Source organism: Cohnella suwonensis (assembly GCF_042655365.1).
Lineage (GTDB): Bacteria > Bacillota > Bacilli > Paenibacillales > Paenibacillaceae > Cohnella > Cohnella suwonensis.
The window spans coordinates 173,015-220,224 of record NZ_JBHSMH010000007.1 but is presented as its reverse complement, the minus strand read 5'-3'; the positions used below and the strand labels follow the sequence as shown (position 1 = coordinate 220,224).

Genomic DNA, 47,210 nt, shown 5'->3' with positions numbered 1-47,210 from the left:
TACTCTACCAGAATGTATAAGTTTCACGCTTATCCATTTCTGAATCGTCTCCGCAAAGCTTCTTCAGCGCCCAGAGGACGCCGAAGGCGTTTTTGCTTGGCGAATATGATACGATAGGGGCATTCGGTCAGACGGGAGTGGAAAGACAGCATGGCAGGAAACGGACGTATTCGCGCCGACGTCAAGCCGGGGCTTGAAGTCGATATCGTATTGAAGCAGGATCAACGGACGGGCAAGACGACGCGGGGCATCGTGAAGGACCTGCTCACGAATTCGCCGCAGCATCCGCACGGCATTAAAGTGAGACTGCAGGACGGTCAGGTCGGCCGGGTGAAAAATATCATCGGCGGAACGTGAGTTTAAGAAAGAAAGCCGCTCCCCGGGCCGATGGCCGGGGAGCGGTTTTTTTTCGTCGAAAGCGGCTTGCAGAAAGGTTGGATAAAGGATTAATCTTCCGACGGATTGCGAATAATGAGTGGAATAAGTGTACGGAAGTCCATATACATTCAATGAATCCATTAATCGAGGAGGAATTCGCCAATGGAATGGTACGTCAAAGTCCTTCAGAATTACGCCGTATTTCAAGGAAGAGCACGTCGCAAAGAGTACTGGATGTTCGTTCTGGTCAACGTTATTATTTCGATCGTGCTCGGCATCGTCGAAGCGATCGTCGGCGTCGACTCGTTGCTATCGGGTCTATACTCGCTCGCGATTATCGTGCCGTCTCTGGCCGTCGGAGCTCGCAGGCTGCACGATATCGGCAAGAGCGGATGGTGGCAATTGATCGGTTTGATACCGATTATCGGCCTCATCATTTTGCTTATTTTCTACTGCACGGACAGCGTCGGAGACAATCAGTACGGGCCGAACCCCAAGGCGGCATAGTCCGGACGAACGTACAAACTCGATCGGCGTCGCTTACATATATTGGTTGTGTGCATAACGCATACCTCATTAACGACCTTCCCTCGCGGAGGTCGTATTTTATATATCGGCGATGAAGAAGCTATTGACAGAAATATAACCAATGGTTATATTATATCCAACGGTTTGTAACCGGTGGTTATAATATGTGAATGGGGCGTGGAGAACATGTTCGCAGGACATTTCGGCTTGGCGGCAGGCGTAAGAGCGAAGGCGCCGGAAGTGCCGCTAGGGGCGTTAATGGTAGGTACGCAGCTCTTGGACGTCGTGTTCGTTCCGTTGTATTTGACGGGCGTCGAACCGATAGACACGCAGCTTGGCGAGGGATACGGAAGGGGAATCATACACGCGGAGTATTCCCACTCTTTATTAGGCGCTCTGATCATCGCGGTATTGGCGGGGCTAGCGGCGAGAAGGTTGTGGGGCAAACGGGCGGGCTTGATTCTAGCGGGAGTCGTCTTTAGTCACTGGGTACTCGATCTCGTCGTTCACCGCGCCGATCTGCCGCTGCTGCCGGGGAACTGGGGAGACCTGCCTTTGCTCGGCTGGGGCGCTTGGAGATCGGAAGGACTGTCCATCGGATTGGAGCTGATTATTCTCGTCGTCGGCTTCTTCATGTATATGAGATCATCGCTTAGGAAAGCGGACGGCACAAGGAAAAGGACGGCGCTCTTATCGTCGATCGTACTGGGGCTCATGCTCGGATTCGCATTGCTTACGGACGTAACCAGTCTATTCTAAAGGAGACGGATGCCATGAGTTTTATCGTATTCATGCTCTTGTTCACGATCTTGTGCGGGTGGTTGGATGCCCGAATAAGCAAGTAAACCTGCCAAGTTGACTGTTTGGGTAACCAATGGTTACAATGGCTCTAGTTCAGAAGACGGGGTGGGCTGACGGTGGTATCCAAGCAGGAATTAAGGTCGGAGGAAACGAAGAGGAGCATACTTGCCGCGGCGGGCGAGTTGTTCGGCAGCCGAGGCTACGATGCCGTGACGATGCGCGATATCGCCAAACAAGCGGGTTGCTCGCATACGACCATTTACATTTATTTTAAGGATAAAGAGGCGCTTCTACATCAGCTCTCCATGCCGCCCGTTCAATATCTCATAGAGAAGATGGATGGGCTGCTGGGTCAAGAGCTGTCTCCGGACGACAAGCTGAAGGCGATGAGTCTGGCGACGATCGAATTCTGCCTGACCAACCGCAGTATGTATGGGCTAGTCTTCAATACGAAGGCAGGGAGAGTGGATGAGCAATCGCCGAAGCTGGAGATTAACCAGGCTCGGAACAAGCTGTTCGGGAAGCTGGAGTCGGCCGTTAAGGGATGCTTGGGAAATGAACTTCCGGATGAACGGCTCCTGCTCTATACAAGAATCTACTTCTTCGCGTTGTACGGGGTCATCGCCACGTATACGTCTTCCGAAGAATCGGTCGAGCAGCTTATGGGAAGGCTGATCCCGACATTCCAAGAGACGTTCGAGGTGCTGTTGATCGGAATCAGGAGTAAAGCGGAGGGGCCATGGGCTCGTACGGAGGATTAATCCATGCACATACAGATCGTTAGCGTCGGGAAGTTGAAGGAGAAATATCTGGTCGAAGGAATCGCGGAGTACGTCAAGCGGATGGGCCCCTATGCGAAGATCACGCTGACGGAAGTGCCCGACGAGAAAGCGCCAGAGGTGCTCAGCGCGGCGGAAGAGCGCCAAGTCGTCGGCAAAGAGGGGGAGCGCATCCTCGCTTCCATTAAGGACGACGCCCATGTCGTCGCCCTCGCGATCGGCGGCGAGCTCTGGTCGTCCGAAGAGCTCGCCGGGCACTTGGACAAGCTCGGCACCTACGGCAAGAGCCACGTCGCCTTCGTCATCGGCGGCTCGTTAGGCTTGTCCGACGCCGTGCTTAAGCGCGCCGATAAGAAGCTGAGCTTCGGCCGGCTGACGTATCCGCATCAATTGATGAGGCTCATTCTGGTCGAGCAGGTATACCGGGCTTTCCGGATTAACCGGGGTGAACCGTATCACAAGTAACGGCGAAAAATGGATTATTGTATATGATCACCGAAAGCAATTGTGATACAAAGCACCCCCAAATCAAATGATTTTTTTTTTATTTTTGGGGTTGACATCAAAAGGTTGATTGGATATATTTGTTACATACCAACCGAATGTATGAAAGGAGGAGACGAATGGCAAGAAATAAATATCCTGAAGAAACAATCAACCAAATCCTAACCGTGGCTCTTAACCTGTTCATTCAAAAAGGATACGAGCAGACCTCCATTCAGGATATCATCAACGAGCTGGGCGGGCTGACAAAAGGGGCAATTTACCATCACTTCAAGTCGAAAGAGGAGATCTTGCAGGCCGTCACCGACCAGTTGTTCAAAGGTGTTGACGAGATGCTGTCCGGTATCCGGGACGACAATGGGCTGAACGGACTGGAAAAGCTTCGCAAGATTTCCCGCGTCTCTCTCGACAATCCTGCCCAAAACGAACTGGCATCGGCGGCGCCGAACCTCTTACGCAATCCGAAGATGCTGGCGGCACAGATCGAGAACATCATCGAAAAAGGCGTACCCGTCTATATCCAGCCCATCATCGAACAGGGTATGCGAGACGGCTCGATCCGAACCGACTATCCAAGGGAGCTTAGCGAAGCGTTGATGATTCTCACCAACCTGTGGTTAAACCCGGCGGTCATCCAAGCTTCGCCCGAGATGATGTTACGCAAGGTAAGATTATTCGATGAAATATTGAAAGGCCTGGGGCTTGAGCTGTTCGATGAGCAAATGTTTCTACGATACGAGGAACTGTTTCGTTTGTCAGCTAGAGAAGTCAGCATAAATAACTAAACTGCCGAAAGGCAGCTTATTTTTACAGCTATTCATACCATCGGTTGGTATGAATAGGTGGTCCGGATTTAAGTGCGTGTTAGAAAACTTATTATAAGGAGATGTGAATGTTATGAATCAGAAATTGACAATGACCTCCCGTTCGGTGGAACGGCAAGTGGTGACAAACTTTAGCGCAAGCAACCTGGCGAAAAGCGATTTTGCAGGCGTTACGGCCCATAAAGGGCGGTTTAACGGCAGCGCGCTGCACGGTTCCGACTTTTCCGGCGCGGATATGACCGGCAGTACGTTCAAAGGCAGCGATGTACGCGAAGCCAATTTCGACGGCGCGAATCTGACGGACTGCAGCCTATCCGCGCTTAACTTGACCCAAGCAAGCTTCAATAAGACGATCCTTGTACGCACCAACTTCAGCGCGGCAATCCTCGACGGAGCCAAATTCAGAGGAGTAAGATTGGCCGACGTCACGTTAACGACGACCGATCTTAGAAAAACAATTTTCGAAGATTGCATCTTCGACGGGGTTGACTTCAAGAACTCCGATCTGAGCGGGAAGTGTTTGGACGGACAGACGTTTATCGGCGTCAAGTTCGAGAAAGCGGCACTAACCGGCGTTTCGTTCAAGGGCGCTATATTAAAAAATGTTTCTTTCCAGCCGGGCTTTACTTTGACTAAGAAGTACTATCGCATGATCAAATCCATCTGCTTTGACGGCGCAACGATGGATAAACTGACCTTTGCTCATCTCAGAGGCATGGAAGCCGATTTGTCAAAAGTTACAGTCATTTAATTTAAGGGAGGTAATCAAATGCAAGCCGTGCAAACCAAGTCCATTCAAGTAAAAGGATTGAAAAAATCCTACAAGCAGCTCCAAGTGCTGAAGGGCGTAGATTTCGAGGTGGAAAAGGGGAGTATTTTCGCTCTCCTCGGCTCCAACGGGGCGGGCAAGACAACGGTTGTCAAAATCCTCACCACGCTGCTCAAACCGGACGGCGGAACCGCCGCCGTGGGCGGATTCGATGTCGCGTCAAAACCCGATCACGTGCGGCAGGCGATCAGTCTGACCGGGCAATTTGCCGCCGTGGACGAAATTTTGACCGGGCGGGAAAACCTGATTATGATTGCCAAGCTGCGGCACATCAAAAATCCGCGTCAGGTGGCGGATAACATGCTTAAACGCTTCGGTCTGACAGACGCCGCCGACCGCAAGGCATCCACTTATTCGGGCGGCATGCGCCGCAGGCTCGACATCGCCTTGAGCCTTGTGGGAAATCCGCAGATCATATTCCTCGACGAGCCGACTACCGGGCTTGACCCCGAGGCGCGCATCGAGGTTTGGAAGATTGTCAAAGAGCTTGCCGACGGCGGCACGACGGTGTTCTTGACCACGCAGTATTTGGAGGAAGCCGAACAGCTTGCCGATCGGATTGCCATTTTGCATGAAGGCAAGATTATCGCTAGCGGCACGCTCTCGGAGCTAAAAAAGCTGTTCCCGTCCGCAAAGGTGGAGTATGTTGAAAAACAACCGACACTAGAGGAGATCTTCCTCGCGATCGTCGGCAAAAAGGAGGAAAAGTAGATGGAAGCGATGAAGAATCATTTTTTCAGCGATATGGGCGTTATGCTAGGACGTTCCATGCGTCATATTTTCCGCAGCATGGACACCATCCTCACGGTCTGCATCACTCCGATTGCGATGATGCTGCTGTTCGTCTATGTATTCGGCGGCGCAATCCAAACCGGTACGGATAACTATGTGAACTACCTGTTGCCCGGTATCCTGCTGATTGCGATTGCAAGCGGGATAGCCTATACGGCATACCGCCTTTTTTTGGATAAGCAACGGGGCATAATCGAGCGGTTCCACACCATGCCGATTGCGCGTTCGGCCGTGCTGTGGGGGCATGTGCTGACCTCGGTGGTATCCAATGTCATTTCTCTTATCGTTATCATTCTCGTAGCGCTCATGATGGGCTTTCGCTCGTCGGCGGGAGTACTGTCTTGGCTTGCCGTAGCCGGTATACTCGTGCTGTTTACGCTGGCTTTGACTTGGGTCGCGGCGATTGCCGGACTGTCCGCAAAATCGGTGGAAGGTGCAAGCGCCTTTTCTTACCCGCTTATCTTCCTGCCATTTATCAGCTCGGCCTTTGTGCCAACCGAGTCGATGCCGACCGTCGTTCGCGTCTTTGCCGAAAACCAGCCGGTGACCTCAATCGTAGAATCCATCCGCGCATTGCTGTCAGGTCAGCAGGTGGGTAATGATATATGGGTTGCGCTTGCTTGGTGCGTCGGAATTATGCTCATGGCTTATATCTTTGCGATGAGGGCGTATAAAAAGCGGGTGTGAAAAAGGGATAGGTTGTAATAACGAAACCTACATGTCAAACGGTTTTTCTCAATTTCATGGCGAGGAGAGATGTAGTTGAGTTCATTGGTTCTCGATTTTCAAGAATTGGAGAAAACTCAGCTGTTGCTCGTTGGCGGAAAAGGGTTACATTTAGGGGAATTATCAAAAATTCAAGGCATACAAGTACCAGAAGGATTTTGTGTTACAACAGCGGGATTTCAACAAGCCATCGCACATAACGAATCGTATCGTGCATTGTTATATCGACTCCATACGTTAAAAGTAGAAGATCGAGAACAAATTGGCGACATCAGCAGAAAGATTCGACAAACGATTATGGAAGCAGAAATTCCTTCCGATGTTACGAAAGCAGTTGCTCGCTATCTGTCCCGGTTTGGCGAGGAACATGCTTATGCAGTACGTTCTAGTGCAACTGCTGAAGATTTGCCGTATGCCTCTTTTGCTGGTCAACAAGACACCTATTTAAGTATCATCGGCAAGGAAATGATCTTGCAGCATATCAGCAAATGCTGGGCTTCCCTATTTACGGACCGAGCGGTAATTTATCGTATGCAAAACGGATTTGATCACAGCCAAGTTTATATATCCGTTGTCGTTCAAAGGATGGTTTTCCCGCAGGCTTCAGGTATTTTATTTACCGCTGACCCAATTACTTCCAACCGAAAACTGCTATCCATCGACGCCGGTTTTGGCCTTGGAGAAGCACTGGTCTCTGGCTTGGTATCTGCCGATTGTTATAAAGTACGGGAGGGGGAAATCGTCGACAAGAGGATAGCAACCAAAAAATTGGCGATCTATGGACGACAAGAAGGCGGAACCGAGACAAAGCAGATCGATCCTGATCAACAAAAGTCTCAAACACTTACTGATCAACAAATTGTACAACTGGCACGCATCGGAAGACAGATCGAAGCTTATTTCGGTCATCCGCAAGATATCGAATGGTGTTTGGCTGATGATACATTTTACATTGTCCAGAGTCGGTCGATCACAACTTTATATCCCATCCCTGAAGAGAATGATCAGGAAAATCACGTTTATGTCTCTGTCGGTCATCAACAAATGATGACCGCCCCCATGAAGCCATTGGGATTGTCCTTTTTCCTGTTAACGACTCCTGCGCCTATGCGTAAGGCTGGTGGCAGGTTGTTTGTTGATGTCACACCTCGTCTGACTTCACCTGACAGCAGAGAAATGACTTTAGAGACCCTTGGGAAGTCCGATCCGCTCATCAAAGACGCTCTTATGACCATAATCGAGCGTGGAGATTTCCTAAAATCGTTACCGAGTGATGAGAAAGAAAAGAGTCCCGGTAAAGGAAATAAAGTTATGCCGCCTGCGGGTTTTAGAACACAAATCGAAAACGATCCGGCAATCGTTTCTAGTTTGATTAAGCGTAGTCAAACATCGATTGAAGAGTTAAAGATGAACATCCAAACGAAATCGGGAGCGGAATTATTTGATTTTATCCTAGAAGATATCCAGATATTAAAGCAGATTTTATTTGACCCCCAAAGTTCGGCTGTGATTATGGCTGCTATGGATGCTTCATCTTGGATCAATGAAAAAATGAACGAGTGGTTAGGCGAAAGAAACGTAGCAGACACGCTTTCTCAATCCGTGCCAAACAATATTACTTCGGAAATGGGTCTGGCGCTAATGGATGTCGCAGATGTGATTCGTCCTTATCCGGGAGTCATTGAATATTTGCAGCAAGTAAATGATGATAACTTTTTGGATGAAATGGCTAAATTTGAGGGAGGGCGGGAAACTCAAGACGCTATCCATGCTTATATGGGTAAATATGGAATACGATGTGCCGGTGAAATCGATATTACTAGAACACGATGGAGCGAACAACCGAGCACGCTGGTCCCTATGATTCTCAGTAATATCAAAAACTTCGAGCCTAAGGCTAGCAATCGGAAATTTGAACAAGGGCGACAGGAAGCTTTGAATAAAGAACAAGAGTTATTAGAACGATTGAAGCAATTGCCGGATGGTGAACAAAAAGCCAAAGAAACAAAACAAATGATCGACCTCATTCGGAATTTCAGCGGGTTTAGAGAATATCCCAAATACGGCATGGTGAATCGATACTTTGTTTATAAACAGGCTTTGCTGAAAGAAGCCGAACAGCTCGTGCAAGCGGGTGTTATTCATAAAAAAGAAGATATATATGATCTCACTTTTGAAGAACTTCACGAAGCCGTACGTACAAAGGAACTTGATGACCAGATCATTAGCAAACGAAAAGACGAGTACAAATATTATGAAAAACTAACTCCCCCGCGTGTAATCACGTCTGATGGCGAAATCATTGCAGGCAAGTACAAACGAGACAATCTGCCCGCCGAAGCGATTGTAGGTCTACCTGTCTCTTCCGGAGTTATAGAGGGGCAGGCACGTGTCGTCTTAAACATGGAAGATGCTGATCTGGAAGATGGAGATATCTTAGTCACCACCTTTACCGACCCTAGCTGGACACCGTTATTTGTATCCATAAAAGGCCTGGTTACCGAAGTTGGCGGACTGATGACCCATGGAGCCGTTATCGCACGTGAATATGGCTTGCCAGCCGTTGTCGGCGTGGAGAATGCTACCACACTGATCAAAGATGGGCAACGAATTCGCGTGCATGGTGCAGAAGGGTATATCGAACTATTATAATAAGTCTGCACAACCAAATGGGAGCTGGCTGCGTCAGCTCCTTTCGCTATTTTCGCCGAAAGTCCCGTTAAGCTGAACCGTATCATAATGTAGGGCGAATTTTTACAATTTCAAGTTTGCCTAACATCACAGCGGCGATTAAATTACCAGCTTAAATAAAGGGAGAATGTAGGCGCCGGTAGAATGTATTATTAGCCGTAACGTACATGGGGAGGAATTCTCAATGATTGTAAAGACCAAACTATATGTCCCCCATGTGACCAAATCTTTGGTATCCCGGCCGAGACTGATCCGCAAGCTTAATGAGGGGCTGGAAGCCAAGCTGACGCTTGTTTCCGCACAGGCGGGTTATGGAAAGACAACAGCGTTAAGCGAATGGGTGAAACAGTGCGGCGTTCTTGCTGCATGGGCCTCGTTGGACCGACAGGATAATGATTGGATTCCATTTTGGAGTTGCGTAACGGCATCCATTCAGGAGAAAATCCCAAGCTTTGGTCAAACCATAGGGCCTCTTCTTAATATAGGAACTAGGGTGTCCGCAGAGCATGTGATTAAAGAACTCTTGAATGAGCTGAATGATATAACCGACGAACTGGTCATCATTCTCGACGACTATCATATTATTGAGCTTCCCGATATTCATCATTCCTTAAGCTATCTGCTGGAGCATTTGCCTCGTCATATTCATCTTTTTATCGCCAGTCGTACGGATCTGCCTATACCTACCACCAGACTTCTGGCAAAGAGGGAATTGCATCGCATCCTTGAGCAGGATTTGCGTTTTCAACTGGATGAGGGATTCGTGTTTTTTCGGGATACAACCGATTTATTACTCACCCCTGCGCAAGTGACGGAGCTGTTCAGGCAGACCGAGGGTTGGATCAGCGGGCTGCAGTTGGCGGCGATCTCATTGAAACGCAGCGATCATATAGCGGAGTCTATCCATCAATTTAGCGGCAAGCAGAATCACATATTCGACTATTTATTAGAAGAAGTGCTCCATCATCAATCAGAGTCCATGCGTGCATTTTTATTGGAATCGTCCATTTTAAGCCGAATGAATCGTTCGCTGTGCCAGGCTGTGACGGGTCAACAGAACTGTCAAGAGCAATTAGAAAGACTAGAGCAGCTGAATTTGTTCATCATTCCTCTGGACGAGGAGCGCAATTGGTATCGATATCATCATTTGCTTTCCGACTTCCTGCGGCATCTGTGGTCCAGAACGGATCCGGATAAATGGATGCAATCGCATATCCGCGCGGCGAATTGGCTGGAAAATATAGGGTTTAGTGAAGAAGCGGTGGAGCATTATATAGAAGGAAAACAGTTCGCTGATGCCATTCGATTGATCGAGAAAAACCCCCCTGCCTTGATGCAATCGAAGAGCGATGCGTTGATGAGGTGGGTATCCGTATTACCGGAAGCCTCCTTTACGGAGACGCCAATGCTCGAGATGTTTTATATATCCGTCATGCTGCTAGGAGGGAAATGGGGAACTGCTTTTCAGCGAGTGTGGCAAACCAAAGTCCGGTTTGAAGCGCTGCAAGGGAAATTACCCGATGAAGATTGGAACAAAGTTATGGGCAATATCTATTTCTATTGCGGTATCGCCTCTTATGTACAAAATGACTTGGTGAGAGCATCGGATTACTTGGAGCTTGCAGAACGATATATGCCAGAAGGAAGCTTCTTTCAGGTGATGGGGCAAAACCGATATCAAGGTTATAGTTCGAATTATGACCAATTAACATTAATCCACGATCTGCATGCGGTGGAAGAATTCCTATTGAAATGGATTAAAGCATGGGAGCATAAGAAACAATATCCTTTTATCGGTTACATGTACTTGACTTATATCAATTTGATGTACGAGTGGAATCGGTTGGAGGAGGCAGAGTTGTACATCGGTCAGTCATGGGGACGCCAAGATCTGCAACCCTTTGCACGGATTATGGTCCAATTAGGCATCGCTGCATCGCGGACTCAGCAAGCCGAAGGTAATTCAAAACGAGCGTCAGAATTGCTGTTGCAGTTAAAGTCGAAAATTGATTCTCCCGATTATGATTTGTTTATGTCTAAAGTCGCGGCGGAACAAGCTTATCTGTCTTTGCGGCAAGGCTCGCTCCAAGATGCGCTTGATTGGTTGCAAGGGTGCGGTCTGGTACATACGGATGAAGTGTTACTGAGCGATTTGGCAGAGTATCTGGTTCTCTCTAGAGTGCTTGCGTCATGCGAACGAATGGAAGAAGCGCTGCACCTGTTGGAAAGGTTGTATCTTTTTGTGTCCAGGGAAGACCGTCCCCGTGAGCGGATCAAGGTACTAATTGTCCAAAGTGTTACACTATGGCGTTCGGGTCAAACGGGGACTGCACTCGTTCAGTTGGAAATTGCTTTACAGTTGGCCGAACCACAGGGATATATCCGCAGCTTCGTTGACGAAGGCTCTGTGATGGCGGAGATGCTTGCCGCTTATTCAAATGTGGGGCATGATAGCCATATTCCTTCGACTTCCTTGGTTTATATAAAGCAGCTTCTGCGAGCCTTGAATGTTATACCGGAAGACGAACTGACGCACAAAGAAACCCTGACAGAACAGGAAACAAGGGTATTACGATTGATCGCCGATGGACTGTCAAACAAGGAAATCGCTCATCGCCTGAATATCAAAGGCGAAACCGTGAAGTTTCATATTAAAAACATGTACAGTAAGCTTGGAGTAAATAATCGCGTGCAAGCGCTGCGGTTTGCTAGACAGTTAAAGACGCTTGATTGAGCAGATGCCCCCCCTTTTTTATTCGTTGCGCCCTCCCCATTCGGGGGGGGCGCTTTTGACTTGTGTAGATATAAAATAGGTGTTACTTGATTCATATCAGAAGGGAGATTCCTAATGTTATTTTCTTTTCATCGTACCAAATTGCTAGCTGTTGCACTCGTCTTGTTGCTATTGTTGACCAGCTACTCTCCGCTGAGTATGGCGGCCGAATCGCCGCAGTCGCAGGTAAGCCAAGCGGGTTCTGCTGCGTCTGATGATCCAATACTGAATAACCAGCTTCGCTATTCGGATGTTCCGGATCAAGCGTGGTACGCAGAGGTGGTAAACGCCTGGATTACGCTAGGCATGCTGAAACCGAAGCAAGGAGAGAAATTCGATCCCATGCACATCATGACGCGGGGTGAATTTGCCTACTTGTTAGCGTACTCGCTCAAGTTGTCCCCGTCCAAGAAACCTTCATCGTTTAAGGATTTGCCCGATGCCAATCTGGCTTCGTTTATTGAGGCCCTAAAAGAAGAGGGGCTGGCAAATGGCTATCCTGACGGTACGTTCCGCCCGGACTTGCCGGTTACGAGGGCAGAAGCGGCTAGCTTGCTCACTAAAGCCAAAAAACTGCAGCCGCAAATCGGCAGCCAGTTCAAAGATGTTCCGCAGAAAAGTTGGTATGCGGGTGCTGTAGGCGCTCTCGTGAAAGCGGGAATTGTAGCCGGCAAATCAAAGGAGCAGTTCGCTCCAAACGCGGTTATCACGAAAGCCGAATCATACGCAATTATGGATCGCTCCTTTTTTAGCCTACCGTTTATTCAGGACATTCTTGACGACGGCACAATAAAGATTGACGGGAAAAACTATCGCGCGGCGGAGTCGCTTAAAGGTATTTTCCAACCGGCGAACAAGGCGGCTTTGCATAAGGCTGCGATTCAGTTCACCGCTAATAAGAATACGATCGAGTCGGTAGAAGGCCTGATCATCGGTTATAAGAGCAATTTGTCAGGACAGGCCGCACCTATCCTATTCAATGCGGGAGGAAGCACCGTTAACGGATTTGTGACAGTGAGTGCGGATCATGTTATGCTGGCCAATCTGGAAGTTAAAGGCGATGTATGGCTTACTCCGACTTTCCGAACGATGTTTATGGCTTCCGGCTTGCATGTTACAGGCAAAACGGTCTACCTCGAAGATGCCGACCGCCCGAAGACTTCAATCGCAAACATTTCGTTTCAGAATAGCGATTTTGGACAATTATTTTTGGAAAACAGTGTATATGTGAAACAGACCGATCTGAGTGCATACAAAATCAGTCACAAATCAAATGATGTGATTCACACATTATCTAATGACAATAGTACAGTTGTGCAACAACTCTACGTTTCATACTTCGGTAGAACGAATAACTTTGGGCCAGCTAGCTTTTTTGAAGCGCAACTTGCATCCCTTAGTATACCAACGGATACCATACCTTCGTCAGGCGATAATTCGAAGCTTAAGGCTAGTGAGCCGATTGAAGCTACTTTCGAGAACATGAACGTAAACGTAAACGTTGTAGCACAGACGGATGTGAATATCGATACAGTGTCTGGGCAACTAAACACGGTTACCACTGACTCTGGAGCCAACGTGCAATACAACGGTGATACGCCAATCGGTAAACTAATCATCAATAATTCAGGTACAAATCAGTCTGGCAGCACATCCTTCACCAGTTCGGTAGACATTGGGCAAGTGACCGTAAACGATAATGCAGGAGATGTTAATCTGAATGTTACGGGGAAGATCGGAAGTCTTGAGATAACTGGAGACAATACACAACTCGATCTGGGAGACTCCACCGTCGTCACTAACCTGATCGTTCCATCGGGCGTAAATTCTGCAACGATTTTCGTAAATGATGATAACCTTGCTAGCGTGAAGGCTGTTAACGGGCAATCGACGGCACCTGTGTCAACGCCGCAGCCAACGCCCACCTGTGACGCCAGTGGCTGTCATTAATGACAACACCATCTTACTAAACTGCAAGAACCCATATAACAAACAAGCATCCCCTATATGATTTTTTTGGGGGGGATGCTTGTTTGTTCATGATATATTCTGAAACGGGTGCCTTTAATTCGCCCTAGCGATGGTATGCTGAACCCTACCACAAGTAACGGCGAAATTTTCTGCCGTGCGTCCTTGCTGGGCGCAGCAAGTTGCCCCCCCAACGTAACGGAAGCCGACATTTCCGACGTTTTATAGTCGTTATGCATCCTCGATCTCCCGTCGGTCCCAACAACCTGTAACAAGTAAAAGCGCAGAAAGAATAACCGTAAAAACCGTGAATTTATTTTTCATAGCGATGCTCCTTGACCAAGACGAAGGTCCCGGGAAATATATATGGTTTTTTTCCTTCTATAAGGTGCTTTAAGAGTGTGGCAAGGGTTTTAATATGAACTGTTGATCCTTGTGCTTTCCATCAACAGATCAATCATCCGAACAATTGCAACATTCTCCTGACTATTTGGTCTTGGCTGAATATACCGGATCCCGCGGCCTTGGCGTTCCCGGTACTCGACTGCGTGTAGCGTACTTGAAATTGGCGGAGAGTGTCAGTCAATTGAATGGGCCGGATCGGCATGGACATATTTTTTAGTTGAATAATCGACAAATTACGATGTACACTTACGTTAACAAATGTCACATAAACTCGATAATACATTCGTTTCATTCGTTCAGTTCGGGGAGTTTTGAGTCGGATATTTACAGTTTTTTGTGTCTGCGTGATATTTCCTGACGCGGAATCGCGAAGAGAGGATGATCCCTATACCCGTGCAGCTTGGCTCCCTACAGGTCCAGACGACAAAGCAGGTCCTCAATCAAGAAATGCGGCAAGGTTTGTTCATCCTGCAAATGTCCGCCTCAGAATTGAATCAATATATACAAGAACAGATTATGGACAATCCTATACTGGAAGAAATCCCTGCGGTACACGAAGAGAATTACGCGGTAACCTATGAATCGAGAATCGAGGATTTCGCCCGGAACGGGGATGCAATATCCAATTGGGCGGATGATGGCGGAGAGAACCTGGAGCAGCATTTGCTTAGTCAATTGAATTGTATCGTCGGGCTTTCGTCCAAGCTGCGCCGGATGGCGCGTTATATTATCGGAAACTTGAATGAGAACGGGTATTTGAAGGTGTCGCTCGAGGAGTTGACCTCCCTGCTGAACCAGCCGATGGGCGAAGTCCGCAAAGCGTGGGCGTTGGTGCGGACGTTCGAGCCGGCAGGCGTGGCGGCGGCCGATCTCCGGGATTGCTTGCTGCTTCAGCTCGCATCTTTGAATCCCCGCCGACCGTTGGCCGAGAAAGTGGTGGAGCATGCGCTGGAGCCGCTGGCGCTCGCCCAGTACGAGCGGATCGCAGAGCTCTTTGGGGCGACAGTCGCAGAGGTGAAGGAAGCGGGGGCAACGATCAGAGAGTTGAATCCACGTCCCGGCACTGAATACAGTAAGGGAATTATGCCTTATTTGACACCGGATGTATGGGTGCGGCGCGTCGATAGCCGTTACGAGGTGACCCTCGACGAGACATCGATTCCCAGATTGGCTTTCAGCGAAAGATATCTTGGCCTATTAAACCAAAGCCGAACGACCGATGCCGAACGCCGGTATATAAAATCCCGTGTCCACTCGGCTCAATGGCTGCAGCGCTGCTTGCAGGAACGGGGAGGCACTTTGCTCAGGGTCATGCGCCTCTTGGTCGAGTGGCAAACCGATTTTCTGGGAGGGGGTCCTGGATATTTGAAGCCGCTGACGCTTAAGGATATTGCGGAAAGGGTAGGTCTTCACGAATCGACCGTCAGCCGGACGCTAAGCGGGAAGTATGCCTCTACGCCTAGGGGAATCGTTGAGCTGAAATCTTTTCTTTGCTCATCCTCTTTCGCGACCGCGGGCGCGGCGGCTTCCTCCGAAAGCGTCAAATACCGAATCAAGAGCTTGATCGAGTCGGAGAATAGCCGCGAACCTTACTCAGACCAGCAGTTGTCAAAACTTCTATTGGAAGCCGGAATAGGGATCGCGCGGCGTACGGTTGCCAAATACCGCGAACAGCTAGGGATCGCTTCGGCACAGCGAAGAGCAGACAAACAGATGGGGTGATTCCATTGCAGCGTTTGAAGATTGCGGTTATTGCCGGCAGCGTCGGAACCAGCTCGATGCTTTGTCGGCAACTGGAGCCTTTGCTTGGCGGCTACATGCAATTCCTTCCTTATTCCGTGCATGATTGGACGGGAACCGAAGAAGTAGATCTGGTCATGATCAGTTCCCACATTCTCTTCATCAAGCATTCTCCCTTCCATGTGAAGAACAAGACAGACATTCTGATCATCAAACGCACCTTGTCCAAAGAAGGATGGGGCATGATCCGCCAACTGTCCCCGGGAGAAAAGTATCTTGTCGTGAACGACGAGCGTGATTCCGTCGTCGAGTCCATATCCCTTCTCTACGAGTTAGGGCTCAGGCATGTCGATCTCGTGCCGTATTATCTCGGAGCTCCGGATAACCGGAACGTCACAATGGCGATTACCCCGGGCGAACCCCAGCTTGTCCCGGAATACGTAACCCATACGATCGATATTGGTGCCAGGGTGGTCGATCTGAGCACGATCGTCGAGCTGTTGACCCGTTTCCATCTTCTGAACTCGGAAATGAGGGGTGTACTGAACGCCTATGCGAAGACAATCGCGACTTCCAATCTCGGACTTCAAGTGACTCTTCAAGAGCTGGTCAACGGTAAGAACCTTTTCGAAGAGACGCTGAATATGGTTCAAGACGGGGTCGTGACCTTCGATGAACGGGGGGTAATCGCGTTCATCAACGATACCGCCGAAGACCTGCTCCAATCCAGACGTGATGCGTCGAATCTGAGTATCCAGCAACTGTTGCGGTACCAAGGAATCGACCCGCAATTTCTCCAAGGCGACGTGAAGGATCAATTGATTACGATTAGAGACCAGACGGTGATTGCGAATGCGACGTGGATCCGCGGCCATTCTTCGGTGCGGGTGCTTATTCTCAAAATCGCCAAGAAAGTGGAAGAACTCGAGCTCAAGCTGCGGACGCAGCTGAGGCAGAACGGGCACGCGGCTAAATTTACCTTCAAGGATATCGTGACGGAATCGCCTGTCATGAAACGGATCATTGGAAGGGCCCGGAAAATGGCAAATAACGATTTCAGCATCCTGCTGCTTGGCGAGAACGGAACGGGCAAAGAATTGTTCGCGCATTCGATCCACCAGTATTCTCACAGGAGTAAGTTCCCGTTCATCGCGTTCAACTGCGGCGCGTTGCCCGAGAACCTGCTGGAGAGCGAATTGTTCGGCTATGAGGAAGGCGCGTTCACGGGGGCGAGAAGAGGCGGAAAACCGGGATTGTTCGAACAGGCGCACAAAGGCACGATATTTCTAGACGAGATCGGGGATATCTCTCCCGCGCTTCAAACCCGCCTGCTGCGCGTTCTCCAGCACAAGGAGATTCTGAAGGTCGGCGGTACGAGAATGCTGCCCGTAGATGTCAGGGTCATTGCGGCGACGCACCGCGACCTCCCCCGGATGGTGAAAGAAGTGACGTTCCGGGAGGATTTGTATTACCGGCTGAAAGTGCTTCAGATCGATATTTTGCCGCTTCGCGAGAGGAAAGAAGACATTCCGGCCCTGATCCGATTCTTCTTGGAGAGAAGAGGGCTTCCCTTCGACTTGTCCGGGCCGATCATGGAAGCGATGCTGAATTACGAATGGCCGGGCAACATTCGGGAGTTGGAGAATACCATCGAATATCTTTCCATCATGGGAGACGAGACGTTCGAGGTGGAGGACCTCCCGTTTCTGACCCAACGTTCTGCAAATCCTCTATCCAAGCCGGAGGAGGAAGGAGTGTTTCGGCCGGACGCCGTCCAGGCCGCCTCACCGACGTTCGGGAACGATGGAGAGAGCTTGGGAGAGAACCGGCTCATCACCGTGTCTGCCGCAGGAATCGACGCGGAGCGTCTCCTGCTCGAACTGGTCTTAGGGGCCAACCGTACAGGAAGGCATACCGGGCGCAGAAACTTGGCGGGTATGGCCCGTGAGCGGGGCTTGATCATGACAGAAAACGAGATCCGCAAGCGAATGGAAAGTTTAAGAGCGCAAGGCTTGGTTGACATTCGACTTGGCCGCTCGGGCTGCATGCTGACGGCGGAAGGTTTCAAGCGTCTGCAGCAACTCTAAATCGACCGGCGGGCATTAATAGGATTTTTACACCTTCTGTTCATTTGAACAGAAGGTGTGTCTTTTTTAAGACGCTGAGATCGTCTTTCTTACCCGCTTGATCATCGGCGAATGGGATAAATGGGTTAATTGGGTTTATCGGGTTAATTGGGATGAGCTGGAGGTGTTCATACGGATACAAGCATTGAAAATCGCGTAAAAAGAGCTGGCATGATTCTTGCTTGATTATAATGTGTAGATATTTTTTGTTACAGGGAGGGTCTGGAGCTGAGTACATTACCGCTTGAGAACGTGGAAGCGAAACGAATCGTTGATCTTGCCCAGACGCTCATCCGGTTTCAGAATACGAACCCGGAGCGCGTTAACCGCTGCGCGGATTATTGCGCCGATTGGTTGCGGGAGGCGGGGCTCGACACTAGGGTTTACGAACACCGGGGTTTGAAGAGCGTCGTGGCGTCCGTCGGAAGCGGCAGCCCGACCATCGTTCTGAACGGTCATCTGGATGTCGTTCCCGCCCAGCCGGAACTTTTCGAACCCCGGCTGGAGAACGGCAAGCTGTACGGAAGAGGCAGCTACGATATGTTGGGCGCAGTAGCCTGCATGATGCTGCTGATGCAGGATCTTGCTCAAACGCCGCCGGATTGCACGGTCGTTCTGTGTTTGGTCCCGGACGAAGAAAGCGGCGGAGAGCTCGGAACGGGATTTCTCGTTGAACAAGGATGGTTGGGCGATATCGCGATTTGCGGAGAGCCGACCAACTTGGACATCGCCATCCAATCCAAAGGGATTTTGCAGATCGTCGTTGAAGTCGCAGGCATCGCGGCGCACGGAAGTCGTCCTTGGCTGGGCAGGAATGCGATCTTGGAGGCACAGGAGCACTATCTGACGATCGCTTCGCTGCATTTCTTCCATGAAGAATCGCCATTTCTTGGCAAGGCCTCGCTTAATTTGGCCAAGATCGAGGCAGGCAAAGCTTTTAACCAAGTGCCTGACCAATGCAAGATGGGAATCGACATCCGTTATTTGCCGGATCAAGATCCGGAGCTTCTTCTAGAGGCTATCCGGAAGGCGGTACCTTCGGCCGAGGTTAAGGTTCATTTCCAAGGGACGCCGGTGAACACCGATCCGGATAACGTATGGGTCAGCAAACTGAGGAAGCATTCGGGAACGCTTTTCTTCGGCCAGGAGGGTTCCGCGGACACGAGATTCTATGCGGAACGGGGAATGCCGGCCGTCGAATTCGGTCCTTCCGGAGCTAACCATCATGGGCCTGGAGAATACGCGGATGTTCAGTCTTTATGCGAATACAAGAGCATTTTGAAGCAATTCATTACTCACGTAAAGGATGAGGGACATGAAGTTTAAAGACAAAGCGGTAATTGTGACGGGTGCAGGCTCCGGGAACGGACGTTCCATAGCCCTTCGATTCATGGAGGAGGGCGCCAAAGTCGTCGTGGCGGATTTGAATCTGAACGGAGCCAATGAGACCATATCGCTCGCCGGAGAAGGAAGCACCGCAATCGCCGTTAAGGCGGACGTCACGAATAAAGCGGAAGTGGAGGCGATGGTCGCGGCAGCTGTTGAAGCTTTCGGTACGCTTGATATTCTCGTCAACAATGCGGGTATCGTTGCTTTCACCGAATTTCTTGAACTGTCCGAGGAGGAGTGGGACAAGGTGCACAACGTGAACCTGAAAGCTCCGTTCCTATGCTCCCAGGCCGCCGCCAAAGCCATGATCAGCAATGAAACCAAGGGTCGAATCGTTAACATCACTTCGGTTGAAGCGCACCGCATCGTCTCCAGCAGCGGGCATTGCCAGCCGCATTACAATTCATCCAAGGGTGGTCTCAACCTGCTGACCAAAGCGGTCGCGCTTGAGCTGGCTCCTTACGGCATCACGGTGAACGCCGTAGCTCCCGGCGTTGTGGAAACTCCGTTCACGGCGGGCGGACTGAAGAATCCGGAGGTCCGGGAATGGGTGCTGGACCGGATTCCGGTCGGACGTATCGCGAGCCCGTTCGACATTGCCAACGCGGTTCTTTTTCTGGCCTCGCAGGAGTCGGAGTATATTACGGGTTCGACGGTATTCGTAGACGGCGGTTGGACGATTCATTAACGAACGAGGGAGGAACGGATCGTGACGAGATTAAGCATCGAGGAATTGTCCCGTTTGACGGCGTCAGGAGAGATCAATTCGGTCATTATCGCCGGAGTAGACATGCAGGGCAAGCTGTTCGGAAAAAGGGTGCCCGCGCGCTACTTCCTGGAGGAAGCCCAAGAAGGTATCCATACTTGCGCATTGAACCTGGCTTGGGATGTCAGTTTGAACTTCGGAGCGTTCGATTATTGCAACTGGGATACGGGAGTTCACGACATGAAGACGATTCCCGACCTATCGACGCTCCGTCCTTATCCATGGTCTCCCGGAACGGCACTGGTTCTCGCGGACTTGGAGGAGAAGAGCGGAGAGGCCGTCAGCATCGCTCCTCGGAACATTCTGAAACGGCAGATCGCCAAGGCCGAAGGGATGGGCTTCAAGGCGTATGCGGCTTCTGAAATCGAGTTTTATGTATTCAAGGAGACTTCCGATTCGGCGAGAGAGAAGAATTTTGCCAATCTTAAACCGCTGTTTCCGTATCCGATCGATTACTCGATCTACCGTCTGACGGTCGACCACTGGTTTCTCGGCCAGCTCACCTCCAACCTGGAAGCCGTCGGCGTTCCGATCGAAGCGCTGAAGGGCGAGTGGGGAAACGGGCAGGTCGAGCTTAACGTCAGGTATGCCGAAGCGCTGGAGATGGCGGACCGAACGGCGATATACAAGAACGGTATCAAGGAAATGGCCGCGCTGAACCAGTTAATGGTGACATTCATGGCGAAGCAGGATACGAACGATTCCGGCAGCAGCGGACATACGCACATCAGCCTGTGGGATAGCGCGGGAACGGTCAACGTGCTGCACGATCCGGACAAGGAGTACGGCTTGTCCGAGACGGGCCGGCATTTCCTTGGCGGAATGCTCGCTCTCGCGCCGGAGCTTATGGTGTTCTATGCGCCCTATGTCAATTCGTACAAGAGGCTCATGGATTTCGGCTCGGGCGCGCCCAATACAATAAGCTGGGGCATCGACAACCGCAGCACATCGTTCCGGTTCGACGGCAAGGGCAAATCAAGCCGGTTCGAGAATCGGGTGCCGGGAGCCGACGTGAATCATTACTTGGTTATTGCGGCGATGATGGCTTCCGGACTATACGGGATCGAGCACCGCATCGATATTCCGCAGCCGATCAAAGGCAATGCGGGCGTTATGGATTTGCGGAAGCTGCCGACGAATTTATACGAGGCAAGGAAAATTCTGGAGGGAAGCGAGATTGCCCGTGAGCTTCTTGGCGACGAGGTCGTCCGGCATTATTTGCAAGCCGTTGATCTGGAGTTGAAAGAATATTTCACGGTCGTAACCGATTGGGAGCGCCGAAAATATTTCGAATTTATCTAAGAAGTCCGAACAATTGCATGCATAGGAGGAACGCGCGAATATGAGCACGGCTGTTAAGGAAACTTGGAACCACAACTGGATCGACGGCCGACAAGCCGCGTCATCCGCGACCTTGGAAGTTTTCGACCCATCGAACGGACAGGAGATCGGACGAATTCCCGATCTGGAGAGCGAGCGCGTGACGGAGGCGGTCGATGCCGCTTCCGCGGCTTTCCCCGAGTGGTCCGTTCTTCCCGCGCAAGCGAGGGCTGCATTTCTGGAGGAATGGGCTTCCCTGCTGGTACGAGAGAAGAAAACATTAGGCGAGCTGTTGTCGAGGGAGCAGGGGAAGCCGCTTACGGAGGCGACGGGAGAGATCGAAGGAACGGCGGCGATCATCCGCTGGTACGCCGAAGAGAGTAAACGGGCCTATGGCGAGATTATTCCGGCTTCCAATCCGGGACAGCAATTGCTGGTATACAGGGAGCCTGTGGGGCCGGTGGCGCTCATTACTCCGATGAATTTCCCCGCGGCAACCGTCGCCCGCAAAGTAGCGCCGGCTCTTGCGGCCGGCTGCACGGTCGTCCTGAAGCCGGCCGAGACGACGGCGATGACGGCCATCGCCATGTTCGGCTACCTGCAGCAGACCGGAATTCCCCGGGGAGTCGCGAATTTGGTTACGGGCGTGCCTTCGCGTATCGGCGCTCAGCTCATGGCCGACTTCCGCATTCGCAAGCTTTCGTTCACCGGCTCCACTCAAGTGGGCAAGACGCTAATGGCTCAAGCGGCCGTTACGGTTAAGCGGGTGTCGCTGGAGTTGGGCGGCAACTCTCCGGTCATCGTGTTTCCCGACGCGGACTTGGACAAAGCGGCTGCCCAAATCGTAGGCAATAAATTCGAGAACTGCGGACAGGTGTGCAACGGAATCAACTTGGCCTACGTTCATCGGGACGTTCATGAAGCGCTGCTGGGCAAGCTGCTGCCGCTCGTGAGGAATTTGAAAGCCGGGGCGGGAAGCGAACCTGGCACGGACATCGGACCGCTCATTAACGATCGGGCTCTGGCGAAGGTGGAACGTCTGGTGAACGACGCCGTGGCCAAAGGCGCGAAGGTTCTGACAGGCGGGGAGCGTCCGTCTGGAGAAGCATATGCAGGAGGAAGCTTCTACTTGCCGACCTTGCTGGATGGCGTGACCTCGGAGATGGATCTGACCAGGGAGGAGATATTCGGACCTGTTCTGCCCATCCTTGTTTTCGATACCGAGAGCGAAGTGGTCAAGCGGGCGAACGCTACCCGATACGGGCTTGCCGCCTACGTGTTTACATCCGACTTCGCGAGGATTCACCGGCTGATTCAGAAGCTGGAGAGCGGCAACATCGCGGTCAACGGCACGTCGCTAGCCTACGCGCAGGCTCCGTTCGGCGGCATCAAGGAGAGCGGCGTCGGGCGCGAAGGAGGACGGCACGGGTTAGAGGAATTCTCGGTGCTGAAATATGTCGCTTTGACTACAGGATAATGCCGGAAGGAAGAGGAGGGCGGACGTATGCCGGGATCTACGGAATCTACGCGTGCGCTTGCGGTTTGGCTGATCAAGAGTCCGGACGTTCTGCTTCGGGCGACGGGATTGTTCGCCAGAAGAGGGCTTGAGATCGAAGGACTGACGGTTGGCGATTCCGGGAATGACGGGCTCTGGCTCATGACGTTGAAGGCGGAAGCGGAACCGTCCGAATGGGTGCAACTGACCGAACGCTTGCGCAAAATTATCGGAGTGATCCATGTGAACGGAGTGATCCGAGAGGACGAAGAGACGAAGGACCCCCGCTTAATCGATGGTTGAGCATGGTGATGGAAACATTGGGGAGGTGAGGCCATGACGGCATGCATTTTATCGGTAACGGTTCGTAACCGGCCAGGCGTATTGGCCCGGGTATCGGATTTATTCGCCCATTCCGGGACGAACATCGACCGGATGACGGTCGGGGAAATTCGGAATCCATCTCTGTCCAGGATGAAGATCGAAGCCCGTCTGGACGAGGTGAGACTAAAAAATATCATTGGATGCCTGCAACGGATGCAGGACGTGCTGGATATCCGGACCTTCCAATCCCGTTCGAGAAAGTTCGCCTACTGGTCGGTTGTATACGGGCTGTTCGTCACGATTCTCGGTCTTAATCTGGCGACTCCGTTATATGCCGTCTACAAGGCGCAATGGGGATTAACCCCCGGCATCATTACGTTGGTGTTCGCCGCGTATGCTCTGGCCGTCATTCCCTCGATCGTTCTCTTCGGCCAATTATCGGACCGGATCGGATACCGTAAGCTTCTTGCGGCAGGCGCCGTGGCGGCGCTGTCGGGATCCGCTTGCATGGCTCTGGCGGACGGCTTGCCGATGCTGCTCTTGGCCAGAACGCTTCAAGGCCTGTCCGTCGGCCTGTTCAACGGAATCGCGGTATCGGCGATGACCGCGCTCCACCGGAACAAAGACAGGCAGCGCTCGGCGTTTCTCGCAGCCGCCGCCGTTACGGCAGGCAACGCATTGGGGCCGGTGATGTCGGGCGCGCTGGCCCAGTTCGGGCCTTGGCCGACGCAACTTCCCTACCTTGCGCACATCGTGCTCGTCCTCCCCGGCTTGGCTTGCTTGCTGGTTTCCAGGGCTGCGCCGCGCAAATCCGGAGGACCCCGGCTTCATTGGCCCGCCATTCCAAGAGGGCTTCTCATGCCCTTCCTCCTCTCGTCGGTCACTTCTTTTATCGCATGGGCGGTGATCAGCCTGTTCATGTCCGTTATTCCTTCCTACATGGAGGAATGGATCGGGACGAGCAGTCTGCTGATGTCCGGAGTCACGTCGGCATCCGTTCTTGCCGTATCCGCAGCTTCCCAATTGATATTCGGCCGGCTGTCCCCGGAGAAGATGGCGCTTGCCGGCTTCGTCTTACTCGGGGGCGGGTTGATTTCGCTAGTGCTGGCCATTCATGCGGGTTCGGGGTTATTGTTGGCCGTTTCCGTGTTGTTTACGGGCTTGGGGCACGGTCCGTTATACGCGGGAAGCCTGGCTCTGACCAACAACATGGCACCCGAGCATTCAAGGGGAGACATGATTTCTTCGTATTACGCGGTGACTTATCTGGGAGTGGCCCTTCCGGTCATGGGGCTCGGGCTGTTGGCGCAGCCGCTAGGTTTAGAGTCTGCGATCGGCGGGTTCGTTCTCGTGCTTGGCTTCATGTCGGCTGTCGGAATGTGGGGATGGAGTATGATAAATAAATGGAGGAAACCGGTATGAGTTTGTTTGAAACGATGGAGAAAGACGACTACGAGGAAGTATTGTTCTGTCAGGATAAGAGTTCAGGATTGAAGGCGATCGTGGCCATCCATGATACGACTCTTGGTCCCGCTTTGGGCGGGTCGAGAATGTGGACCTACGCTTCCGAAGAAGCGGCCTTGGAGGACGCGCTTAGACTAGCTAAGGGAATGACTTACAAGAATGCCGTGTCCGGACTCAATCTTGGTGGCGGCAAGGCCGTCATCATCGGAAATCCGAAGACGGACAAGAGCGAAGCGCTGTTCCGGGCGTTCGGACGTTACATCCAGGGCCTTGGAGGACGTTACATTACCGCCGAGGATGTGGGGACAACGACGGAGGACATGGACTTGATCTATCAAGAGACCGACTACGTGACGGGAGTCTCCCCAAGCTTCGGCTCTTCCGGCAATCCCTCGCCGGCAACGGCATACGGCGTTTATCAGGGGATTAAGGCAGCTGCCGGGGAAGCGTTCGGTTCGGACTCTCTGGAAGGCAGGGTCGTTGCCGTCCAAGGAGTAGGCAGCGTTGCGAATCGGTTATGCCAATATTTGAGCGAAGAAGGGGCGAAGCTGGTCGTCACGGACATCGACAAGGAAGCGGTCAGAAGAGCCGTGGAGAGCTTCGGCGCCGTGGCGGTCGACCCTGCCGACATCTATTCGGCGGACTGCGACATTTATGCTCCATGCGCTCTTGGAGCGACGTTGAACGACGATACGATTCCTCTTCTCAAGGCAAGGGTGATCGCCGGATCCGCCAACAATCAGCTTAAGGAGTCGCGCCACGGGGACCGCCTTCACGAGCTCGGTATCGTCTACGCGCCGGACTATGTCATCAACGCGGGCGGAGTCATCAATATCGCTGACGAGCTTAGCGGATACAACCAAGAGCGCGCCTACAAGAAGATCGCCGAGATTCGCTCCAGCATCGCCAGCATATTCGAGATTTCGAGAAGGGAACGAATTCCCTCCTATGTTGCGGCCGATCGTCTGGCAGAAGATAGAATCATGCGGATGAAGAACGTGAGGAGCACATTCGTTCAGAACGGGCTGCACTCTCTCAGCCGCAGAAAGACGAGCGCCCATTAACCCCCCGGATTCGGAATCGCCGTTCCTGATGCGGTTAGTCCGGACATTCGCCTCCGGGTGAAGCGAGACGCATGTCCGCAACATAAACGAAGGTGAGGTAATCATGATGTCAAAGGTGATTGATCCGCAAGCAGTGTCCAATCCGGATGAGGCCAAGACAGGTTATGCGCAGGAATTGAAGAGAACCCTGACCTTTAAAGATCTGGTTATTTTCGGTCTCATCACGATGCTCCCGATTGCTCCGACGCAGGTATACGCCGTGGCGGCGAGCGAGAGCTTCGGCATGGCTCCTCTCGTCTATCTGGTCGGCGTCATCGCCATGGTATTCACGGCGTACAGCTACAGCTCGATGAGCCGGGAATTTCCCATTGCCGGCTCCGCTTACTCCTTCGTGCAGCGCGGTCTGAATCCGCACGTAGGTTTCCTGACTGGCTGGATCATTATTATGGACTACCTGATTATTCCCGGCATGCTGATCGCCTTCTCCAACCTCTGGCTTTCCGCCGTCTTTCCGGGAGTTCCGGCACTGCTTATCATTTTGCTCTTCGCCTTCATCATTACATTCGTTAATGCGCGTGGAATTTCTTTGACTAGGTGGGCCAGCTACCTGTTTCTGTTCTGTCAGCTGGGCTTGATCGCCATCTTCATCATATGCGGACTGAAGTACGTGCTCATGGATGGGCACGGGATAGGCGGCTTCTCGCTCACGCCGTTCTATCAGCCGGGAAAGATCGACCTGCAATTCATCGCTTCCGCCGCTTCTATCGCGGTGCTCGGATTTATCGGCTTCGACGCAATCAGCACCCTCTCCGAAGAGACCAAGAATCCGACCCGGACGGTCGGTCCGTCCGTCGTCGCCAGTCTCTGCCTGATCGGTTTGCTCTTCCTGGGCCAATCGTACATGGCTTCCTTGGCGCATCCCAATTATGAGGACCTCGATCCGGGAATGGGCTACTTCGACATTATCCGGGAAGTGGGAGGCGACGGACTTTATTACGCCTTCATCCTGATCGGAGTCCTCGCGGTAGGGATCGCCAACGCGCTTACGGTTCAATCGGCCATCTCCCGCGTTATCTTCTCGATGAGCCGGGACAAGCTGCTTCCGTTCTCCGGAATCTTGTCGAAAGTCCACTCCAAGTACAAAACGCCTGCAAACGCCACGATTTTCGTAGGACTGGCATCGGTATTAGTCGCCTTATTCCTGTCGCTCGATTTTCTGGCGAAGCTCGTAAACTTCGGGGCCATGACGACATACATGCTGTTGAATCTGTCGGTCGTCTCGCACTTCTTTCTTAAGAAGAAGGAGCGCAGTCTGAAAGGTTTCTTCCGGTATCTGATCTCGCCGTTGATCGGCTTCGCGGTCATCGCGTTCATCTGGAGCGGTTTCGATCGGACGACGTACGTAATCGGCTTCACCTGGCTCGCAATCGGCATCGTATTCGGTGCGATCAAATCGAAGGGATATAAGGAAGTACCACCGGTACTGGGAGAGGTTTAGTAGACAAATCGAGGAGGAGCCACCATGAGATTATCGGGGAAAACAGCCATCGTCACCGGTGCGGCGCGAGGAATCGGTTACCATATTTCCAAGCGTTTCGCAGAAGAAGGATGCTCGGTCGTCATGGCCGACCTCTCGGTAGAGGGGGAAGAGGCTTCGAGGCAGTTAAGCGAAGCCGGTGCAAACGTGTTCTACTATCGCGCGGACGTATCCAAGAACGATTCCGTGGAAGGGTTGGTTAGCTTTACGCTCGAGAAGTTTGGGAAGGTGGACATTCTGGTCAACAACGCGGCCATTAATATTCCGGGCTCCATCCTCGAGCTGTCGGAGGAATTGTGGGATCGTACTTACGAGGTGAATGTCAAGTCCATGTTCCTGATGTCCCGGGCGGTTGTGCCCGCGATGTTGGCGGGCGGCGGGGGGGCGATCGTCAACCTCGGGTCGGCAAACAGCTATGTGGCGGAACCGAGGCTTGCGGCGTACGTCTCCTCCAAAGGCGCGATCCTGATGTTATCCAAAGCGATGGCGCTTGACTTTGCCCAAGACAACATCCGCGTCAATTGCATTTGTCCGGGATGGGTGGACACGACCTTCAACGACCGTCATGCCGAGCTGTTCGGCGGTAGTGCGGAAGTGCTGAAGAACATTCGGGACATTCATCCGATCGGACGGACGATACAACCTGTCGAAATCGCGAATGCGGCATTGTTTCTTGCCTCCGAGGAAGCAAGCGCCATCACCGGGGCAGGCCTTCTTGTAGACGGGGGATACACGATCAAATAACGACCGTTGCCGGGAAATACGGTGAATCATGATGAGTTTCGACAATCATGGTTCATCGTAATTTTGCGTTTGACGGTATGGATGAGGGGGACTATCCGATGATTCGTTCGATACGCTTGACTTTCTTTATGAAAAATTTAACATCCGCTTTTTTGGGCATTTTAATCACCGGGTTAACGCTTACTGTGGCCGGCGTAACGATTCAGAAGAAATTGACGACGGACTCTTTGTATCAACAATCCACAGGCGTATCGTCGATGGTGTTGAGCCTCCTGAAGCCAGAAGATGTTGAATCGGCGATTTCCAAGCCCGAGCCGAACAGCCCTCCTCTTCAGCGGTTGACGGAGGAATTGACGGCAGTATCCGATCACAACAAGAATGTGGCCCAGGCTTATCTGTTCTCTTCAACTTTCTACGACGGGAAACAACGGATTGTCGCCATGCCGAAGCATCTTCTCGAAGCGGGCTTAAAGCCGGGGGAGTATTATGAGAATCCGGCGGAAGTGCAGCAAGCCATCAACGCCGTCAACGAAACGAAGCAAGTGGCCAGGACCCCCGTTTATCAAGATGATTACGGGACTTGGATCAGTATTATTCAACCGGTCATGAACGGTCAGGGCCAAATCATTGCGGTACTGGGAATGGATATCCATGCAAGCATTATTAACGAGAATGCGACCAAGATTTGGACGATGTCTTTGCCGGTGCTCCTGATTTCATTGCTTGTCATCATGCTGTTCCAATATTTATTCACCAAAAGGACGCTGGCGCCCGTGCGGGACTTGTTTGCGGCTATTAAACGGGTCAGCCAGGGGTATTTGGATATCGAACTGAAAACGGAGCGGCGAGACGATTTTGGTGAGCTCAATCGGCAATTTTCGGATATGGTCGGAGAACTGCGGAGCATGATTGCCGGCGTGCAGCAGAAGGCGGAGCTAGCCGGCCTGTCTTCGCGTGAGTTGGCGGAAAACGTGAACCGAAATATTCAAGGGCTCGAGCAGAGTGCCGGAATCATCCATGAGGTGGCGAACGGAGCGCAAACCCAAGATCAGTCGGCCTCCGAAAGTGCGAAAGCGATGGAGGAAATGGCGAAAGGAATTCAAAATATTGCCGAGACGGCCTTTACGGTATCGGAAGCTGCATCAGTCATGAAGGAAGAGGCGATGGACGGAAAGGAATCGATTCAGAAACTGGTGAGCCAAATGGACGGTATCAGCCATTCGGTCCATCGTTTCTCCGGCAGGGTCAATCAGCTCAAGGAACATTACGAACAAATCGGCGGTATCGTCAAAGATATCTCCGACATCTCTACACAAACGAATTTGATTGCCTTGAACGCAGCGATAGAAGCCGCCCGCGCCGGGGAACATGGCCAAGGTTTTGCGGTTGTGGCATCAGAGGTTAGAAAATTGGCGGAACAGTCTGCTCGTTCTGCCGGACAGGTGACCGAGATCATATCACGTATTCATCAGGAAACGGGTAACACGGTGGATTCGATGAGAGAAGGGATTCAAGAAGTGGAGAAGGGAAAACGAATTTCAGAAGAAACGCACGAAACCTTTCTTCGCATCTTGGAGGTCATTCAGAGGGTTTCCGCTCAAACGGAGGACATGTCGGCTGTAACCGAACAAATGTCGGCTAGCTCACAGGAGGTTACGGCAGGTGTGATGGCATTGTCCAACATCGCCAAGGTTACGGCGGCGGGAGCGGATGAAATGGCAGCGGGAGCTTCCAGTCAACTGCAGCAGCTCGTGGAAATGGCTGAATCCACTAACCGGCTAAACGATATGTCGAAAGAGATGAATCAGTTGATTTCCAAATTCGCCATCTAAGCATTCAAAGGAAGACGCAAGCGGCAGTTGCCGGCCGAAAATTTATGCGCCATTGTATTCATTCAAAGGTTCCATCAATGTTTCGCCAAAACGAGTCATCACGTATTCCACTTTAGGCGGGATAAGCGGGAGAATCATTCGTTGGACAAAGCTCGAAGACTCCAATTAAACGTTAAGGGCTCAGCTTGCGAGGCCGTCTGAGGTACGAATCATTCCTCAGGCGGCCTCGTCGGGTTTCTATATGAATAAACACATGGATGTGACCGATCCATCCTGAAGATTGTGTTAGAGGTGAAAGGAGGGGATAAAGACACATGCAGACCGAAACGCTGCCGAACGGCGACTTTTCTCGCAAGTACATCCAATATGGAGGCATGCTGTTCAAGATTTCCATGGTTCATCTGGGCAACAGAAGCGACGCGGAAGAAGCGGTTCAGGAAGCTTTTATCAAGCTGGTATATAAGGCGCCGGCTTTCGGCGATCCGGAGCATGAAAAGGCCTGGGTGATTCGGGTACTCATCAATATTTGCAAAAACATGACCGGATATTTGTGGCGCAGACGCGTGATCCATATAGAGAGGATCGAAACGTACTGCGATTCCGCAACAGATGCGGAACTTTTGGAAAGCGTGCTTCGGCTGCCGTTCAAGTACAAAGCGGCGATTCATTTATTTTACTATGAGGATTATTCCGTCAAACAAATCGCCGAAGCGCTTCGAATCAGCGAATCTGCCGTCAAGATGCGGCTGCGGCGCGGGCGAGAGATGCTGAAAATGGAATTGGAGGATGGACGATGAACAAAGAAGACTATAAACGGGCGTTTGGTAAAATAGAGCCGGACGCGCACTACGAGCAGCGTTTGGCCCGGAACTTGTCGGAGTATGGTCGCTCCAAAGCATCGGGACTTAAACGGAGAGCCATGGTGTCGGCAGCTGTCGGCTTGGCCGTTGTCGCGTGCGCAGGAATTATCACGTTTTCCGGTTTGGACGGAGGTTCTAATCCCATTGCCACCCAGCCCCCCGGGCAAACGGTCGCTGACGGGTCGGTGTTCATCCCGAAGCTTGAGCTTCCCGAGAAAACAAACGCCATGATGCAAATGATCGGGTTAATCGTCTATCAAGGGAGGATCTACACCCAGACGTCGACGCGAATCCCGCCGGAAGCGGCCGAAGCCGTGCTGGGGGAGAAGATCGGCCGGACCAAAGCCAATATTGACGAATGGAGCAGTCAGTCGGAGTATGCCGAGGAGCTGGCCTCTACCGTTGGAGAACTGGATGTGTACACGGTTCAGGGTTATGACAGCGATTTTCGCATCATGACGTATCAGATTTTTGACGGACGAATCGTGACGGAATATTATGAATGTCTGAACGGGATCAGGATTTCGAGCGGAGTGGATCTGCTCGGGAAGCTCAATATTGTAGGGAACGTGCAATCTGCGAGCTGGGAAACCTACGACAGCTGGAACAACAGCCAAAATCAGCGACACGAGCTCGCCGTGGACGCAACGCTTGACAATTTCCTCAAGGCCTTAAGCACCGCCAAGCCAATTGCAGCGGAGAAGCTGTTCAAGCAGGGAATATACGATCAAGGCGGTCAATCCCGAAAGTTCGTACTGCTCAAACTCAAGGACCAAAGCGAGGTTCGATTGGAGTTGCATGAGGACGGTTATGTCCGATATGTTCCTGCCGATGTATTTTTTAAGCTTGAAGATGCGGCGTTCGACGCCATGTGGACCAGATTGAACGCGTTTCGTAAATAATGTTAAGGGAGATGATTCCAAGTTGAGTAGACAGAATATCAGCACAACAGTTTCAGGAGATTTAATTGTTACCCGTCTAATCGGCAAGATTAAAACAGATGATGTTAGTGAATGGTTTAATGGCTTCGAGCAGGTTTGTCAGCAATTCATTTCCGAGGGTCGGAAATACAAATTGTTGGTGGATAGAAAAGGATACACGCCAGATCATTTTTCCGTTCAAAAAGCATGGAAAGATAAGTTCTTCAATGAAACCATTTTGAATCACAGTAAGGCAATTGCGTTTCTCCTTGAAGAAGGAGAGATAATGAGTTATTTACAACAATCCAATACAAAAGAATCCTTAAAATTTTTTGATAATTATGAACAAGCATTAATTTGGTTGAATGAATATCCAATATAAAACCTTTATTGAACCAGTTGCTCTCAATCAACTGGTTTTTTTATGCCCGTAATGTTGCTGTTGTTATAAAATTCACTTGCTTACAAGCCTCCAACACCATTGTTTTTCTCCGCAGTTTCTTGACCAATTGCTTGTGCAATTCTAAAAAACGAAACCAAAACAAATAGTTATCTATATACTTCGTAGCAACGCCATTAACGCGTTCCATCCATTTCTTTAACCGCTGACGATAGGCATTAACGTGTTGGATATGGGAAACACCTTTCTTTATACGAACGCCCTTCAATCGTACACACGTGAACGCCGATTGGTTTCATTTCCTCGACTCCTTGATGATACACTTCCGTCACAAATTTAAAGCCGCCATCGGGGATTCGCCTTCCCGTTACATTCAACTCAAGCGCATAGAAGCCGCTAAAGAAAAGCTGTCCATGACCACACTCTCTGTTTCAAAGATCGTCTCGGAATGCGGCTTCACGAGTTCGTCGCATTTTCGCCGTTATGAACGTTATGGTGAGTTTATAGAGGCTTTTTGAAAACGGACGCTTAGAAGGAGTTGGTCACCGCCAGCTCCTTTCGAATTTTTCGCCGTTATGACCGTTAAGGTGAACCGTATCACAAAGTAGGGCGAAAAATACGAGTATTAGTGAGAGGAATGACCCGGTAATTGTTGTTCAGGAGTGTTCTGCTTCACGATTTGGTACACGCCGGTTTTCTTGAATTAAACTCGGCTGATAGCCGCGGGTCAACCACCAGAATAGAAGGGTCAGGGCACTGATGCTGGCGCCCAATAAGCAGACTCCATTCCATCCCGCTTGTTCATAGATCGCGGTAGATGCGATGGACCCGCTGGCGCTGCCGAAGGAATAGAACATCATATAGCTTCCGGTGAGTCTGCTTCGCGCCTCCGGGCGAATAGTCAGGATCATGCTTTGGTTAGTGACGTGCACGGCTTGTATCGCCAGATCAAGCAGGACAATGCCAACGATTAAAGCCAGAAGCGAATGTCCGATTAAGCTAATCGGCCACCAGGACACCAGCAGCAGGATCAATGCAGCACCGGTCGTCTTCTGCCCCATCCCATGGTCGGCAAGTCGGCCAGCCCGCGTTGCCGCAAGGGCACCGGCAACTCCGGCTAGGCCGAAGGCCCCTACAGCGGTATGCGATAGGGAGAACGGCGGAGTGCTTAGAGGCAACACGAGGGAAGTCCATAAGATACTGAAATCGGTAAAAATCAGGAACGCCAGAGCGGAACGTACACGCAGAATCGGTTCTTCTTGGAATAAAGTTAGAATAGAACGAAGGAGCTTGAGGTAGGACAAGGGTTTCCTTCGTCGCTCCTCGGAAGGCAGCACGTGAAACAGGGCTCCCGCCATGACGAACGTTAAACCCGCGGAGACCAGATAGACTGAACGCCAACCGGCTAAATCCGTTAGCACGCCTGCTAGAGATCGAGCGAGCAGAATGCCGATGACGATTCCGCTAGTGACAAGACCAACGACTCGCCCTTGCTCGTCCGAAGCTGCCAGCGTCGCAGCGAACGCGACGAGCGTCTGCGCCACGACCGCGAGCAGTCCGACCCCGGCAATGCCAATGAACACTATGGTACTCGAAGGTGCGAAGCCGACCATAATTAAAGCCGCCACTGATAGAAGCATTTGTCCAGAAATTAAACGGCGTCGATTGAAGATATCGCCAAGAGGCACCAACAGCAGCAGCCCAAGCGCATAGCATATTTGAGTAACCGTTACCACAAGACCGACGAGGGAATGAGGGATAGCGAATTCGTTTGCGATTGCGTCAAGCAATGGCTGTGCGTAATAGATGTTAGCTACGGACAAACCGCAGGAGATGGCGAATAATAAGATCATAGGGCGAGACATAGCAAAGGTTTTTGTACGTTCAACAAACTTCTCCAGGGTCATTAGCTCCTTTCTTCGTTAAGCGATTGACAAATAAAATACCAAACAGTACATAATGTTGCATGATTAATTTATCTTGAAAAGAGGGATGGTGTCAAGGATTCATACACTATAGATGCATAAAGTTGACGGATTTGATGATTTATTTTAGTATAATAATATACCTATCGATATGGAAAGCGGGAGAACTATGGCTCGACAACGTGAGTTTGATGAAAATAAGGCATTGGACGCGGCTATGAGGCTATTTTGGGAAAGGGGGTTCGAAGCAACCTCTTTAAGCGAGTTGACAGCTCGAATGGGCATTCAGCGACCGAGCTTGTATGCCGCTTACGGGGATAAGAAGGGGTTGTTCGAAGCGGCATTGAGGAAATATACTGGCACTCATATCGCCAATATTCGTTCAATCCTGCAAAGCTCTACTTCCGTCAAGGAAGTATTTCGTGCATTATTCGAAGAGATAACGGCAAAAGAACACGGGAACAATCCGAACAGGGGTTGTTTCTGTATCAATACCATGGTGGAGTTGGCCCCCCATGATGAGAAGTTCGAGGTTCTGACAAGGGAACATCAAATGTACCTTTCGGCGATCTTTCAAGAAACGATCGAACGCGGTCGGCGCTCGGGCGAGCTGAAGGTTGACATTGAAGCGAAGTGTTTGGCGCAGACGTTAGTCGTATCATTAATAGGATTGACCGTGATTTTGAAGTCCCGTCCCGAACAGGTATTCGTCGATCGCTCCATAGAGGGAATATTGTCGTTGCTTAGGTAGTCAGGGGGATGATGGCTTTCAGATCAAAGGGGAAACTCAAAAAAACGGGGTGATCACGATGACAGTAGAAGATGTAGTGAGACAATTTTTTGAGAAGGTTCGTTCTGGCCGAGATCCAGATGCGGTGCATAATTTGATGGCGGAGCGTGTTCTGGCACATCAGCTTACTTCGGAGAACGAGGTGGCTGTCGAACGGTCACCGGCCAATTACGCGGATCATGTTCGTGAAATGATAGGGATCTATGGATCTTTCAGTTTAACGATAACAGAGTTCTTAGTGCAAGATGATCGGGTTTATGTACGTTGGAAACAATCTGGAGTTCATATCGGAGAAGTAGGTGGTTTTGGGCCAACTAATAAACCAGTCGTAGAGATCGCAAGCGCTGTCTATCGTGTTGAAAATGAGAGAATCGTAGAATATTGGATACAGATTGACCGTGAGGGAATTCGTATTCAATTGGAGCGCAGCAAGGATTCGTTCGGAACGTCAACTTGAGCAAGAGATTAATCTCAATGCAGGCTACCGTTGGTTTCTGGGAATTGGACTATCAAAGAAAGCGCCGGACTCCAAGCTTCACGATCCCTCCTGTTTATGGCGAAGGTGTCTCTTGTTACAGGAGCAAGGGCGGCCCAACGGCTAACGCAGCAGTTTTGCATCCCAATATCCTTTTCGCCAGTGCCAGCATTGCCAATCATCCGCTCAACAACTACGACATCAACTTTATAAGCGGGTAACTTCTCGTCTATCACGTGATATACAACGCCTATGGCGATTCGCCGCGGCTAACCTGTTCCAACAACGGGGCACCCAAAGCGGGCGCCCTGATTTCCGCCTTTGAGATGTTACGGTGAACCGTATCATAAGTAGGGCGAAATTTGGTGCTTTATCATTCATGATCCCCGATAGCGCCTGGATTCGTGGGATTTATTTTTCCGGGAACACATTCCGTGCTACCGAAAGAAACGCTTGAACTGCCGGAGAAACGTATTCCGTCGACGGGAAAGCAAGCGCTACGCTCCTCCAGTTCGGTATTGTTAGAGGTCCGATTCTAATATTGATTTGGTCTTTGAGGAACAATTCTGGACCGATTGTAATACCCAGTCCCTCTTGTACCATACTTGCAATGGTGTTACAGTCCTGTACTTCAAAACGGACATTAGGTTGTATGTTCGCTTGAGAGAAAATCTCATCGACATGAACTTGGTATACGCCTTTGGGCATGATAAACGGTTCTCCTTGGAGATCCGCCACGTCGATTGCCTCCTCGTATTGAAATCGATGGCCTTCGGGAAAGGCAACAACCATTCGATCTTGAATTAACGGTAGAACGTTCAGCTTCTTACTCGGTTGTTGAACAACGACGCCTATGTCGATAACCCCCGTCTCAAACCATTCCAGGATTTCTTCATAAGTCCCTTCGAAAAACGTAAACGTGATGTTCGGGTGTTTCTTCTGAAATTTAGAGATGATCTTTGGCAGTACGCACGCCGTTGCGCTTGAGAAGCTTCCAATTCGGATCGTGCCTGCTTCTAGATTGGATGCAAAGGCCACGACCTGCTTGATATTTTCCATTTGATTTAGAATTTCTCTCATATGAATCAAGATTCGCTGGCCTGTTTCCGTAAGGGCGAATCCTTTCTTGCGATCCCGCAGCAGTAGCGTGATTCCCCATTCTGACTCCAACCCGGCGACCGCGTGACTTACAGCGGATTGCGTCATGTTCAGCTTCTCCGCCGCTTTCGTGAAGCTGCCTAATTCGATAACGTTGGAAAACACTTCAAATCTCGCCAAACTCATGAGTTATCACTCATCCTAATCATTAATATTATTAATTTGATTCATGTTAACACAAGGGATATACTTGTGCAAAGTTCATTTGGTATGGAGGTTGTTACGATGACTCGACAATTGTTTTCTTCCTTCGCTATGAAAGGAATGCACTTAAAAAACCGCGTTGTCATGGCACCTATGTGTCAGTATGCGGTTACGGAAAGAGATGGAAAACCGAATGAATGGCACTATATACACTATCTCAGTCGAGCAATCGGAGGCACTGGCCTTATCATTATGGAAATGACGGATATCGATCCTGACGGCCGTATTACGGAATATGACCTAGGCTTGTGGTCGGACGAGCAAATTCCGGCATTTGCTCGCATCATCGAAGGCATCCATGCTTATCACGGTAAAGTCGGCATTCAAATCGCACATGCGGGACGCAAGACGGAGTTCGTCACAACCCCTATCGCTCCGTCTGCGTTAAAATATCCGGGATCACCTTACCGAATGCCGCGAGCTCTTACGACAGAAGAGATTCAAGGCATTATACAGCAATTTGCCGATGCAGTGGGACGTGCCGTAAAAGCCGGCGTCGATACGATAGAACTGCATGGCGCTCACGGGTATTTGATCCATCAATTCCAGTCGCCTCTTACGAACAAGAGAGAGGATCAATACGGCCAAGACTTGAGCCGCTTCGGCGTAGAAGTTATTCAAGCCGTGAAAAGAGAGATGCCGGCGGATATGCCGCTCATCTTCCGTATATCGGCAGTCGAGTATGCCGACGGCGGGTACGATATCGATCATGCCATCCAACTATCCACGGCCTATAAGGCGGCAGGCGTAGATGTGTTTCATGTAAGTACAGGCGGTGAAGGACCAGTCGGGACTAGACAACCAGGGAATTACCCTGGTTATCAAGTGACTTTCGCGCACCAAATACGCGAGGTGGTGAACGTGCCCGTCATTGCTGTAGGCTTGCTCGAAGATCCAATGCGGGCGGAATCCATTATACAGAGCGGAGAGGCGGACTTTGTTGCGATCGGAAGGGCTTTGCTTCGTGATCCTTACTGGGCTGCGCATGCGGCGATTACGCTTGGACAAGAGCAACTGCCTATTCCAAAACCTTATCAAGCAGCCTATTAAAGCTGCCAACAAGAAAAGGAGGTTGATGAAGAATATGCTACAGCGTCCCCAATTGAATGAATTCGATCCGTATTTTACGAATTACGTTAACAATGTAGCCGATCAGGATATTTTGCAGTTCCTTCGGGATCAGCAACATGGCATCGTCAACTTTTTTAACGCTTTGACCGAGGAACAAGCGAAGATGAGCTATGCACCTGGCAAGTGGAGTTTTAAAGAAGTGCTCGGGCATATTAATGATTCGGAACGTGTAATGAGTTACTGGATGCTCAGCGTTGCGCGTGGAGATCACTTAGAGCTTTCGGGCTACGATCAAGATAGCTATGTCAACAACAGTGTTTTTAACGAATGCGCAGTTGCGGAGCTGGCCGCAGATTTTCAGGCAGCTAGACAAGCGACCATCTCGCTTCTGAGCACAATCGCACAATCAGCTTGGCTAAGATCAGGTATCGTTGTCAATAAACAAGTGACAGCAAGGGCACTGCTCTATATTATTGCTGGACATACAGAACATCATATGAATGCAATAAAGCAGTGCAGACAGAGTGGCTTCTTGACAACCAGTAAGTTTAGATACTAAACTATAAATATGGATAAAAACAATAGATCGCAACCTAACGCTATGAATAATGGAAGCCGCAGTCTTGGCCGATTGTTTCTGCAACTTAGACGGCTCGAACGCCAGCCTCAAAACTTTGGAAATGCCGGATCTATAACGCCAAGCGAAATTCATACGATCGAGGGAATCGGTTACGAGGGAGCCATTCTTATGAATGAGCTTGCTACCCGCCTAGGCGTTACGAAAGGTGCGGTTTCGCAGCTTATCGTACGTTTGGAGGCGAAACAATTGGTGACGCGTTCGTCATACCCGCATGATTCGAGAGCCATTTTGATTTCACTTACCGATAAGGGAAAGGAGGCTTATAAAGCTCACGAAGAGATGCATATCCGATTTTATGATCAGCTTCGTTCTCAGTTAAGCCAACAGGAAATTGAAATATTCGAGAAATGCATTGGAAAATTAAATGATTTTCTGCAAAAATAATTATTTTTTTGCCATTTAGTTTAGTAACTATACTATATGAAAAAAGAGGAAACAAATATGAAGGAGTACATTGTCGTCATTGGCGGATACGGTCATGTCGGACAAACGATATGCAGGGAATTGGGTGAATTATATCCAGGCAAGGTTTATGCGGCGGGAAGAAGCCTTGAGCGCGCGGAGCAATTCACCCGTACAACCGATGGGAGGGTCAAGCCTCTACAAATTAATATTAAGGAAGGGTTTGATCCAAACTTTACGAACCGCGTCAAGCTTGTCATCATGTGTTTGGATCAAACGGATACCGCTTTTGTTCGGTCCTGCTTCAAAAATAAGATTCGCTATGTGGACGTTTCCGCAAACGACTCCTTTCTGACTCAGGTAGAAGGATTGCAGTCGGAAGCCAGAGTGAACGGCACAACGGCAGTCTTGAGTATTGGGCTTGCGCCGGGGCTGACGAACTTGATGTCTCTTCACGCCAAAAATATGATGGATCAAACGGATAACATAGACATCTCCATTATGCTTGGAATGGGAGATCGGCATGGGAAGGCCGCAATTGAATGGACTGTCGACAATCTCGGCATGAATTTTGATGTTGTGAAGGAAGGCAGAAAAGTCGCGGCTGCAAGTTTCACGGATGGCATAATAACGGACTTTGGAGCCCGGTTAGGGCATAGAAAAGCATACCGGTTCAATTTTTCGGATCAACACGTGCTGCCGCGCACGCTTGGCGTACCGTCCGTTTCCACGCGTCTTTGTTTCGATTCATCTGCGGCTACCGGATTGATAGCATGGGTAAGAGCGACAGGAATATTCCGATTATTAAAGTTAAAGCCAATTCGCTATGCTGCCGTTCAACTATTCGGAAAGATGCGATTCGGAAAGGACATATATGCCGTGAAAATCGACGCGCGGGGGAAAAAAGATCAAAAGGACATATGGGTCGAGTGCTTCTTACAGGGTAGAAACGAAGCCCAAATTACGGCCAAGGTAGCCGCTTCCGTAGCGGATATTGTATATCGCTCCGAGTTACCGCAGGGCGTGTATCATATTGAACAGTTGTTTGAATTGGATAGTATTCTGCGTCCTATTATTCAGGAGGTCACCTTCGAAACCCGAGTGTCGATAATTGGGAGTTGAAAGCGGCTCAAGCGGATCGTAATGGATGAAAGTGGGATTTGGCATGGAAAAACACAAACCAGTATCGCCTAGTTTAACTGAACAAGCAGGCAAAGAGAAGAAGAGAAAACGGAGCATGCAAATTTATCAAAGAAATCTTGCCAGCCTCTCCCACGTTGACTTATCGATCCCTTGATAACTGCTTAATAAAAGGTTCAGGCAGCACTGCGAGTCCCCCGCCATTGCCCACAAAACCGAGGATAACTTCTTTGAAGTTATCCTCGGTTTTTATATGCATGGGATGATTCATTACTGCGAATAAATCAATCAATTTGGCGCGGATGGTACATCCTTTGGGACGAATCCCATGCTCCCAACTGACTCAAATTGCCGAGATATCGACTGCGGGAAGGGACGAACGATAAGTTTTACCTATCGTTATCATATGAAATCAGGAATTGTTCTAATGGTTGGACACGAATATAATCATAAATGTAGCTAAGCTACAAAATAGGAATAAGGGAGAGATTCATATGTCTACAGCGGTATTTTATCATGCAGGTTGTCCAGTTTGCGTGGAAGCGGAGCAAGTGTTCCTGAACTTCCTTGACGAGAAGAAAGTCCAACCGGAAATTGTTCATTTAGGTGAGCAGCGCAGCAAGATTGCAGATGCCGAGAAGGTTGGCGTTAAATCTGTTCCAGCAATCGTAGTCGATGGGGTTGTCTATCACATCAACTACGGTGCCTCATTGGAAGATGTCAAAAAGGGTTAACAGGCAATAAAAAAGAGGTGATGGGTACGCTTATGCTCCATCACCTTCTTATAAACCTTGAAAAGTGTGAAGGGAGAATATAAACATTGTATAATTGGAATTTGAGGTGATCTCTAAATGATCTTTGATCCTGCGCTTCGCAACCAGAGTAGATCAGCAAGATTGAGCATGGCTCTGTTCCGATTGACCCAAGCGATAAAGTCGATTAATCAAGAAGAGAGTGAGGCTTTCGGCTTATCCCCGGTACAAATTCAAGCTTTGCTCTTCATCCATTACACACGGGATGATATGGTTACTGTTGGGAATTTCGCTAATGCCATCGGGGCTTCGCATGTTACTGCAGTCAAGATTCTGAATGGACTTGTGCAAAAAGGACTTATTCGCAAAATTCCGAGCTCGATTGACCGTCGTGTGACACATCTTTTATTAACCAATGAAGGCTCTTCTACGATAGATAAGCTGAATCAATGGGGAAGTACGCTTGAACGTGTATTTCAGTCATTAGAGGAACCACTACTAGAGGAACTTGAGGCTGGTTTAGGTGCAATCATTCAAATTTTACAGCAGCAGGGGCAGCTGGTTGTTGCAGAGCCGTGCTTGGGTTGTATGCATTTTCAACCGAATACGGCTCAAGGGGAATATCCTCATTTTTGTGGCTTGATCCAAAAGTACCTTACACATGAGGCTTCTCTGAAGGAATGCCCGGAACATACCGTCCCGAGGTAATGCGTTCAAAGTCGACTTCTCTGTTTAGCTGATACGCTAATTTGTTCCATGAATACCTTACTTGCGGCGCAAAGATACTTATTCCGACGATAAGCCATGCCAATCTGGAGGGTCAGATTAGGATCTTCAAAAGGGATAACACGAATGTTAGTCTGTTTCAATGAGTGAAGATAAGGGAAAGGCAGGATCGATACACCTGCTCCATGTTCCACCATACTTATGATCGAATCGATTGTGTTGCTTTCCATGACTATCCGCGGCACGATACCGCTTCCCATATATACCCGATCCATATGTTCTCTTAAATAATATGATTCCTGAAGTGCAATAAGGGGAACATCGTGTAATTGCTCAAGCTTAATCTCCTCATAATCCGCGAATGGATGATCATTTGGTACGACCACCGCAAGCTTCACATCATATAAATAGGTGACCTGCAGTTCATCATAGCTTTCTGAATAGAAGAGAATCCCCAGATCCAGCTCATTATGAAGCAGCTTATAGATAATATCTCCGTTGTGCAATCCGAACAGAGAGAGTTCTACCTGGGGATAGCTCTGGTGAAAAGCTAAGATTGCTGGAGGCAGCAAATCGTTCATAACGGAATGCAGAGCACCGATCTTTAGGGAGCCCCTCTGCAGCCCCTTCAGCTCTGCAATAGCGGATCTCGCTTGTTCCAACTCATGAAATACGTTATAGCAATACTTAAGTAGAATATTACCGGACTCCGTAATGATCGTTTTTTTGCCGACTCGGTCAAATAAAGGCTGCCCAATTTCGTGCTCCAAAATGCGAATTTGTTGACTCAGCGATGGTTGAGAAATGTGCAGCTTCTCAGCAGCTCTGGTGAAATGTAGCTCTTCACACACCGCTACAAAATATTCAAGTTGCCTTAGCTCCACTAGGTTATCAGCTCCATCTCATGTATTCAGAATAATAGGGAAGAATATAAAGTATAGGATCAATCATTCGGTGCTCTCAGGATAAGATTACACTTTCTTACGCGAAAACGATTATGCATATGGATAAACATAACATGGAGGGTAATTTAGGTGGCATCTTTTCGCCGTTAGAGTGATACGGTGAACCATATCACAAATAGCGGTAAATCGAAGAATTGAATTTGAGGTCAGCTTTTCTAAATCAAGGAACTCGGTTTATTAGAGGGGAACTACGAACCATTTGATTTTTTCCAGTCTTCATGAATGATTTGTACCCTCTTCCATAACTCGTCCCGTTCTTGCTTGCTATAGTTAACCAGGTGCTCGCCAAATATATCTCCTAAGACTTCAAGCCATTGCGACTTGTTCTTAATCTCCGTCTTCTCCACACCGCTAATCTCTCGTTTACTCCATATACAGCCTCTAAGTTCATTACTTCCTGTAGCATGCCTATGCTGTATTAGAAACAGGTTAATCCAAGGTGAATCTTTAGACCGGCTATAGTGATCATGCTTCGGAATAAACTCTTTAATATCATGGACAACGGCAGGAGCAAAATCCACTCCGGCAAACGAACCAAGAGGGTCATGCTCTAAGCGCCAACCATTCATAACTACACTAGATTCTACTACTTTATAGACAAAAGGGGCCTGATTATAAATTCCAGGATGAAGTCGAAGCGGCTCATAGGGCATGTCACCTAATCCAACATCAATAATCCAGCTTTCATCCTCTAGGCGGTCATTCGCTAAGTTGACAATTAGCCCAAGGTGGAATGAATTAACTCGCGGCTCGGTTCCATGCGGTTGAACTCCGGCTCGATGCAAAGAAACCTTGTAGCCTAATGAACGGAGAAGCACGCTAAATGCGCCATTCAGGTGAAAACAATAACCGCTTCTACGGTTTAAAATAAGTTGAACGGATTCACCGAAATCTATAGAAGCGGGCTTTCCGGCAAATATATCGACAGTTTCCCATGGAAGGTTTTCCACGTGAGCTTTATGCAATTCGAATAAATAATCTTTTGTAGGAGCCTGAATATCAGGAATACCGATTCGGGTTAAATAAGCCTTTAATTCTACTTTCGTCATCATTTACTCTTATTCACCTCTAATCGATTATTCTTTTCGAATGCGGCACTTGATGGGGGCTATAATAAACCTTAGAATAAAACTGACCCTTAATAAATGGTCAGTTTTATATTTTTTAAAAAGACAACGACGATGCGAGGGAGTCTTATGTTCGATATATTACTTTCGGAACAAACGGATCATCCGCTGTACATGCAGTTATATATGCAAATTCGTAATCATATTCGAAGCGACGTCATTCCGAACGGTAAGCGTCTGCCTTCCGTCAGATCGTTACAACAGCATTTGAACATAAGTAAAACCCCCATTGAAACGGCTTATCAAATGTTGTCGGCCGAGGGGTATGTGATCAGTAAACCGCGTTCCGGTCTTTACGCGGTAAATCCGCATGCGATAAGATCCACCCTACAGAAAGACGACATTTCCGATCATCATCTTGCGGACCGGCAGCAATCCATCCGGACTCCCGCACCGCAGAACTATGTCATTGATTTTAATTCCTCCGGTGTAGACAAAGATATGTTCCCCATTCGGGCCTGGAGAAAAACGGTTAATAGCGCTCTGGAAAATTATTCGGGAAGTATTTGTCAGGATGGAGACCCGCAGGGGGAGTATGGTCTGCGTAGCGTTCTGACCGACTACTTAAGAAATGCAAGGGGAGTTGTCTGTACGCCCGAACAAATCGTAATCGGTTCTGGCATTTTATATAGTATCGGCATCCTTACAAAGCTCCTTACAGGCATTCAACATGTTGCTTTTGAGGAGCCAGGTTTTGAACCCGTTCGGGAACAATTCATACGTAACGGTTATCAGCTGATTCCGATCTCCATTCGCGATAAAGGGATTTCATTAGAAGAATTGGAAAACAGCGAAGCTCAAACCGTCTATGTCACACCCTCTCATCAATTTCCTACCGGCATCGTCATACCCTACGCCGAACGAGAATATTTGCTTGCGTGGGCGAACTTAAGAAATGCTTACATCATTGAAGATGACTATGACGGAGAATTTCGTTATTTCGGTAAACCGATCCCCTCTTTGCAAAGTCTCGACCGTCAAGGAAGGGTTATCTATATTGGCACGTTCTCGAAAGCATTTACGCCTGCATTGCGCATGAATTATATGGTTTTGCCCATGGAAATGCTAAGAAAGATGCAGAGCATAGAGCATCTATTATCAAGTCCCTCTCGTATGGAACAATGGGCCATGCAATCATTTATCGAACAAGGGCATTGGTATCGTCATATTCGTAAAATGCGCAAAAATTATCGTGAGAAACATCATCGATTAATAGAATTGATGCATACCTATTTTGCGAATAGCGTTGCCATCACAGGGCATAGTGCAGGGCTCCACATTCAAGTGAGCGTCAAAACGCATCGAACAGCAGAAGAATTAGTAACACTGGCTGCTAGTGAAGGTGTTCGGATCTATGATCTCAATAAAATGTGGATGAATCGGAATGACTCTAGGTATCCCCAAATCTATTTGGGTTTTGGCGGAATTAGTGAATCCGAGATGGAAACCGGCATCATCTTGTTAAGAAAGGCTTGGTCCTGCATTCTGGATGAATAGGAAATATATTCGCAGAACGACTCGCTCACCAGGTCGACTTGTTATGTATTCTGCTGGAGTAAGTGTACTGGCGTTTAAGATTAATCGGGGTGAACCTTATCACAAGTGAGGCGAATTATCAGCAAGTTCATAAGGGGAATGACTTCATTAATGTCCAAGTAAAACGTAAAGCAAGTTTGAACAACGGCTTGGCTTGCCTCTGCTATAATGAAGGAAACAACGGAGTTGAAGGAGGGGCATGATGATTACGACCCCTGGATACCGCTACCTCCAGCTGGTTTATGAAGATGAGAATATATGGATCTGCTATGCGTATTCAGAATCGTTATCCCGTGTCGTGCTGTGGAGAATGGTGAAAGACGGGCCGCGGGCTATGATTGAGAATGCTAAGCTGATTCATGAATATGAGACGCTTTCTTTGCTGCAGATGGACGGGGTGCTGAAGCCGCACACTTTGCTGCGGCAGGGGGGCTCCATGGTGCTGCTGTTTGATGTCATCAACAGGGTTGTACTGCGGCAATATATGGCTTCCGGTCCGGTCGAGCCCATCTATTTCCTGAAGATTGCGATCAAGGTTGTTGAAATTGTGGAGGAGCTGCACCGGCAAGAGCTGCTGCACATGAACCTGCGGCCGGATACGATTCTGTTGGTGCTGGAATCGATGAAGGTGTGCCTGACGGGCTTCAACGACTCGGTGCCAATCCGGCAATCCCTACACGCGACGAGGCTGGAAGGATTTCCGCCCTATATGGCGCCCGAGCGGACCTCAGGGGTTCGTCGGCAGCTGGATGGACGAACGGACCTCTATTCGTTGGGCATCACGTTCTATGAGATGCTGGCGGGGGAACTTCCCTTTCAGGCCAAGGATCCGTTGGAGTGGGCTCATGCCCATATCGCTAAGCAGCCCCCTTCGCTGTCGGACAAGCATCGTGTACCGAGACCGATTGCAGCGATCGTATCGAAGCTGCTTGCCAAAACCCCGGATGGCCGCTATCAGAGCGCAGCAGGGTTAAAAGCCGATTTGCAGCGCTGCCTAGATCAGTTGGAAGGTAAGGGTGAGCTGAAGGAATTCGAGCTCGGTCTTTGCGATAAGAAGGCTGGGAATCCGGATGCTGAGAGGGACGGGGGAGTCACCACCCTGCAGCAGCAGCCTCCCGACGCTGCTCCGATGCCGGCTCAGTTGGTGGAAGAGGCAGCTGCCATCGGCCCAGGGCCGATCCGGCAGAGCGGGGTTACGCCATTCTCGGACAGCGGATATACGCAAATGCTGGAGCTCGCGGCCGTGTTCAAGGCGTCGCAAATCTTTGCGTCGGTAGGTGATCCTCATGAGCGGGTTCGTCTGCTAATGCTGCTCCTTTTGGAGCAAGCAGGTGCGTCGCGGGGATGTTGGGTCACCTTTCGACAAGGCCGCTATACCGTGGATTTAGCTGCAACATTGACGGCTGATCTTAGCTGGTCCTATGAATCGGCACCTGTTCCGTTGGAGCAATTCGCAGGAGCCAGCCCGGAGTTGATTCAGGCGGCGGCAGCCAACCAGACGGTGATTTGCTTGGGAGATGCGGCTATGACCGAAAGCCTAGCGAATACGGATTATATCAGGCGGACCGGGATACGGGCGGTCATGTGCTGTCCGATCACGACGGATGAAGAAGGGTCGATTTTTCTTTATTTGGAAAATCACTTGTATGCGGATGCTTTCTCTATCGAACGGCTTGGTATATGGCGAATGATAGCGATGCAGCTGTTTTATGCGATACGATTAGCTGCCGCCGGAGAGCGGGGGCCGTCGGCATCATATCTGCCGGACGGTCCGTTAACCGAGTCAAATCTGACTGCCCGTGAGCTTGAAGTGCTGGAGCTTATGGCGGCGGGACTCTCCAACAAGGAAATTGCGGCCCGGCTTGTCGTGGCAGTGGAGACGGTGAAGGTTCATGTTCGGAATATTTTCGGCAAGCTGGAAGTCAGTAAGCGAATGCAGGCGGTCGAGGCGGGACGTGTGATCGGTTTGATCCGTAAGATGCACCACGGTTGAAAATACCCCGAACGGGGTATGACAAGATTCTCACTTTTCTTGTATATTTTAAGTAAATACAAGGAGGGAGACCCCATGGCAGATCAGAACCATACGCCTGAAGCAGCCGGACAAGAACCCGAAGAGGCACGCGCAGACAATGCCGAGAAGATTAAACTGGAGGATCTTTCCCAAAAGGCGTCCGAGAAGGAAATGGAAAAAGTGACAGGCGGTACGAGACATAAACCGAGTTTTTCGTAACTCAAGTGATTCGAAAGAGAGATGATCCCGATGGCAGATCCGAACAAGAAGCCTGAAGAAGCCGGGCAACAATCGTCTAACTACTCG

General features: G+C 50.0%; 45 protein-coding genes and 2 pseudogenes (1 of these 47 cut by a window edge). 41 read left to right on the top strand and 6 right to left on the bottom strand.

Going from position 1 to position 47,210, the window contains the following annotated elements; genetic code table 11:
* Positions 1 to 150: 150 nt before the first annotated feature.
* The 24 genes from ACFPPD_RS05795 (at position 151) to ACFPPD_RS05680 (ending at position 29,799) form a co-directional block, all read left to right on the top strand.
* Entirely contained in the window at positions 151 to 357 is a 207-nt protein-coding gene (locus ACFPPD_RS05795) for a YwbE family protein (protein ID WP_209746695.1), read from the top strand.
* Positions 358 to 540: 183 nt separating this feature from the next.
* Positions 541 to 885 carry a DUF805 domain-containing protein gene (locus tag ACFPPD_RS05790; RefSeq protein ID WP_209746693.1) on the top strand — a complete coding sequence of 115 codons (345 nt, stop codon included), beginning with the start codon at positions 541 to 543 and terminating at the stop codon, positions 883 to 885.
* Positions 886 to 1,092: 207 nt separating this feature from the next.
* Positions 1,093 to 1,665, top strand: coding sequence for a permease (locus ACFPPD_RS05785; protein ID WP_209746691.1), 573 nt, complete (start codon positions 1,093 to 1,095; stop codon positions 1,663 to 1,665).
* Between the two features lie 158 nt (positions 1,666 to 1,823).
* A complete protein-coding gene (locus ACFPPD_RS05780) occupies positions 1,824 to 2,468 on the top strand; it encodes a TetR/AcrR family transcriptional regulator (RefSeq protein ID WP_209746689.1) in 645 nt (214 codons plus the stop codon).
* Between the two features lie 3 nt (positions 2,469 to 2,471).
* Positions 2,472 to 2,951, top strand: a complete 480-nt coding sequence (rlmH, locus tag ACFPPD_RS05775; protein ID WP_209746687.1) for a 23S rRNA (pseudouridine(1915)-N(3))-methyltransferase RlmH — start codon at positions 2,472 to 2,474, stop codon at positions 2,949 to 2,951.
* Positions 2,952 to 3,109: 158 nt separating this feature from the next.
* A complete protein-coding gene (locus ACFPPD_RS05770) occupies positions 3,110 to 3,775 on the top strand; it encodes a TetR/AcrR family transcriptional regulator (RefSeq protein ID WP_209746684.1) in 666 nt (221 codons plus the stop codon).
* 112 nt (positions 3,776 to 3,887) lie between these two features.
* The gene (locus ACFPPD_RS05765; RefSeq protein WP_209746683.1) at positions 3,888 to 4,565 is read left to right on the top strand and encodes a pentapeptide repeat-containing protein; all 678 of its coding nucleotides are present in this window, start codon (positions 3,888 to 3,890) and stop codon (positions 4,563 to 4,565) included.
* 18 nt (positions 4,566 to 4,583) lie between these two features.
* Positions 4,584 to 5,354, top strand: coding sequence for an ABC transporter ATP-binding protein (locus tag ACFPPD_RS05760; protein WP_209746681.1), 771 nt, complete (start codon positions 4,584 to 4,586; stop codon positions 5,352 to 5,354).
* Entirely contained in the window at positions 5,355 to 6,122 is a 768-nt protein-coding gene (locus tag ACFPPD_RS05755; protein ID WP_209746679.1) for an ABC transporter permease, read from the top strand.
* 75 nt (positions 6,123 to 6,197) lie between these two features.
* Positions 6,198 to 8,813 (top strand): phosphoenolpyruvate synthase, encoded by a 2,616-nt coding sequence (ppsA, locus tag ACFPPD_RS05750; RefSeq protein WP_209746677.1) that lies wholly within the window; start codon positions 6,198 to 6,200, stop codon positions 8,811 to 8,813.
* A gap of 223 nt (positions 8,814 to 9,036) precedes the next feature.
* Positions 9,037 to 11,586 (top strand): winged helix-turn-helix domain-containing protein, encoded by a 2,550-nt coding sequence (locus ACFPPD_RS05745; protein WP_209746675.1) that lies wholly within the window; start codon positions 9,037 to 9,039, stop codon positions 11,584 to 11,586.
* A 114-nt stretch (positions 11,587 to 11,700) separates the two neighbouring features.
* Positions 11,701 to 13,575 carry an S-layer homology domain-containing protein gene (locus tag ACFPPD_RS05740; protein ID WP_209746673.1) on the top strand — a complete coding sequence of 625 codons (1,875 nt, stop codon included), beginning with the start codon at positions 11,701 to 11,703 and terminating at the stop codon, positions 13,573 to 13,575.
* Between the two features lie 801 nt (positions 13,576 to 14,376).
* The gene (gene rpoN / locus ACFPPD_RS05735) at positions 14,377 to 15,720 is read left to right on the top strand and encodes an RNA polymerase factor sigma-54 (RefSeq protein WP_378081476.1); all 1,344 of its coding nucleotides are present in this window, start codon (positions 14,377 to 14,379) and stop codon (positions 15,718 to 15,720) included.
* A 5-nt stretch (positions 15,721 to 15,725) separates the two neighbouring features.
* On the top strand, positions 15,726 to 17,825 hold the full coding sequence (locus ACFPPD_RS05730) for a sigma-54 interaction domain-containing protein (RefSeq protein WP_209746669.1): 2,100 nt from the start codon (positions 15,726 to 15,728) through the stop codon (positions 17,823 to 17,825).
* Between the two features lie 291 nt (positions 17,826 to 18,116).
* The gene (locus ACFPPD_RS05725; RefSeq protein ID WP_378081474.1) at positions 18,117 to 19,190 is read left to right on the top strand and encodes a M20 family metallopeptidase; all 1,074 of its coding nucleotides are present in this window, start codon (positions 18,117 to 18,119) and stop codon (positions 19,188 to 19,190) included.
* Complete coding sequence (locus ACFPPD_RS05720; RefSeq protein WP_209746665.1) at positions 19,180 to 19,941, top strand: SDR family NAD(P)-dependent oxidoreductase; 762 nt, start codon at positions 19,180 to 19,182, stop codon at positions 19,939 to 19,941. The genes ACFPPD_RS05725 and ACFPPD_RS05720 overlap by 11 nt, the downstream gene beginning before the upstream one ends.
* Before the next feature lie 21 nt (positions 19,942 to 19,962).
* Entirely contained in the window at positions 19,963 to 21,321 is a 1,359-nt protein-coding gene (locus tag ACFPPD_RS05715) for a glutamine synthetase family protein (RefSeq protein ID WP_209746663.1), read from the top strand.
* Between the two features lie 40 nt (positions 21,322 to 21,361).
* Positions 21,362 to 22,816 carry an NAD-dependent succinate-semialdehyde dehydrogenase gene (locus ACFPPD_RS05710; protein WP_209746662.1) on the top strand — a complete coding sequence of 485 codons (1,455 nt, stop codon included), beginning with the start codon at positions 21,362 to 21,364 and terminating at the stop codon, positions 22,814 to 22,816.
* A 27-nt stretch (positions 22,817 to 22,843) separates the two neighbouring features.
* The gene (locus tag ACFPPD_RS05705; protein WP_209746660.1) at positions 22,844 to 23,137 is read left to right on the top strand and encodes an ACT domain-containing protein; all 294 of its coding nucleotides are present in this window, start codon (positions 22,844 to 22,846) and stop codon (positions 23,135 to 23,137) included.
* Between the two features lie 33 nt (positions 23,138 to 23,170).
* Positions 23,171 to 24,580 carry an MFS transporter gene (locus ACFPPD_RS05700; RefSeq protein WP_209746658.1) on the top strand — a complete coding sequence of 470 codons (1,410 nt, stop codon included), beginning with the start codon at positions 23,171 to 23,173 and terminating at the stop codon, positions 24,578 to 24,580.
* Entirely contained in the window at positions 24,577 to 25,686 is a 1,110-nt protein-coding gene (locus tag ACFPPD_RS05695; protein WP_209746656.1) for a Leu/Phe/Val dehydrogenase, read from the top strand. The genes ACFPPD_RS05700 and ACFPPD_RS05695 overlap by 4 nt, the downstream gene beginning before the upstream one ends.
* A 106-nt stretch (positions 25,687 to 25,792) precedes the next feature.
* Entirely contained in the window at positions 25,793 to 27,184 is a 1,392-nt protein-coding gene (locus ACFPPD_RS05690; RefSeq protein ID WP_209746654.1) for an APC family permease, read from the top strand.
* A gap of 24 nt (positions 27,185 to 27,208) precedes the next feature.
* Positions 27,209 to 27,967 (top strand): SDR family NAD(P)-dependent oxidoreductase, encoded by a 759-nt coding sequence (locus ACFPPD_RS05685; RefSeq protein ID WP_209746652.1) that lies wholly within the window; start codon positions 27,209 to 27,211, stop codon positions 27,965 to 27,967.
* A gap of 98 nt (positions 27,968 to 28,065) precedes the next feature.
* On the top strand, positions 28,066 to 29,799 hold the full coding sequence (locus ACFPPD_RS05680; RefSeq protein WP_209746649.1) for a methyl-accepting chemotaxis protein: 1,734 nt from the start codon (positions 28,066 to 28,068) through the stop codon (positions 29,797 to 29,799).
* A 42-nt stretch (positions 29,800 to 29,841) separates the two neighbouring features.
* On the opposite strand, the gene ACFPPD_RS05675 is transcribed toward ACFPPD_RS05680, so the two are convergent.
* Positions 29,842 to 29,964 (bottom strand): winged helix-turn-helix transcriptional regulator, encoded by a 123-nt coding sequence (locus ACFPPD_RS05675; RefSeq protein WP_378081467.1) that lies wholly within the window; start codon positions 29,962 to 29,964, stop codon positions 29,842 to 29,844.
* 149 nt (positions 29,965 to 30,113) lie between these two features.
* Here ACFPPD_RS05675 and ACFPPD_RS05670 point away from each other — a divergent pair, with 149 nt between their 5' ends.
* Genes ACFPPD_RS05670 through ACFPPD_RS05660 form a run of 3 tightly spaced genes read left to right on the top strand, consistent with a single transcriptional unit; the run spans position 30,114 to position 31,961 of the window.
* Complete coding sequence (locus ACFPPD_RS05670) at positions 30,114 to 30,596, top strand: RNA polymerase sigma factor (protein WP_209746646.1); 483 nt, start codon at positions 30,114 to 30,116, stop codon at positions 30,594 to 30,596.
* Positions 30,593 to 31,561: a hypothetical protein gene (locus ACFPPD_RS05665; RefSeq protein ID WP_209746644.1), complete on the top strand. Its 969-nt coding sequence runs from the start codon at positions 30,593 to 30,595 to the stop codon at positions 31,559 to 31,561. The genes ACFPPD_RS05670 and ACFPPD_RS05665 overlap by 4 nt, the downstream gene beginning before the upstream one ends.
* Before the next feature lie 22 nt (positions 31,562 to 31,583).
* Entirely contained in the window at positions 31,584 to 31,961 is a 378-nt protein-coding gene (locus tag ACFPPD_RS05660; protein ID WP_209746642.1) for a SpoIIAA family protein, read from the top strand.
* Between the two features lie 40 nt (positions 31,962 to 32,001).
* On the opposite strand, the pseudogene ACFPPD_RS05655 reads toward ACFPPD_RS05660, so the two are convergent.
* Positions 32,002 to 32,244 (bottom strand): annotated as a pseudogene (locus ACFPPD_RS05655) (IS1595 family transposase); the annotation flags it as partial.
* Between the two features lie 49 nt (positions 32,245 to 32,293).
* On the opposite strand from ACFPPD_RS05655, the gene ACFPPD_RS05650 reads away from it, so the two are divergent.
* Positions 32,294 to 32,497, top strand: coding sequence for a helix-turn-helix domain-containing protein (locus tag ACFPPD_RS05650; RefSeq protein WP_378081493.1), 204 nt, complete (start codon positions 32,294 to 32,296; stop codon positions 32,495 to 32,497).
* A 138-nt stretch (positions 32,498 to 32,635) separates the two neighbouring features.
* Here ACFPPD_RS05650 and ACFPPD_RS05645 read toward each other — a convergent pair whose 3' ends face one another.
* Positions 32,636 to 33,886 (bottom strand): MFS transporter, encoded by a 1,251-nt coding sequence (locus ACFPPD_RS05645; RefSeq protein WP_209746638.1) that lies wholly within the window; start codon positions 33,884 to 33,886, stop codon positions 32,636 to 32,638.
* Between the two features lie 187 nt (positions 33,887 to 34,073).
* Between ACFPPD_RS05645 and ACFPPD_RS05640 the strand changes: the two genes are divergently transcribed.
* The 3 genes and pseudogenes from ACFPPD_RS05640 to ACFPPD_RS05630 all read left to right on the top strand — a co-directional run.
* Positions 34,074 to 34,655, top strand: coding sequence for a TetR/AcrR family transcriptional regulator (locus ACFPPD_RS05640; protein ID WP_209746636.1), 582 nt, complete (start codon positions 34,074 to 34,076; stop codon positions 34,653 to 34,655).
* Positions 34,656 to 34,713: 58 nt separating this feature from the next.
* A complete protein-coding gene (locus tag ACFPPD_RS05635) occupies positions 34,714 to 35,151 on the top strand; it encodes an ester cyclase (protein WP_209746634.1) in 438 nt (145 codons plus the stop codon).
* Positions 35,129 to 35,221: pseudogene (locus tag ACFPPD_RS05630) on the top strand (transposase); the annotation flags it as partial. The gene ACFPPD_RS05635 and the pseudogene ACFPPD_RS05630, both read left to right, overlap by 23 nt.
* 359 nt (positions 35,222 to 35,580) lie before the next feature.
* On the opposite strand, the gene ACFPPD_RS05625 reads toward ACFPPD_RS05630, so the two are convergent.
* On the bottom strand, positions 35,581 to 36,453 hold the full coding sequence (locus tag ACFPPD_RS05625) for a LysR family transcriptional regulator (protein ID WP_209746632.1): 873 nt from the start codon (positions 36,451 to 36,453) through the stop codon (positions 35,581 to 35,583).
* 99 nt (positions 36,454 to 36,552) lie between these two features.
* Here ACFPPD_RS05625 and ACFPPD_RS05620 point away from each other — a divergent pair, with 99 nt between their 5' ends.
* The 6 genes from ACFPPD_RS05620 (at position 36,553) to ACFPPD_RS05595 (ending at position 41,244) form a co-directional block, all read left to right on the top strand.
* Positions 36,553 to 37,581: an NADH:flavin oxidoreductase/NADH oxidase gene (locus ACFPPD_RS05620; RefSeq protein ID WP_209746630.1), complete on the top strand. Its 1,029-nt coding sequence runs from the start codon at positions 36,553 to 36,555 to the stop codon at positions 37,579 to 37,581.
* Between the two features lie 25 nt (positions 37,582 to 37,606).
* Complete coding sequence (locus ACFPPD_RS05615; RefSeq protein WP_378081490.1) at positions 37,607 to 38,161, top strand: DinB family protein; 555 nt, start codon at positions 37,607 to 37,609, stop codon at positions 38,159 to 38,161.
* Positions 38,162 to 38,170: 9 nt separating this feature from the next.
* Entirely contained in the window at positions 38,171 to 38,626 is a 456-nt protein-coding gene (locus ACFPPD_RS05610) for a MarR family winged helix-turn-helix transcriptional regulator (RefSeq protein WP_209746626.1), read from the top strand.
* 57 nt (positions 38,627 to 38,683) lie between these two features.
* Positions 38,684 to 39,766, top strand: a complete 1,083-nt coding sequence (locus ACFPPD_RS05605; RefSeq protein ID WP_209746624.1) for a saccharopine dehydrogenase family protein — start codon at positions 38,684 to 38,686, stop codon at positions 39,764 to 39,766.
* 512 nt (positions 39,767 to 40,278) lie between these two features.
* Positions 40,279 to 40,518 (top strand): thioredoxin family protein, encoded by a 240-nt coding sequence (locus ACFPPD_RS05600; protein WP_209746622.1) that lies wholly within the window; start codon positions 40,279 to 40,281, stop codon positions 40,516 to 40,518.
* 117 nt (positions 40,519 to 40,635) lie between these two features.
* A complete protein-coding gene (locus ACFPPD_RS05595) occupies positions 40,636 to 41,244 on the top strand; it encodes a MarR family winged helix-turn-helix transcriptional regulator (protein WP_209746620.1) in 609 nt (202 codons plus the stop codon).
* A gap of 5 nt (positions 41,245 to 41,249) precedes the next feature.
* Here the strand turns inward: ACFPPD_RS05595 and ACFPPD_RS05590 are convergent, their stop codons facing one another.
* Both ACFPPD_RS05590 and ACFPPD_RS05585 read right to left on the bottom strand, forming a co-directional pair.
* On the bottom strand, positions 41,250 to 42,146 hold the full coding sequence (locus tag ACFPPD_RS05590; protein WP_209746618.1) for a LysR family transcriptional regulator: 897 nt from the start codon (positions 42,144 to 42,146) through the stop codon (positions 41,250 to 41,252).
* Between the two features lie 269 nt (positions 42,147 to 42,415).
* A complete protein-coding gene (locus tag ACFPPD_RS05585; protein ID WP_209746615.1) occupies positions 42,416 to 43,279 on the bottom strand; it encodes an arylamine N-acetyltransferase family protein in 864 nt (287 codons plus the stop codon).
* Positions 43,280 to 43,423: 144 nt separating this feature from the next.
* Between ACFPPD_RS05585 and pdxR the strand changes: the two genes are divergently transcribed.
* The 4 genes from pdxR to ACFPPD_RS05565 all read left to right on the top strand — a co-directional run.
* On the top strand, positions 43,424 to 44,851 hold the full coding sequence (gene pdxR / locus ACFPPD_RS05580; protein WP_209746613.1) for a MocR-like pyridoxine biosynthesis transcription factor PdxR: 1,428 nt from the start codon (positions 43,424 to 43,426) through the stop codon (positions 44,849 to 44,851).
* A gap of 241 nt (positions 44,852 to 45,092) precedes the next feature.
* Positions 45,093 to 46,883 carry a protein kinase domain-containing protein gene (locus ACFPPD_RS05575; RefSeq protein ID WP_209746611.1) on the top strand — a complete coding sequence of 597 codons (1,791 nt, stop codon included), beginning with the start codon at positions 45,093 to 45,095 and terminating at the stop codon, positions 46,881 to 46,883.
* Between the two features lie 75 nt (positions 46,884 to 46,958).
* Entirely contained in the window at positions 46,959 to 47,123 is a 165-nt protein-coding gene (locus ACFPPD_RS05570; RefSeq protein WP_209746608.1) for a hypothetical protein, read from the top strand.
* A 30-nt stretch (positions 47,124 to 47,153) separates the two neighbouring features.
* Positions 47,154 to 47,210 carry the start of a hypothetical protein gene (locus ACFPPD_RS05565; protein WP_209746606.1) on the top strand. 123 nt of this gene lie beyond the right edge of the window, so the window shows 57 of its 180 coding nt (coding positions 1–57); the start codon lies at positions 47,154 to 47,156; the stop codon falls past the right edge of the window.

What these genes read in the sequence shown, in the direction of transcription:
- ACFPPD_RS05795 (WP_209746695.1), top strand. Translation starts at nt 151, where the DNA reads ATGGCAGGAAACGGACGTATTCGCGCCGACGTCAAGCCGGGGCTTGAA.
- ACFPPD_RS05790 (WP_209746693.1), top strand. Translation starts at nt 541, where the DNA reads ATGGAATGGTACGTCAAAGTCCTTCAGAATTACGCCGTATTTCAAGGA.
- ACFPPD_RS05785 (WP_209746691.1), top strand. Translation starts at nt 1,093, where the DNA reads ATGTTCGCAGGACATTTCGGCTTGGCGGCAGGCGTAAGAGCGAAGGCG.
- rlmH (WP_209746687.1), top strand. Translation starts at nt 2,472, where the DNA reads ATGCACATACAGATCGTTAGCGTCGGGAAGTTGAAGGAGAAATATCTG.
- ACFPPD_RS05770 (WP_209746684.1), top strand. Translation starts at nt 3,110, where the DNA reads ATGGCAAGAAATAAATATCCTGAAGAAACAATCAACCAAATCCTAACC.
- ACFPPD_RS05765 (WP_209746683.1), top strand. Translation starts at nt 3,888, where the DNA reads ATGAATCAGAAATTGACAATGACCTCCCGTTCGGTGGAACGGCAAGTG.
- ACFPPD_RS05760 (WP_209746681.1), top strand. Translation starts at nt 4,584, where the DNA reads ATGCAAGCCGTGCAAACCAAGTCCATTCAAGTAAAAGGATTGAAAAAA.
- ACFPPD_RS05755 (WP_209746679.1), top strand. Translation starts at nt 5,355, where the DNA reads ATGGAAGCGATGAAGAATCATTTTTTCAGCGATATGGGCGTTATGCTA.
- ACFPPD_RS05745 (WP_209746675.1), top strand. Translation starts at nt 9,037, where the DNA reads ATGATTGTAAAGACCAAACTATATGTCCCCCATGTGACCAAATCTTTG.
- ACFPPD_RS05740 (WP_209746673.1), top strand. Translation starts at nt 11,701, where the DNA reads ATGTTATTTTCTTTTCATCGTACCAAATTGCTAGCTGTTGCACTCGTC.
- rpoN (WP_378081476.1), top strand. Translation starts at nt 14,377, where the DNA reads ATGATCCCTATACCCGTGCAGCTTGGCTCCCTACAGGTCCAGACGACA.
- ACFPPD_RS05720 (WP_209746665.1), top strand. Translation starts at nt 19,180, where the DNA reads ATGAAGTTTAAAGACAAAGCGGTAATTGTGACGGGTGCAGGCTCCGGG.
- ACFPPD_RS05710 (WP_209746662.1), top strand. Translation starts at nt 21,362, where the DNA reads ATGAGCACGGCTGTTAAGGAAACTTGGAACCACAACTGGATCGACGGC.
- ACFPPD_RS05705 (WP_209746660.1), top strand. Translation starts at nt 22,844, where the DNA reads ATGCCGGGATCTACGGAATCTACGCGTGCGCTTGCGGTTTGGCTGATC.
- ACFPPD_RS05700 (WP_209746658.1), top strand. Translation starts at nt 23,171, where the DNA reads ATGACGGCATGCATTTTATCGGTAACGGTTCGTAACCGGCCAGGCGTA.
- ACFPPD_RS05695 (WP_209746656.1), top strand. Translation starts at nt 24,577, where the DNA reads ATGAGTTTGTTTGAAACGATGGAGAAAGACGACTACGAGGAAGTATTG.
- ACFPPD_RS05690 (WP_209746654.1), top strand. Translation starts at nt 25,793, where the DNA reads ATGTCAAAGGTGATTGATCCGCAAGCAGTGTCCAATCCGGATGAGGCC.
- ACFPPD_RS05685 (WP_209746652.1), top strand. Translation starts at nt 27,209, where the DNA reads ATGAGATTATCGGGGAAAACAGCCATCGTCACCGGTGCGGCGCGAGGA.
- ACFPPD_RS05680 (WP_209746649.1), top strand. Translation starts at nt 28,066, where the DNA reads ATGATTCGTTCGATACGCTTGACTTTCTTTATGAAAAATTTAACATCC.
- ACFPPD_RS05670 (WP_209746646.1), top strand. Translation starts at nt 30,114, where the DNA reads ATGCAGACCGAAACGCTGCCGAACGGCGACTTTTCTCGCAAGTACATC.
- ACFPPD_RS05665 (WP_209746644.1), top strand. Translation starts at nt 30,593, where the DNA reads ATGAACAAAGAAGACTATAAACGGGCGTTTGGTAAAATAGAGCCGGAC.
- ACFPPD_RS05650 (WP_378081493.1), top strand. Translation starts at nt 32,294, where the DNA reads ATGATACACTTCCGTCACAAATTTAAAGCCGCCATCGGGGATTCGCCT.
- ACFPPD_RS05645 (WP_209746638.1), bottom strand. Translation starts at nt 33,886, where the DNA reads ATGACCCTGGAGAAGTTTGTTGAACGTACAAAAACCTTTGCTATGTCT.
- ACFPPD_RS05640 (WP_209746636.1), top strand. Translation starts at nt 34,074, where the DNA reads ATGGCTCGACAACGTGAGTTTGATGAAAATAAGGCATTGGACGCGGCT.
- ACFPPD_RS05635 (WP_209746634.1), top strand. Translation starts at nt 34,714, where the DNA reads ATGACAGTAGAAGATGTAGTGAGACAATTTTTTGAGAAGGTTCGTTCT.
- ACFPPD_RS05625 (WP_209746632.1), bottom strand. Translation starts at nt 36,453, where the DNA reads ATGAGTTTGGCGAGATTTGAAGTGTTTTCCAACGTTATCGAATTAGGC.
- ACFPPD_RS05620 (WP_209746630.1), top strand. Translation starts at nt 36,553, where the DNA reads ATGACTCGACAATTGTTTTCTTCCTTCGCTATGAAAGGAATGCACTTA.
- ACFPPD_RS05615 (WP_378081490.1), top strand. Translation starts at nt 37,607, where the DNA reads ATGAAGAATATGCTACAGCGTCCCCAATTGAATGAATTCGATCCGTAT.
- ACFPPD_RS05610 (WP_209746626.1), top strand. Translation starts at nt 38,171, where the DNA reads ATGGATAAAAACAATAGATCGCAACCTAACGCTATGAATAATGGAAGC.
- ACFPPD_RS05605 (WP_209746624.1), top strand. Translation starts at nt 38,684, where the DNA reads ATGAAGGAGTACATTGTCGTCATTGGCGGATACGGTCATGTCGGACAA.
- ACFPPD_RS05600 (WP_209746622.1), top strand. Translation starts at nt 40,279, where the DNA reads ATGTCTACAGCGGTATTTTATCATGCAGGTTGTCCAGTTTGCGTGGAA.
- ACFPPD_RS05595 (WP_209746620.1), top strand. Translation starts at nt 40,636, where the DNA reads ATGATCTTTGATCCTGCGCTTCGCAACCAGAGTAGATCAGCAAGATTG.
- ACFPPD_RS05585 (WP_209746615.1), bottom strand. Translation starts at nt 43,279, where the DNA reads ATGATGACGAAAGTAGAATTAAAGGCTTATTTAACCCGAATCGGTATT.
- pdxR (WP_209746613.1), top strand. Translation starts at nt 43,424, where the DNA reads ATGTTCGATATATTACTTTCGGAACAAACGGATCATCCGCTGTACATG.
- ACFPPD_RS05575 (WP_209746611.1), top strand. Translation starts at nt 45,093, where the DNA reads ATGATTACGACCCCTGGATACCGCTACCTCCAGCTGGTTTATGAAGAT.
- ACFPPD_RS05570 (WP_209746608.1), top strand. Translation starts at nt 46,959, where the DNA reads ATGGCAGATCAGAACCATACGCCTGAAGCAGCCGGACAAGAACCCGAA.